We start from the raw sequence: 57,671 nt of genomic DNA, 5'->3' as shown, positions 1-57,671 counted from the left end.
ATTGCCGCGCTGTACGAACTGGTCGCGCAGCCCACCGAGATGCCAGCGCAGCAGCTGGATGTCCTGCGCCGTCAGGCCGTTGTCGCGCCAACCCTCCGGGCCGTCGGCACCCCACGAGGCGTAGTGCCCGGTGTGGTCCCGGTCCGCCGGTACGGCGAGGACCGCGCCGAGGTCGAGCCCCGCCGTCTCGCGCAACAGGCCGGCCAGCCAGTGCAGTTCGTCCGCGTCTCGCGATCCGAGCAGCACCTCGAACAGGCCGCGCAGCCGCTCCAGCCGATCCCCGGTCTCCCCCACGGCCACCGGCACCGTCGGCGCGGCCAGTCGCTCGACGAGACGCAGGATCGCGGCCGCCTCGTCGGTGAAGTGCTGGGTCGGGTACACCTCGTCGGTGGCGCCGTCCGCGGCCGTACGCAGGATTGCCAGGCCCGGCTCCGCGGCGGCGAGGGTGGCCACCTTGGGAAGCTTCTGCTCCAGCTCTGCCAGGACGGTCCCGGCGAGCGCGCCCGCGGCGGCGGCACCCGTCGCCGCGACGTGCCTGGCGAGCGCCGACCGGTACGCGGCGATCCGCGTGAAGACCTCGGCCGCCATGGCGGCGCGCACCGTGTCGCCAGCCCTGTCCCCGGCCACGAGTCCCGCGACGGCGACGGCGAACTCGCTCAGCAGACCCGACACCCGCTCGGCCTCGTCCCGGGCGACATCCCCGGACGCGGTACGCCCCACGCGCCGCTCGGCCAGCGCCTCCCGCATGCCGGCGATGCGCTTGAGCAGCTTCTTCACCTGGCTGCTCTCGGCCCGCGGCAGCACACCCCGGTCCAGGTCGTACCACGGTGGCAGGGCCTCCACCACCTCGCCGAGCGTGGCGTCGACCTTCTCCAGGTCGGCCGGCGCCGCCTCGGCGTGGTGCCGGTACAGCTCGGCGCCGTCCAACAGGTCGGCGACGATCTCGTACGGTGCCCGGGCGTACGACTCGGTCGGGCGCAGGCCGGCGAGCGCCAGCACCGCCCGCACGTACTGCAGGAGCGTCTCGTCGGAGTGCAACATCCGGTCGGTCGCCGCCCGGACCCGCCCGACCCGGTTCGGTGGCGGGCCGAACTGGAAGCGGTCGATGGTCGGCGTACCGGACAGCCGCAACGTCTCCAGCCGCTCCGCGCCGAGGTGCGCCACCAGCGCGTCGACCACGGGCACCAGCGCCGCCGGGCCCTCGACCGTCCTGGCCTGCGCGGCGAGCAGGTCGCGAAGCTCCGCGTACTTCGCCTCGGCGAAGGCGGTCTCCTTCCGGGCCCGCTCCTTCGGTTCGAGCCGCCGGTCCGGGTTCACCTCCATGGCATCCGCCGCCACCGCAAGGATGGCCATCTCGGTGTCGACGATCGCGGTCAGCGCCTCGACGATCGCGGCAGCACTGTCCAGATCGGGGGCAGCGGTGGCGAGCGGGTCACCGCCAAGCCACTCGTCGAGCGCCCGGAACTGGGCACCGAACAGTTCCACCGCCATCCGGTACGCGGCCAGTTCGCCGCGGACCGTGCCACGTGTCGCGACGGTCGGCGCCGTGATGTCGTCGAGGTTGTCGAGCTTCCTGATGCCGGCCAACCGGACGAGCGTCGCGTCGGCAGCGGCGAGCTTCGCGGTCTCGGCCGCCGCCAACCGCTGCGCGTCACGCCACTCGTCCTGCAGGTCCTCCCGCGCCAGCCACGCATCCGCGATCTGTTGGTACCGAACGGCTTCCGGCGTGCCCGCAGCCGCGGCAGCCCGCTCCCGCCACGACTCGGCGACCGTCTCGGCCCAGCGTCGGCTGGCATCCCGGGCCGCCGTGTACGCCGCCTCCGCCGTCTCGGCCCGCTCGGCGAGACCGGACAGGTTCGGGTCGGCCGCGGTGCGCGACTTGTCGATCCGCGACTCGGCCTCGTCGGAATTGTCGAACCGGCGCGCCCCGTAGACCGTCGGTTCGAGCGCCTCGACGCGCGCGGCGGCCTCGCTGGCCCCCACGTACTCCCCGAACGCCCGTTCCTCGGCGTCCCGCGCCCGCGCGTACTCCAGCTCCAGCTCGGTCGTCTCCGGGCGGGGAGTAGCCGTCGGTACGTCGACCACTGCTACCAGCGGGGTGTCGGTGCCGTCGGACGCCGCGTCGGCCAGTTGCTCAGCGGCCGCCTGCGCGTCGGGCGCGAAGCCCAGGATCCTGCTGATCGTGGACTCGCTCAACCGGACGCCGAACGGACCCGACACCAGCCCGGCGCTGGCCACCACGTACCGGTCGCCCGGGTGTACCGGGCCGAAGGCGATCTCGGGGGCGGCATCCGCGCCGTCGCCGACCGAAGGCGCGGAGAGGAGCGTGCTGCTCTGCAGCCGGCCGGACAGGTCGTGCAGCTGACCGTCCCGGAGCAGGTACACGCGGGCACCGCCGACGACGACACGCGTGGCGAACAGTCCACCGTCCGGCTGCGGGGTGAACAGCAGCGTAGCCAGCGCGGCGCCCATACCGCGCACCCCGAGCCGGGCCGCCTGCCGCTCGATCGCCCGCTTGGCGATCGCGATGCGGGCGAGCAGCGCCTGCTCGCCGAGATCGTCACCGGCGACCGGCCCGTCCGCGAGGTCCGCCAGCGCCAGGACGGCGAGCGCGGCGGCCTCGTCCCCGAACGTCCCGTCGACGCCGTCGGCCACGGCGACGAGTCGGCTGGAGGCAAGGACCGGACCCTCCACCGGGTCAGCGGAGCGGGTCGACACACCGACGACCGGCGTACCGACCGGGCCGGCCGCGTAGCCCGGCAGCTGGCTCCGGTACTCCCGCGCGGGCGCTACGACCCCGGCCCGTTCCAGATCGTCGGCGGACAGCGTGTCCCCGAGCTCGTCGCGGGCCTCGTCCACCGACGCTTGCAGGTCCGCGCCGGTCGGGCCCGCCTGCACCACATCGTCGTACGAGGACGGCCTGCCGGTGGTGCCGACCGACGTCGTGGCCTGCGGATCCGACTCCGCACCCGAGGCGGGCTCGGAGTCGCCGACCAGCCACGCCAGCCGCGCGGTGAGCGCGTCCACCACGCGGCTCACCCCAGGGCGGTCCTCTCCGTACGTGATGTCCTCGACCGCGAAGCTGAAGCGTTCGGCACCGTCGGGGCCGGGGGCGTCGCGGCGGATCCGCACCGTGGCCGCACCGTCTCCGCCGAACAGCGGGTGCAGCGACAGCCGCACCGTCAGCTCGTCGACCTGGAGCCGGACGTCCCGTACGACGACCCAGAAGTCCCTGTCACCGCCGCGGAACCAACCGCCGACCTTCTTCGTGATCGGAGTCGTCTGCTTCTCGATGTCCGTGGTGGCACCGGGAACGACCGCACCGACCGGCAGGGGCACCGCGGAGTCCAGCCACAGGTCACCGATCCTGCTCCGGATGTCGATACGCGAGAGGTCCACGGCGCCTCGCCGCAGCACGTCGGTCACCTGGATCTCGGAGATCTGACCGCTGTCGAGCGACGACCAGAAGGCCAACTCCTCGATCAGACCACCGTCGTCGAAGATCCACGTCCCGGCCCCGGCCGCCGCCTGATCGTCCGGCAGAGCCCGCAGGAGCTCGTCGTGGCCGACGAACTCACCCTTCTTCAGGCTGTTGATGTGGTCGGTCGTCCAGAACGTGCCGCGGGTCGTCAGGACGAACGGCCGTTCACCCTCCATGACCCCGCCGGGGTGACGATCGACCGGGGTGCCGTCCATCCGCAGCACCTTGCTGCCAACGACCTGCACCTCGTACGCCCGCGTCTCCCGGGTCGCCGACGACCGCTCGCCGAGCCACTCCGGCCACGGGATCGGCCGGTACGACAAGCCCTCGGGCAACGTGCCCGCGGGTGCCGTCGGCTGGGCCGCGCCCGCCACCGGTCCGGCGGGGGTACCCGTGGTGTCGGCGGACGAGTCCGCGGGAGCGCCCGCAGACGCCGGTCCACCCGAGGTGTCCGGGCCGGGGCCGCGGCGCGGCTCGACGTCCCCGCCGGCCGGCGGATGGCCGCCGACCAGCCACGCCAGCCGCGCGGTGAGCGCGTCCACCACGCGGCCCATCCGCTCGGCGTCCTCGCCGTACGTGACGTCCTCGACGGTGAAGCCGAACCGTTCGGTGCCGTCCGGGGTCGGCGTCTCGCGGCGGATCCGTACCGTGGCGGTGCCGGAGCCGCCGAACAGAAGGTGCAGCGACACCCGCAGGGTCAACTCGTCGGTCGTGACGTCGGTGTTCTCGACGACGACCCAGAAGTCCGTGTCACCGCCGCTGACCCAGAAGTCGACCTGGCGCGCGATCTCGTCCGCCCGCCGCCTCGCCTCGTCGTCGTCGCGCGGAACGTAGTCGCCGAGCGACGGCCGGGCCACACCGTGCTGCCAGATGTCGCCGACGAAGTGCACGACGTCGACCGTGGCGAGGTCGACGCCGCCGCGCTGCAGCGCATCGGTCGCCTGGATCTCGGACATGTGCACGTTACGGAGCGACGAACCGAAGGTGACCCTCTCGACCTGGCCGCCGTCGTCGAGGACGAGCACCCCGGCCGCGGCGGGCTCGTCGTCCGGCGCCGCCTCCCGAGCAGCCTGTACGAGCAGCTCATGGCCGACGAACGTGTCCTTCTCCAGGCTGTGGACGTCGTCGGTCGTCCACCACCTGCCGCTCGTCGTCAGGACGAACGTCCGTCCGCCCTCCAGTGCCGTGCCGGGATGCCGGCCGACCGGAGTGCCGTCCAGGCGCTGCACGCGGCCGCCAACGAACCGCACCTCGTACGCCCGCGTCTCGGGTGTCCGCGACACGCCGTTGTCGAGTCGCGGCAGCCCAGGCATCGCCTGGTACCGCAGGCCCGCAGGCAGGCCCGGCGCCGTCGCCGGCTCCGGCACGGCCAGCTGACCAGGCCGGCTGAACATGCTGCGGAACCGTCCCGCCATTCCACCGAACCGCGGTCGGCGCGGTACGACGACGCCGGAGTTGCCGCCCGTACGCGGGCCCTCCAGAGCGAGTTGGCTGGCAAGACGCGCGGAGACGGTGTCGAGGACTGCGTCGAACATCTCCGGGTCGTCGCCCGGGTGGAGATCGGACCACTCGACTCGGAACGCACCGTCGCGGCGGGTCAGCGAGAGCGTCGCCGTACCGGTGCCACCGCGAACCCTGTGCGTGGACAGCCGTACGGTCAGGGCGTCGGCGGCGGCGCGGACGTGCTCGACCTCGATCCAGAACTCGTCCGTACCCCCGGTGAGCCAGTTCGCCACCCAGCGACGGGTGCCCGGCAGGGCCGCCGCCGCAGCCTCGTCCGTGGGGCGCAGGACCGAGGAGAGCCACACCGGCTCCTGGTCGACCTCCCACAGCGATCCGTACTGCGAATGGACGGTGGCCCGGGACAGGTCGGCCCCCTGCTGACGCAGGCTGTGCCGACCCTGCGCCTCGAACTTCACGCGCTCCTCGAGCGTGAGGCCGTGCGTGACGCCCATCTGGTACGCGATGCCGTCGACCATGCCCGTGTCGTCGTGGGACCAGGCCCCGTAGGACACGACCGGGCCCCCGACCGCCTGCACGAACGTGGCATGGCCGATGTTCCGGTCCGTGGTCCAGTACGTTCCGTCGGCCGTGACCAGGAACGGCCGCAGGTCCTGGTACTCGGCGTTGTCGTGCCTCCGGACCGGGCTGCCGTCGAGGCGCTGGGCCCTCCCACCCTCGAACCGCACGGCGTACACGCTGGCCGCACCCGCCGGATCGGCAACCTCCGCGGGCTCCTGCTCGGGGACCGTGTCGTACGGCCGGAGCGGGGTCGAGGGCCGCTCAGGGCGCTGCCGGCCCCAGTGGCGCAGTTCGCCGTCGTTGCCAACCGGGGGCGCCTGCCAGTACGGGTCGGTCAGCTCGGGCAGCAGCGCACCGCCCCGGTACACGCCGACGACGGAGCCGTCCTCGGCGCGGTGCACGAAGGTACCGGTGAGCGGGAGCATCGGCCGGCCGTACTCGTCGTTCTCGTCGATCGAGGTGGTGAACAGCAGACCGGACGGCCCGCCGCGGGCGGTACCGGCGAGGGCGTCGGTCTGGTAGACGAGTTGGTCGGCGGTGATGGTCTCGACGCCGGCGACGGGTGCGAGCCCGAGCGCGTCGGCGCCGCAGCCGGTGATCGCGTACACCCTGTCGGGGTTCCAGTGGCCGGCGGCGACGAACTGCTCGCGGGTGATCGGCAGGCCGGCGACGTCGAGCCACGGCACGCCGACCAGCAGATCGCCGCCGCTGCCCACCCAGTCGCTGACCGTGGGTACGGCGACGACCTCGACCGGCTTGCCGCGCAGCGTGCCCACGAACGGCCGGATCCGGTACGCGTCGAGCACCCGCGGATCGTCGGCGCGGCCGTACGCGGTGCCCGAGTCGGTCTCGAACCGGTGGGCCGCGACCCACTCGACCGCCTCGGCGTGGGTCAGCAGCAGCGACTCGCCCCGGCCACGGGCGTTCTCGGCGAGCGCTTCGATCCGCTCCATGAGGACGTCGTGGTCGCGGACCGCGCCGCGCGCCGCGAAGTCGGGGCGCAGCGCGCCGAACTGCCGCCGCAGGATCTGGATGTCCTGCGCGGTCAGGCCGTTGGGTGCCCACGCGGGCCGGCCGTCCGGTCCCGTCTGCACGTAGTACTCGACGAACGACTCGCGGTGCGGCTCGTCCACGACCGTCTCGACGGCGGCGAGGTCGTAGCCGGTCAGCTCGCGGATGCGGTTGACGAGCCAGTGGCGCAGCCCGGGTTCGCGTTCGCCGGTCAGTACGTCGAGCAGGCCGAGGAGGCGGCCGGCGCGTTCCATGTCGGGGTCGGTGGCGGCGACCCGCAGCGGGAACAGCCGCCACGGACCCTGCGGCGACGGGTCCGACACGCCCACCCGCCGGGGCCCGAGCGGGGGCCGGGTCCTCTTGGGACCACGGGCGGTGGCGACGGCCGCGCTCAGCCCGCGACGCAGGCTGGCCGGGTGGTTGTTCGGCACGTCCGCGCCGTACGGCACGACGATCAGCGGCCGCCAGCCGGTGGCGAGCGCCGTCAGGTTGGACAGGCCGACACCGTCCGGCGTGTGCCAGTAGCCGCGGTGGTCGACGGCGTCACCGGCCGACAGCCGGATGATGGCCTCGTCGGCCGGCCTGCCCGCCGGGTCAGGCGCCGGGTCGCCGCCGAGCGGGTGCAACTGCGCGACGACGTCGTGGTCGGCGAACATCGCGTACGAGTTCGGTCCCCGCACCGCGGTCACGGGGCCGGTCGTGGCCACCAGCATGTTGTCGAAGGCGCGGGTGCGGTCCCGCATGACCGCACCGATCTTGGCGGCGAAGCTGTGCAGGACCAGTGACGTGCGCGTGCCGCTGGCGACGCTCGTCGCGAACGGCCGCGGCAGGTCCAGCTCCGCGCTGTACAGGATCGATTCGAGCTCGATGGCGGCGTCGACCGCGCGCTGCGGATCCCGGGTGGCCGCGGCGCTCTGCGGCATGTCGAAGCACATCCAGGTGAGCAGGCTGTACCGCGGGTCGCTGCCCCCGGCCCAGGCGATCGCCTGCTCCCACATGCGCTCGGCGCGCTGGTTCTGCCAGCTGAGGGTGTCGATGTTCTGCCAGGTGCCCGGTACGAGCACCGTGAAGTAGTCGGCGTCCGACAGCGCGGAGCCGATCCGCTCGGCCACCTGACCGATGCCGTCCGGGTCGAGGCGCAGCCGGTAGAACTGCCGCTGCACGGATTCGAGGCGCTTCGTGCCGTCGGCGTCCCACACCGGCCGGGTCACCGGCTGTGCCATCCAGTGCGCGGTCTGCAGCCGGGTCGTCAGGGCGACCGTACGCGGATCGGTGGCCCGCGCGCGGGGCGTCTTCCCCTCGGCCGTCAGCCGGGCGAGGTGGTCGGCCAGCGCCTGCTTGACCGCCTCCGTACCCAACACGAGGTTGCGGGCGTTGGCACGGATCGCGTCCGGCTCCGGAATGCCGTCGGTGTTGCCGACCAGGTCCGGGTACCGGTGGGTCAGCGCGTCACGCATCGGCTGCGACAGCCCGAGCCAGTACTCCCGGACCTGCCGCGAGCGCTGGGCGAGGGTGAGCGCGCGGTTCTCGCTGAGCTGGACGATCCGACCGCGCGCCACGGCCAGCTCCGTCGAGGAGACCAGGGTGGCCGGGTCGGGCGGCTCCGGCGCCGAGTCCGGCGACGTCGTCCCGGCCAGCACCTCGCGGATGGTCGCGGCGTCCCGCTTCAGGAAGCCGACCAGCCAGCCACCCTTCAGGTCGTCCGCCGCCAGCACCATCGGCTTCGCCAGCTCACGCATGTCGGCCGCAGCGTCGGTGTCGCCCCGACGCAGCAGCTCGGCCAGCACGGACAGCTGGGTGAGCAGGCCCTCCTGGTGCCCGGTGAGCTGGTACTCGTGCGCGGGCAGCGCCGACGCCGTGTCCGGCAACGGCGGCAGGATGTGGGTCACGAAGTCGGAGGTCACGCGCGCGGCCTCGACCAGTTCGTGGCCGAGTGCCTGGGCGAGCACCCGCCGCAGGTGCCGCTCGTTCGTGATGGTCGTGGTCTCCGAGATGACCACGTCGAACTCCGGTACGCCGTCGGCGCCGAGCGTGCGGCCCGCCGTCACGGCCACCACGTCCTCGGGCACCTTCCGGCCGGGCGGGGTGGCGCGACGCACGATCGGGTGAACGTCGCCGACCCGTACCCGGACCCGGGCGCCCTTGCCCCACGAGTGGGTGCGTACCGCGAGGTGGGCGACGACGTCGTCCTCCCGCGGCTCGCCCAGCACGATCCGGACGTCGGTCAGCCGCCGGGACGCGGCCCGCGCCACCAGCGGTACCACGTCGGCGACCGCCTCGCGGACCCGCGCGGCGTGCAGCGTGCCGCCAAGGCCGGAGAAGCCCGGGTGACCGCCGGTTGCGGTGATCGCCCCGTACGTGGGGTTGATGGTGTACGGCTGCCGCTCGCCGCGGATCAGGCTCACCTTGGCGGGCGGTGGCTCGGTCGGCGCGGTGAGCTGGATCAGGTCGGTGGCCTTGCCGCTCTCCAGCAGCTTGAGCACGGTGACCGGCGCGTACACGAAGACCCGGCCGCGCGGCTGCTGCGGGGAGATCTCCGGCCGGCCGTCCCACAGGGCGATCTCCTGCCGGTCCTCCCAGACGCCGCCGCGCAGGACCTGCCGGGTGAGGGTCACCTGGACGCGGAAGCTGACCAGCGCCTCACCGACGATGCCCTGCCGCTTCGAGGTGCGCTCCTCGCGGCCTCCACCCTGCGCCGCGAGCGTCGCTCCGAGCGAGCGGGAGTAGTCGTACCCGACCGGGCCGACGCTCGGCACCGGCACGGTGGTCCCGGTCGACTGCACCGTACGGTTGGCCGCGACGTTCTGCTCGGCGGTGCTCTGGCTGCGGCGCAGCCAGCCGGTCGACGCCTGCGGCACCCACCGGGTCGCCCCCGTCGTCGGGTCGAACTCCTGGCGCAGCGGGATCTCGTGCAGCTGGCGTACCCGGGTCGGCTCCAGCGAGAGCCGCACGGCCACCCGCTGCCGGCCCCACCGCTTGTCGCCCAGGACGTTCGCGTACCCGATCGTGCGGCCGTTCTCCGCGACGAGTGCCGGGAACGACGCGGTGATCGCGTCCTGGCCGAGCCGCTCCTCGATGTGGTCCAGGTCGAGCTGCGCGCCCAGCGGGGCCGTCACGCCGAACAGCCGCGACATCGTCTCGCGGGACTGGATGGCGGCCAGGACCGGCGTGACCAGGTCGGTCTCGGCCGTCAGTCCGACCGGGAAGATGTCGGACGAGAACCGGCCGAACGTGTCCAGCGGCAGCCGCTCCGGCAGGTCGCCCTCGTTCTCCGGCTCGGTGAGGTCGGGCCGCTCGCCGGAGCTGACCAGCACCCGTGGCGCGGTCAGCCTCGTCGTACCGTGCAGGACGGTCCGGCCGACCTTCGGCAGCGGCGGCTGGGTCGTCAGGCGCCCGTCCACGAACCGCGTCAGGTCACCGACCGCGTTGCTGATCGGACGACCGGCGATGTCGACCCAGCTGAGCTCGATGTAGTAGTCGATTTCCTGCTCATAGACGTACTCGCCGTCGAAGAACTGGACGAGCTGCCCACTCATCCGCTGCCAGGAAGCGGTCTGCCCGGTACTGCCGGCGGCGCCGCCCGCGTGCGACAGGTTGACGACCGGGGTGTTGACCGTCCGCTTGGTCGCGCGCGACTTCCCGAACGAGACGCCGTACGTCTCGTTCATGTACCCGTAGACCTGCCCTTCCTCGTTCGAGCCCGGGTCGGACAACACGATCTGCGGCTTGCCGACCGGCCGCGCCTTGATGCGGACCTGCAGCAGGTTGTCCCAGCGGCCGGCCACCGGCACCGGCAGCCGGAAACGCCACCCGCGGCCGTGCAGCATCCCGTTGATGTGCCCGTGGTACCGGGTGCCGGCGAGCTGCGTGCCGAGCAGCTGCGCGGCCGAGCTCGGCAGCTGGTGGCCGACGAACTTCCGCATCAGGTGGAGGGTCGCCACGTAGAGCGACTGCTCCTCGGTGTGTTCCTGGTCGACGAAGGTCCGGCTCTCCTGCACGCCGCCGATGCCGGCGCCCTGGAACAGGTGCTCGGGCGGGTTCAGATCGCGCAGGTAGCGCGGGACGATGCGGTTCGCCACGACGTACGCGAGTCGCTCGTCCGGATCGACGACCTCGGCGGGGATCTCGTCGTCGCCCTCGTACGCGGTCAGGATCTCGTCGCGGAGCCGGGCCCGGTCCGGCTCGCTGATCGCGTCCTGGGGAAGCGCGGCGAGCACGTCGGCGACCAGGTTCGCGTCGAGCTTGAGCTCACCCCACTCCCAGCGGTCGAGCACGGCGCGGGCCAGCTCGGCCGGGATGGCCAGGCGGTGCTGGCCGAAGTAGTACAGCGACTCCGGCTCCGGGAGGTAGCCCTCGAAGCTCGTGTCGAGCAGGGCGACCTGCCGCTTCTGCGGCTTGCCGGTGATGCCGTTCCGCCGCTCGACCACGTCGACGGTGATGTCGGCGAGGCCGGTCACCCGGTGCAGGTGGTTGGAGACGCTGATCGGCAGCGTCTCCCGACCCACGATCTGCAGGCTGCTCTGCGTGCTGCCGCGGGTCTTGCCGCGGCTGTGCTCCACGCCCGGATCGGTGACGGCCGTGATCGCGTCGTCGCCCGCACCGTGCCCGGTACTCGACTTCTCCGCCGTGGCCGAGTACCCGTAGGCGTGCATGGTGAACCGGATGTGGCTGAGCACCTGCGGCTTGACCACCTCGGTGACCGCCGTGTGGTGCAGCAGCACCCTGACCCGGATCTCGGCCACCCGACCCGGGCCTTCCGGGTCCATGCGCGGCTTCCCGTCGACCATCTCCGGCAGGTTCGACCCCGGCCGCAGCACGATCTCCAGCGAGTACTGTCCGTCGGCGGCGTCGGCGATGTTGGCGCGCATCGCGTTGTTCGTGAGTATCGCCTGGACCGCGGCGGTCGACGGCGCGCCCTCCTCGTACATGTCGCCGAGGGCCAGCCGCACCGCCTCGACCAGTCCGTCGGTGTGGATCAGGTCGAACGCGATCCGGTTCGCCACGTGCGGGTCGACCCGACCGGGCGGCGGGACCAGGACGGCCGGCGGCTCCTTGACGATGCGCGGCGTCGGCAGGGTGTCCCCGATGTACTGGTTGCGGACCGCGTCGTGCCCCATCAGCTCCGTGGCCAGGTGGACGACGGACGACTCCTCCGACTGCGCCGACCGGAGGACCTTCACCTCGCCCGCGTCCTCACCCTCCCGGACGCTGACGATCTCCTCCAGGATCGTCGTGTCCGGCAGGAGGAAGTCCGACATCTCCTTGACCGGCTCCAGCAGGGCCCGTACCACGTTCGTGGTGTCGCCGCGCGTGGTGTTCACGCTGACCTTGCGGCCCCACTCGTGCTTGTACCCGGCGGTGAAGCCGAACAGCTTCAGCTTCGCTCCGACCGAACCGGACCAGGACCGGTCCGAACCCTGCGACTCGGTACGGGTGCCCGACGAGATCGCCAGGTCGGCCTTGCGCAGGTCGTTGTTCTGCCTGAGGTGCCGCGCCCGGTCGGCGTGCAGGACCTTGCGCACCCGGTAGGTGACGCGCTCGACGGTGCCGTGCGGGCCCGGCTTGGTCAGCGTGATCGGCACGCCGTCGGCGGCGAGCTGGTTGAACGCGCCGTGCAGCGCCTTGTCCGTGGTCAGCCGGTTGACCGCCTTGACGTTCTCCCGCTGGAACGTGCGCAGTACCGGGTCGTCGGAGAAGCCGAGCCAGTCCGGCCGGTTCGGGTCGCTCTCCGGCAGGAAGCCCAGCGGCGTGCCCCACTCGTACAGCTTCCGGCGGAGGAACAGGTGCCCGGTCGCGTCGGTGACGAGGTCGGTCGCGCCGACCCCGGCGGCCAGCTCGGGGTTGCCCGGCTTGCGCAGCCGCGCAGGGTACCGCTTCTGCTCGTCGGTCAGCTCGTACTCGGTCGGGTTGGTCTTCGGGACGAGACGCCCGTTCTCCTCGACCATCGCGTCACGCGCGACCGGGAACCCGGCGGCGAACGCCTCCGTGACCGGCGTCGCCGTCATCAGGCTGCCGTCCATCAGCGCCCGGTGCATCTCCCCGGTGTCGAGGTCCTGCGAGCTGGCCACGAGCCGGTACGCGACCTCGTACTCGTGCATGTGGCCGATCTTCTTCGGCACACCGGGCCGGATGCTGCTCAGACCGCCGGAGACACCCAGGGTCTTGGTGGCGCTGCGGTTCACCAGGTCCAGCGACGCGCCGATGTTGACCGGGAGGCTGTCTGGCAGCAGCGTGTCGTCGCCGAGCGGCAGGCCCGCGGACGACGAGCTGGACCGCGTCCAGGCCACGCCGTACTTGTCGAACGAGATGTCCAGGCCCCACTCGAGCTGGATCAGGTTCGTCGACGCGCCCACCGGCCGGACGACGGGGCGGCCCGAGCCATCGAGGATCGGCTCCATCCGCAGCGTGATCATGCGGATGTCACGGCCCTCGTGCGCCACCCAGAACTGGTAGCCCGCCGGGTCGTTGAACGCGCGGTTCGCGTTCTGCCGCAGCGCGGCCATACCCACCCGGACGTCGTGGTACGCCTGCTGGCCGGGGGTCGCGGCCTCGGGCGGCAGGGTCGACAGCGCCCACCGGGTCGCCGGGTCGATCACGCTCACCGCCGACGCGGAGCCGACCGGGAACTCCGCGTCGCGGTCAAGCTGGTCGTCCTCGGCGACGACGACGTCGCCGGTCGGCTTCGCGAACGGCTCCGGTACCGCGAACGACTGCGGGTCCGGCGTGGCGGCGCTCGGCGCGTCCGCGACGACGCCGAGCGGCACGACCTCACCCGACGGCAGCTCCAGCCGCACCGTGTACTTCAGCCCGCCGCGGCCCACCAGGTAGAGCCCGCGATCGTCCACCACGTACGCGGTGGAGACGTTCCGGTAGGCGTCGACCCCCCGCCCCTCGGCCACGTGCCAGCCCAGCGGCAGGCCGACCAGTCCACCGGTCAGCGGGCGCATGACGGAGTCGACGTTCGGCCCGGTGGTGCGGCCGGCGGTGACGCCCGCGTCCGGCCCCTGCACCTCGAACTCGCCGGCGATCTGCTCGCCGTTCAGCCCGGTGAGGCCGGGTACCGGCCGCACACCGATCGGTTCGGCGTCGAGCAGCAGGGTCGCCGCGTGGTCCTGCCCGACCGGGATGCGCAGCCCCGTCGAGACGAGCGAGTCATGCCGCGAACGGATCAGGTTGTCCAGGTCGGCGTACTCGAACTCGTCGTCGATGCCGTGCCGGGCCATGCCGTCGTTGCTGACCGCGACCACCGTGCCGAGATGCGCCAGCGGCCCGACCAACGAGATCGTCGAGATCCCCCGGCCGATGAGGTCGTCGAGCACGCCCTCCGCAGCGGCCGGGTCGGGGGTCGGCGCCAGATCGGCCCACAGCTCGGCCAGGTCCCGCTGCCGGTCGCTGAGTCGCTCTACCGCCTCGGCGATCGCGGCCCGCGGCCCGACGGCCACCTGCCGGTGTGCGCCCTGCCCGGTCCCGGGCTGCTCCCGGTCGATCGCGGTCTGGTGCGCCACGGCGATCTCGTCCGCCAGGTCGCGCAGCTCGGTGTACCCGTCCCGCAGCGTCGTCAGGCGCAGCCGATCGTCCTCCGCCTCCACGAGCATGGCCCCGAACAGGGCGACGGCCCCGTCGTACTCGGTGCGCAGGTCGTCGAGCGCCGCGCGGAAGCGCTCGTCGGCCCGGGCGCGACGGGCGTCGAAGTCCGCTACGTCGGGCTCGGGGAACCGGTCGTGCATCACCTGGAGTCGCTGCAACTCGGTGTACGGCAGCTGGGCGCCGGCCGACGGTGTGGCGTCGACGTCCAGCCACGTACTGCGCAGGGCGTTGGCCAGCCGGCCGACGGGCCCGGGCAGATCCGGCGGTACGACGGCCGGGTCGCCGATCAGGTCCCGCGCCGCCCGCAGCACCGCGGCGCGGGTCCGGGTCGAGTCGGCGATCTCGTAGTAGCGGGCCAACCCGTACAGCGAGGTGAGGACCGCGGTGTCGGCGCCGTCCCAGTCGATGGCCTCCGGCGGCAACGTCAGCCAGGCGGCGGCCTGCGCCCGCAGTGCGCCCAGGTCCGCACCGTTGGCGGACATGGCTTCCATGACGTTCAGCGCGGCCCGGCTCCGGACGTCGAGAAGCGAGTGTGTCGGGAAGGTGGCCGCGTGGCGCGTGGCCTCGGCGGCGAACAGGCCCATGACCTCGTCCCGTACCAGCCGGGCCTGACGCCGGTCGAGCACCTCACGCAGCTCGGCGGGCAGGACGCCACGGGCCACCCGGACCCGGAGCATCTCCACCAACGACGGGTCCATGCCGGCGAGCAGGTCCTCGAAGACGTCGGCGGTGAACAGCAGGGCCGTACCGGCGCCGCGGCCCTGTGTGCCCAGGTGCGTCGCCCAGTGGCCGAGCGCGACGGCGGCGGCCAGGCCCGGATCGCGCTGTGCAATGCCGGGCAGCTCGTTGCGTACCTCGGCGACCCGGGCGGTGAGCAGCCGTACCGCGTGCGCCGCCAGCAGCGCGCCGCCGTGCCCGGTGCGGGCCAGCCGCAGCACCAGGTCATCCAGCGGCACCTCCGTGAACCCGTGCCCGTACGTCGTCGCGATGACCACGTCGCCGTCCGGGCTGAACTGGATCTCGGCGTCCTCGACCAGCGCGTTGACGCCCCGGCTCAGGTTCTCGGTGGCGATCGTCAGGGCGTCGCGCGCCGCGGCGAGCGCACCGGCCGGCGGGTTGTGCCGCCAGTCCGCCGTCGCGTGGGTGAGCGGCTCCAGCTCCACCACGGCCTCGTGCCCGAAGTCGAGCGACAGCGTCCCCCACCGGCCCCCGCCGTACTGGTAGCCGAGGCGGTCGAGCAGCTGGCCCAGCCGCCACCGGATCACCCGCTGCTGCTCCCGCGCCCAGTCGACCCGGTCCGGCTCCCCGGCGGCGCGGCGGGCCAGTTCCATCCGCTCGACCCGCTGCGCGGCGCGCAACGCGAGCAGCTCGGCGTCGACCTCGGCGAGCAGACCCGCCCGCGGCTCGTCCGCTCCCTGCGCCTCGGCCCGGCCGATCGTGGAGCGCAGCCGCTGCCACCAGGAGGGCCGCTCGTTCTCCGCCGCCGCCGTCCGGACGATCTGCCCGAACGCCCGGGCCAGCGCCATCCGTACCGTGTGGTTCCGGCCGCGCGGCAGGATCCGGGCGTCGACGACAATCCGCGTGTACCGCCGCCCGTTCGCGTCGACGTAGTGGTGCACGCCGGCCTCGTCGTACCACCGGTCGGTCGTGGCGGCCAGCTCACCGTTCCGGTTGTGCCCGGCGACGACCTCGACCATCACCGGCTCACCGCCGGCCGGGATGAGCTCGGCGTACCGGATGTCGCCGTCCCAGCGCATCGTGAACGGCCGCATCTCGAAGCCAGACCCGTGCTCGGCCAGCCAGGCCAGCGCGTCGTTGATCGCCGCGTTGATCGCCGCCATGTCCGTCTCGGTGCCGAGCCCGCTGACCGCGATCTCGTCCTCGGGCCGCACGACCGGGGTCGCCGGGCGTACCGCCGGTGCCGTCGCCGCGGGGTCGGGGCCGGGCGGTGGCGTACCGGGGTCCGGGTCGCCCGACGGCGCGGCGGGATCCGCGTCGGTGCCATCACGGTGGTGGCTGACCCACGTCGTCGTAACGGGGATGAAGCCAGGGCCGGCCGGCCCGCGTGGCGGCGTCCCGTCCGGTCCTGAGGTGGGCGCGGGCGGCGGTTCAAGGCCAAGGATGCGGGTCCGCGCCTCGTTGGCGGCCCGCGCGGCGGCCAGTCGGTCGCGCAGGTGCCCGATCTGCTCGTCGGTCAGCAGGATGTTCTCGCCGGACGGCGCGCCACCGAACCGGGCGTGACTGGCCTTCGACTGCTGCCGGTACTGCCGGCGGTCGGCCGTGCGCTCCGTCCGGGTCACCGCCTCGACCCCGACGCGGAATCCACGGCCCAGCACGCTGATGCCCAGACCGGCCAGGTGGTGCCCTGTGGCCAAACCGCGCACCAGGCTGCTCGCGTACGCGCTGGCCTGACGGCCCGCCGAGTAGCGCAGCTCCGGCCCCAGCGCGCCCGGCGTCCGCGCCGCGGTGATCTGGTCCTGCATGAACCCGCCGAGCGCCCGCGGCAACGCGTCGGCGATCTCGGCGTTGCTCGCCCGGTGGTCCACCACGAACACGGTGTGCGCGTAGTCGCCCGCCGGGATCCGCTCCACGACACCATCGGTGACCGTGCCGGTGGTGATCACGATCCGGGTACGGATCGTGTGGTGCCCGTGCAGCCACCGCTGCCACGGCGCCGGCCACGGGTCGATCGTGATGTCGTGCAGCACCTGCCCCTCGTGCGAGCTGCGGGTGATGGTGCCGGGCAGCTTCGAGACGGCGCCGTACGGGTCGTCCAGTACGCGCTGGACGGTGCCCATCAGCTCGCGGTGCGGGCGGCCGGCGTCGAGCCCGGCACGCACCGCCCGCAGCTGCTCGCGCTGCTCGTCGGTGACGTCGGGGTTCGCCTCGATGTCGTACGCCAGCAGGGTCAGCGCGTCCCACTCGGCGGTCTCGACGTTGTTGCGGGCCTGCGCCGACGAACGGGGCAGCTCGTTCGGCGGGAAGTGGTTGCGCGGGTCGAAGCCGGCGCTGCGCGCGTTGCTGTCGGCGCGCTGGCCGAGCAAGTCGGCGCTCCACCTGCCCAGCCCGCTGCCGGACTTGCCGGCCCGCGCCGAGTCGCTGGCGTACGCGTGGTCGTCGCCCTCAAGATCGGCGGTGAGCATGTCCAACCCGGACGGCACGACGTATCGGGCGCTCTCGGAGAGCAGCGCGCGCCACAGCGGGCGCGGGCCGTATCCCAGCTCGCTGGTGATCACGTCGGCGAGCGCACGCCGCGCGCCGCGATCGACGGCCGACACCGTGCTGTCCCGCATCACGAACAGATCCCAGTCGGCCACCCGGGCCAGACGCGGCAGTACCGCCGTGCCGTCCCATGCCTTGCCCGGCTCCCGACGCTTCTCGGCCAGGGTCAGGGTGACCTTGCGCCACGCCAGCGGGCCGCGCCGCAGCCGCAGCTTGAACGTGATCCGGTAGCGGGAGCGCTCCCACTCGATGTCCTTGACCTGGCCCGACTCCGCCAGCGCCTGCAGCGAGTCCAGCACCACCCCGTACGCGCTGGGTACGGCGTAGGGCAGGACCTGCTCGCCGCTCGACGCCAACCCACCCGGGCGCCTCTCCCGGATCTGCTCGGAGACCTTCTCGGCCTCCTCGCTCAGCCGCATGGCCCGCTCGGCGACCTTGCCCGCCGACTTGCCGCGGTCACCGCCACCCGGCCGGTCCGTCTGCGTCTCCTGCTGGCCCTTCAGGATCTCCTTCGCCGCATGCCGCTGGAACATGTAGCGCCACATGACCGGCACCATCGCCGTCACCGATCCGGCGGTACTGGCGGCCAACATGTCCGCCAGCGCCGGGTCGTGCAGCAGGAACCGGCCGACCGCCTCGGCGAGCACGATCGATCCGGGCAGTGCCAGCAGGTTGCGGACCGCGGGGACCGCGATGCCGGGCACCCGGGCGAAGAACTGCTTGCGGTCGTCGACCGCCTCGCCCACCATCCGCAGCAGTTCGGCGCGAAGGACCGCGCGGCCCAGCGCCGGATCGAAGGTGCGGCCGTCCACGCCGATCCCGGACTCGCCCTCGCTCCACCGGCGGGCGGCCTCGGGCAGGCCGATCTGGATCCGGTAGTGCACCGGCGCGGAGCGCGGATGCCCCACGCCCGGCCGGTAGTCCACCGGAACGACGAACGACGAGTCGAAGTCACCGATGACGACCTCGTCCACGACGACCGTGCCGCCGCGCAGCCGCGTGCCGAGGTCGACGACCAGCCGGCCGTTCTCGTACTCCACCGAGCGGGCGTCGGGCACGTCGCCGGCAGCGATGCCGGCCACCAGGTCGTCCAGTACGTCCTGGGCGGCGTTGCGGGCCTCGCTCCAGTCCGCGTCCCGCTCGGGCATGGGGCGGACCGGCCGTACGACCGGCTGCGGCCTGGTACCGGTCGCCGCCTCGTCGTCGTCCGCCCACCGCTCGGCGGCCGCCGCCAGGTCGGCACGGGTCACGGGGCGGGCCGTCCGGCTGTTCTCGCGTTGCTGCCGCTGGCCCATGGAGAGCCGGTCGCGCATCCGCTGGTACAGCACGACCGCTCCGACGCCCCCGCCCCACAGCAGGAAGTGACCCAGCGTCGGGATGGCCCCCGCGAGACCCGCGCCCTCCGCCGCCGCGACGACGGCCGCACCGGCGGACCCGGCCACCGCCGGGACGCTCGCCAGCGGGAAGTGGTCACGCAGCCGCGCCATCCCCGACCGCCGCGCCGCCATCGCGTCCGCGAGCGCGCGCCCCAGCTCGTGCGCGACCTCCTGAGGGCGCAGCCGCGGCGACAGCCTGACCCTGGCCTCGGTCACGTCGACGCTCCAGTCGACGTCCACCAGCGCACCGTTCGCCGGCTCCTCGACCACCGCGTACACGGCGACCGGGCTGCCGGACAGCCGGCCGAACCTGCCCCGCTGCTCCGGTGCCAGCAGCACCACGCCGCGGAACCTGCCGTCGGCGCGCACACCCGGCCGGTGCTCCCCCGGCGCCAACCCGGTGTGGTCGATCGGAACCTCGTCGGTCGGTGTCCCGCGCAGCCAGTTCGCGCCCGGCTGGTCCGGCGTGCCGCTCAGCCCGGGGAACCCGTCGATGAGCGTCCGGTACGCACTGCCGAGCACCGCCGACCGGTTCACCGCCAGGTACTCGGTGCGCAGGGCGCGGGCGGTCTCCGGGATCCGCGGATCGGTCCAGTCGAGCTCGGTGTGGTCGGGCACCGAGTGCGGCCGACCGTGCACGAGCTCCACGCCGGCCGTGGCCAGTTCCTGCGTGAGGCGCTCGTGCAGGCGCTCCTCCCGCGCGGACAGGCGAACCAGCCGCGCCATGCCCGCCTCGTCCCGGCGGCCCATGACGAGACCCTCGTGGGCGGCGGCCGGCCTGACCCGGCGCGGCAACCGGAGCCGGAACCCGCGCCGGCCCTGCGGCGTGCCGCCCGGACGGGCGGGGACGTCGAGCTTGACCCACTGCACGGACCGGCGGCGTACCGGCTCCGCGGACGGCTCGACGGTCCGCTGGCCGTACCGGTGGCGGACGACCCACTCGCCGCCGGGCGTACCCGGGTCGGTGGGGCGCGGCAGCATCCGGTCCGACGTCGGGTCCAGCGCGGCGACGATCACCTGCCCGTCGGCGCTCGTCATCGCGTAGGTCTCGATGCCGTCGTCCGCACGGCTCGCCGCACCGACGACGGTGATGTCGAGCGCGTCGCCCGCAACGTCGAGCAGCGCCGCGCTGTCGCAGCCCACCAGTCGGATCCGGCCCGTCCCCTGCTCCAGGTCGGTACTGCTCACGAGCTCGCCGTCGACCAGCGTGCGCAGCGCGGCGAACACCGCCGCCGGCTCCACCCACCGACCGTCGGCCTGGATCCGGCCGTCCCGGTGATGGAAGTGCAGTGCCCGCTCACCCTCGGTGGGCTGGACCTGCGCTGCGAACTCGTGCTCGATCGACCCGCGCTGGTGCAGCGACCAGCCGGACGCGACCGTACCGCGCCGCAGCACATCCAGTACGTGCGCGATGTCGTCGGCCGGTGCGGCGCCGTCCGGACCGCCCGTCGCCGGAACCGCCGGGGGCGGCGGGGTACCCAGTGACGGCATCGGGTCCACGGACGCCGGCGCGAGGGCGACCGTCGTCGCACCGCCCGCGGGTGCCACGTCGGTGCGAGCGGCGTTCACCTCGCCCCGGAACCAGGTCGCGAACCGGCGTCCCGCCAGCAGCCCGACCGCGGCACCGAGCGGCGCGACCGACTGCTGCTTCGGCGACGTGGCCGTCGGCGTGGCCGGCTTCTGCGGCCCGGTGGGTGTGGCGCCGGGCTTGGCACCGGCCGGCCTCTGCGGGACGGGGGCGATGTCCCACCCGGTCTCGTGTGCCTGCGCCGCGGTGAGCACCACCCGGGCCTTGTACATCTCCCCGCCGGGCACCTTGTACGTCCGCTTGCCGAGGCTGACCACGTCGCTGGACCAGTCCCGGACGCCGACGCCCTTGCCGACGAGCGTCATCGGCTCGCCGTTCGGATCGATCGTGTACGCCTTGACGCTGCGCACCGTCGCCGTCTGGGTGATCGTGAACGTGGGCTTCGACAGATCCACCAGGTACTTGCCACGGGTAGCGGTGGCGACCAGCCGGTCCGGGTTGGTCAGGTCGGGTTCGAGATCGTGGCCGAGACCGTTGAACGTCAACGGCTTCCCGTGCGGCACGAACTTGGTCCCGGCACCTCGCCCGGTCACCCGGAACGGCTGGAGCTGGTTCCTGCCGATCGCCCACAGCAGCTTGCGCTTGGTGTCCCACAGCACGCCGTGCGCACCGTCGAAGGCGATCCGCTGCACCTCGCGCAGCTGCTCGACGTTGTCGGTGCTGGGCGCCCCGTACACGGTGAGCATGCCCTCGGCGGAGGCCACCACGACCGCGCCGTTGTCCGGTACCCGCTCGATGGCGTGCGGGTTCGCGCCCGGCGACGCCTCCCACAGCAGGTTGGACCGGTCAGGCCGGCGACCGCTGTACTCGACGATCCCCGCCGCGCCACCGGACGCCGCCACCAGGGCGATCCGCCGGCCCGAACCGAGCGCGCGGAACTTCACGTCGGACACGTTCGCCCAGTAGCCCCCACCGGGGCTGAACCGCCAGGCGGCGTCGTTCCGGTTCAGCGTCGCCGGCGCGCCGTGCAGGTTCCAGACGAGGATCTCGTTGACCGACTGGTCGGCCACCGCCATCTGGTACTGCATCGGCGGGCGCTGCGTCTTCGTCGGCTTGGGCGTCGCCTGCGGTGTCGGCGGCACCTTCTCCGGCGTCGGGGCGAGCTTCTCGACCCCCGGCTCGGGTTGCTTGCGCTCACCGGGCAGGCCGACCGTCACCGCCGCGGCGCCGAGACCGATCCAGCCCAGCATCGCGCGCCGGGACGGGCCGCTGCGCTGCGCCTGCTGTTCGAACGCCTTCGTCGCGGCCGGCAGCCCGGAGTCGGGTCGTGACCCGCCACGGAGCGCTCGCAGCCACCGCGCTGCCGCATCCCGGCTGCCGAGGGCGATCCACCGGCGGTCCCTGACCCCGGCCGGCAGGTCGGTCCGCTGGAGGTACCGCTCGCCGGTCGGCAGCTCCCAGACGATGCCGTACCGCTCGCCGTCGCGGCCGGGCAGCGCCGGCCGGGGCAGCATGCTGCGGTTCGTCGGATCGGCGGGCCCGACGAACCGGTCACCGAACTCGCTGATCCAGGTGAGCGAGTTCGCGCCACCAACCGCCACGCCCAGCATCCGGCGCCCCAGCTCCACGATCGGTTCGCTGTGGCAGGAGTCCAGCTGGACCCGCGCCGAGTCGGGAGTCAGGTCGTCGGCTTCCCCGATCTCGACGTCGAGCACCTCGCGCAGCGCGGTGAACAGGTCCGCCGGCGTCACCCAGCGGTCCCAGACGAGAATCAGACCGTTCTGGAGGTGGAAGTTCACCGAACGCTCGCCCGGCTTGAACCCGACCGCCCGCGCGAACCGGGCTTCCTCCGAGCCGGGCGCGTGCAGCGACCAGCCCGCCGGGACACGCCCCTGCCGCAGCGCGCGACGGACGTACTCCACCGCGGCCTCGCCCGCCAGTACGTTCCGACCGTCGGGTCCGACCACCGCGCCGCCCGGACGCCGCGCCGCCACCAGATCCGGCGCCGCGCCGACCGAACTGACCGGGCCGTCCATGACGAGCACGTCGATCTGGCGGACCGGCGGAAGGGGCTCCGCGTCCGGCCGGAACGGTTGCACCCCGCCAGCGAGCAGCGCGTTGAGCGGCACGTCCTCGCCGGCACGCCGACCGGACCGCACCGAGCGCCCCGTACGCAGGCTCGTGGCCGAGGTCCGGTCGCCGTGCGCGGCCACCCGCCACAGCTCGGTCCGGCCGTCGGCGTGCGTGGTCTGCACGTACGCGAGGGCGGTCGGGGAGGTCGCGGCCACCGCACGGTCCACCAGCTCGACCGCCGCGCGCACCGCGGCACGACCGCGCTCGCCGGGACCACTGCGCCAGTGGGTACGGAACAGGCGACCGGTGGCGCGTTCCAGCGCCGCACGGACCGCGTCGACGGCCGGCGCCCAGTCCTCCGGCTCGCCGTCGGAACGCGCCGCCAGGTCGTCCAGCGCGGTCTCAAGCGGCCCGTACACGGGGGACGTCGACTCGAACATGACCGGCGGCAGCTCGTGCACGTCGTGCGTCGGCGCCGGGCCCAGCCGGAACCCGGGGCTGTCCGCGGCCAGCGGCGTGCCGTCCGGTACGCCGACCGCGGTGCGCAGCCGCACCAGCAGGTCGCCCATCGCCATCTTGACCCGCAGCCGCTCGGCGAACACCCGGGTCTGCCGCTCGTACGCGATGAGCCGCTCCGGCGACGGCGTGAGGTCCTGACTGAACGTGCTGTGCTGGACCGTCTCGTCGTGCTCGAACATCTCGTTCATGCCGGACGCGCCAGCGGGACCGTTGTGCAGTGCCCGGACCGCGTAGCCGGCGATCGCCGCGAGCGAGCCGCCGATCGTGCCCAGCGTCAAGGCCTGTGTCACGCCCTGGGCCAGCGCACTGAGGACCAGCCCGCTGGAGACCGCCGTGGCCCACGGCACCATCGAACCCGCCGAGTTGCGCATGAACACCGAGGTGTCCGGCCGAGCCGGCCGGGCGCTGCGCGACAGCAGGCTGATCTCGGCGAGCCGCGAGGCGAAGCCCACCAGCCGGTCGATCTCACTGACCGCCGAGCTCATCTCGATGACCCACTTGTTACCGGTCGGGAAGTCGATGAACTCCAGGCGGGTCGCGGCCTCGGCGCTGTCGGTCGTCGCCATCGAGACCAGCGCGTTGTGGGTGTTGCGCCCCTTGCCGAACCAGATCCGGTACTTGTCCTTGTCGATCCGGGTGACCTTCGTGATGCCGAGCAGGTCCCGGAACTTCGGGCCAGGCAGCCCGAGCAGGGTCGCGTCGGGGTCCTCCAGCAGCCGCCGGGATCCGCGCAGGGCCTCGGTCACGCCGGGGCGGGCCGTCATCGCGTCGTACCCCGCCCGGGCGGCGTCGCCGACGGCCTGGTCGTTCAGCAGCTCGGTGAGGCCCGAGTCGATCGCGTCGTCGTAGTACGCGAGCGCGTCGAGGAGCGCCTCCAGCTCGGCCTCGATCGCGGCCGGGCTGGTGTTGGCGAGCAGCCCCTCCCACTCCACGTCCTGGTCGAACGTGAGCGGACGACGCTGGCCGTCCCGCAGCCACGAGTAGCGCCGCGCGTTGCGGGCGCCGACGAACGAGCCGATCGTGCCGCCGGCGCCGGTGGCCTCGGCCGCCGGCAGCGCGTTGGTACCGAGCCCGGCCGCGAACGCACCCGCCGACCGCACCACACCGGCGATGGCGGCGGCCGCACCACCCATCTCCCACTGGTACTTCCAGTACGGTCGGAAGTCCTTGCGCTCCAACAGGTTGATGATCCCGTTGACCAGCCGGTCGATGTCGGCCATGACCTCGCTGGGCAGCGCGCTCTTCGGCACCGCGACGAAGACGGTGCCGTTGTCGTGCACCTCCATCGTGCGGTGCCCGCGCGGCCCCTTGAACTCGCCCGGCACGAGCACGATGCGGATCGCCAGCTTCGGGCGCAACGTGCCCTGCCGCTGCGCGGTCGCATCCGCGATGGCCGCGATGATCTCGATCGGGGCCGCGGGGGCGTCCGGGTCCGCGGGGCGGAGCGAGCCGGCGGAGCCGCCGTACAGCGCCCGGCGCGGCTCGCCGTTCAGTTCCGCCTCGTGGCTCCGGTCGATCTCCCGGAACCGCAGTTCCACCACCGGATCGGGGCCCACGAGCTTGCGCAGCCGGCTGCTGCGCGCCAACCCGGCCGGCAGGTTGCGCTCCAGGCCGAGTGCGGTGGCGCGCATATTCGGCCAGTGCGGGTGCTCGTTGATCGAGTCCGGCGTCACCCGGCCGAGCTTGACGTTCAGCTCGTCCGTCTTGTCGTCGGCCAACGCCAGCAGCGCCTGGTTCTGCTGCCGCAGGTAGAGCGCCGCCTCCTTGACGTACCGGGCCGAGACCATCTCGTCGTCCCGGTCCTCGCCCTTCTCCTCGTACGCCCGGTCGGCGTTCCGGCCGGCGACGGCCACCTTGTGCCGCAGGCCGGTCAGGTCGACCAGCTCGCTGGCCGCCGCACCCGCCGCGTACACCGCGGCGGACCACGGGTTGCCGGTGGCCACGAGCTCCGCGATGCCCCAGGTGACGCCGCCGGCGGTGAACCCGAGCAGCGAGTTGGTCAGCTGCATTCTCGCGGTGGGCAGCCGGTTGCGGTGGCTGAGCTGGATCCGGGTGGCCCGCGCGACCGCGTGCGCCACCACGTCGTCGATCCGGGCCCGCGGCGCGCGCGCCACGTCGACCGGTACGTACACGGTGTAGGAGTGCTCGGTGTCCCCGGAGACGGGACTCAGGTCGACGTCCTCCGGACGCAGCGTCGCCGCCATCTCCCCGACGATCGGCCTGCGGTTCGGGCGGCCCGGCGCGAGTGTCACGTCCATGTGGTTGATCAGGTGCATCCGGGCCATCGTGGCCAGCCGCTCGGTGCTGATGCCGGCCGGAGCGCGGCGCGGATCGGCCATGTTGCGCAGGTAGACCCGGACGACGCCGGGCCGCACGACCTCGGTGCCGAGTACCTCCGGCAGGTCCGGCGCCGGCACCGTGTCGCCCGGCCGCGGCAGCTCGGCGACCAGCGCGGCGGCCAGCTCCGGGTCGATCTCCCTCGGACGCGGTGGCGGCAGCACCGGAGCCTCGCCCGCCACGCGCCGACCGGCACCGTCGAGCGTCGTCTCGGTGGCACGTCGGGTCTGCTCCAGCTCGGACAGTACGTCCTGCTCGCGCACCCGCCGGATGAACTGGAAGTGCTCCTCGAAGAACCGGTCCGCGTACGCGACCGCCGTCGCCCGGACCATCTTGTACTTGGAGCGCGGCGCGATGACCGAGGTGAGGCCCATGGCGATCAGGTACGGCGCCACCGCCAGCCAGGGCAGTACGCCGGTGACGCCCATCAGCGCAGCAGGGGTCGCGGAGGCGAGCGGCAGGATCGCGTCCCGAACGACGAGCACGCCGGTGCGCGGTACGGGGGCGCGCGGCGTCCGGTAGAAGTCGAGGAGGATCTCGCGGGCCGCCTCGGCGAACCGCTGCCGCACGTACTCCGCGGGCAGCTGCGCGACCTCCGGCGCCACCTCGACGCGATAGGTGCCGGGGATCCGCCAGTGCGTGGCGGAGCGGCTGAACCGGAACAGCTGGCCCGGCGGCAGGTCGACGCCGGTCGTCGGCATCACTCGGATGCCCTCGGTGATGTTCCCCCCACGACGCAGTGAGCCGAGCAGCGCGTGGTCCGGGAAGATCCGCAGCCAGCCCTGGTCGACCCGGCGCGCGTGCAGGTCCTCCGGCCCCTCGACCTGGGTTGCGTCGACCCGCACGTCCCGGTCGGTCGCGGCCATCGGGAACTTCTCGACCAGCATCCCCGGGGTCCGGTCGCCGAGAAGCAGTGCCTCCAGCCGGTCCAGCTCGGCGCCGCGTACCTCGTCGGGCCGGTTGTAGTCGTGCAGCAGGTCCGCGGTCCCGGCGTCCACGCCCTTCTCGAACCGGCGGGCCACGTTGGGGTCGACGATCTCCGGCGCGCGCAGGTGTGGCTGGAGGTGCTGGCGGGTGGCCGGGTCGACGCGGTCGTGCATCCGGGCCGCGGCCAGCCGGGATCCGCGGTGCGCGGCGTCCCCGACGCTCAGCGGTGCCCTCCGCGGGTACGGCAGCAGCGGTACGAGCATGTCGGGACGCTTGCGCGTGCCGTGCAGCAACTCGTGCCGGGCGGCGGCGAACGCGCGACCCACCCGGACGACAACCTCGGCGCGGCGGGCGGCGTCGTCGGCCGGCAGCCCGCCGAGGTCCACATCGAACTCGACCTGCGTACGGCGGCGCAGGCCCCGCCGGCCGAGCGGACCGTCCGCCCGGACGCGGCCGTTGGCCAGCAGGGTCAGCCGGTCGGTCAGCGCGCCGTCGTCCGCGCCGGACAGCTCGGACAGCGCCCAGCGCAACGCCTCGTAGCCCGCCGTCTCGGCGCCGGTCGCCGCACCGGTCGTGGCGGCCAGCTCCGCGTCGGTGGCGTGCCCGCCGGCGACCGCGACGTACGCGTCGGAGCCCAGCGGCGCGCCCACGTCCGGGACGGTCCGGCCGGCGGCACGGGCCTCGATCCGGGCCCGCAGCGCACGGGCCGGCGGAGACAGCAGCTCGGCGGCCGCATCGGGCAGCCCGGCCCGCAGTACGTGCGCGAACTCCGTCTCGGCGGCGGCGCGGTCCACTGTCGCTGGGCTGAGCAGATGCCACCGGCCGAGCCCGTGCAGCGTCACCACCCGGGCGTCGAGGGCGGGAGCGGCCCCGGCCTGGGCGTGCGCCGCCGCGATCCGCAGGCCCAGCAGCCGCAGCAGCCACGCCAGCGCCCCCGGCGGGGTGAGGCTGCCGGCGGCGAGGTCGGCGCGCGCCGTCCCCACCAGGTCCGCGGTGTCGAGGGTCAGCTCGACACCGTCGGCCGCGACCACGTGCACCCGGCCGTCGGCGAGCTGCTCCGCCCGGAGCCCGCCCGGCCCGGTGAGCAGTCGTACCGCGTCGGTGAGCGCCTGCTCCGCCACCACGTCCGGAGTACCGGTGAGCTCGCCCAGTGACCGGTCCCGGCCCAGCCGGCCGATCAGGTCCCGAAGCCCGTCCGGCAGCGCCCGGAGCGCGGCCGGATCGGCGACGGTCCCGTCCGGTCCCGGGAGTACGCCGGCGCGGCGCGCCGCGGTGCGGAGCGCGGCCTCGACGGCGCGCCGCTCCGCGGTGACCTCGGCCAGGCTCTGCCCGGTCAGCCCGGTCGTCGCCGACAGCGTCCACAGCTGGTGTTCCACCGCCCGGATCCGCGGTGCGAGCGTGTCGGCGGCGGCGGTCGCCAGGGCCGCCTGCTCGTCGATCGTCACCGAGCCGAGTGCCTGCCAGAACGCCTGCTCGGCGGCGGACATGTCGGCGATCAGGCCCGGATCGCCGAGGCTGGCGTACAGCTGGCTCTCGGCCTCGGTCAGCCCAGAACGCTCCGGCGCGGAGCCGACCGCGGACAGCAGCGCGCCGTCGGCCGCGACGCGCCGGTACTCCGCCTCCCGGGTCCGGAGCCGGTCGTACACGCCGGTGATCGGCCCGAGGCGGCCGGCGACCAACGCACGTTCGTCGAGGCGGTGCCAGCGCTCCCCGAGTGCGTTCAGTTCGACGACGTGGGCCGGCTCGCCGATGTGCGCGGCGATCTGCCCGGCGAGCCACGGTCCGAGGACCGCCAACGCGGCGTCCACGTCCCGCTCGCGGCCGGCCGGGCTACCGACGACCGGACCGTCCACAGGAACCGCCGGCGCGGTGGCCACCCCGGTCGTACCGTCCGGCCAGGTGATGCCGATCCGGCCGTCCGGGCGCAGCTCCACCCACCGGACGACCGACACCGGCAGCGTCGGTACGAGCGCGGCCAGCGCCAGCTCGACCGCGGCGAGCTGCCGGTCCCTCGACGGGTTCCGGTGCGGTGCGGCCATCTCCCGGTCCGCGGGCCGGGCTGCCAGCTCCGCCAGCACGTGCTCCTCGTACGGCGAGAGCAGGAACGCGGGCGAGCTGCCCGCCTCGCGCAGGTCCGCGTTGCGCTGGCTGGTCTCGCCCGCGACCTCGGCCAGCCGCTGCTCCGCCGCGGCCCGCTCCCACCCGGTGAGCAGCTGGCGCACCCGTACCAGCAACTGTGGTCCGGTGAGCAGGTACGCGTTCGGGTCGTCGTCGGCGGTCTGCCGGGCCCGGCCGAGCTGGCGGCCGACCGACTCGGCGAGCATGGCCGGCAGCCGCTGCCCGTACACCCCGGCACGGTCCGGCGGCAGCTGCACCGGGATCTGGTGGTGCTCGCCGTCGACGGTGGCGACCACGATCGCGTCGACGGTCGGCATCCACGCGGCGACCACGTCGTCCAGCGCGGTCAGCGCCGGCAGGACGTACCGCTGGGCGGCGTCGGCGGTCGTCTCGGGATCGGCGAGGACGGTCGTCGGACCGAACCCGTCGGCGAACGGGGCGTTCGCCACGGACCGCGGCGGGGTGTAGATCTGGCCGAGCACGTCGCGGACCGCCTGCGGCAGGTCGTCGTGGCGGACCAGACCCAGCCCGTACAGGTCGTCGGCGACGTCGACGATCCAGCCGTCGAGCTGCGGTGTGCCCCCGCCGAAACTGGCGCGCCAGCGCACCAGCGTCTCCAGCGCCACGACGTTCGGGTCGGCGCGCCGTCCGAGGACGGCGCCGATCCTGCGACCGACCAGTACCGCCGCGGCGGCCTGCCGCTCGACCGCGTCCTCGATCGGCCTCAGCGTCGCCAGCACGTCGTCCACCGGAACCGTGGTGACGGTGCCGGCGTCGGTGACGACCAGCCCGTCCGGCCCCAGACTCAGCTCGGTACCGGTCGCCTGTCCGATCGCGGGCAACACCACGTACACGCTCGCCTGCGCCCGCCGGGCCGGGTCCTCGCCGGCCGGCGGAACGGCCGCAGCCGGGGCCTCCTCCGCCGGCGCGACAACCGCCTCCGGAACAGCCGGTGCGGCGGCGACCTGGGGGCCGGCCGGCGCAGGCGCCGGCTCCGGCTCGGCCGGCGCCTCGATGGCCGACTCCGGCCACGCCAGCTCGACGGTCCCCTCCTGCCGGATCGTGACGAGCGGGGTGTCGAGCGCCGGATCGTCCAGCGTCTTGCGCAGGTGCGCGAAGCGGGCCGGGTCGGCGAGCGCCCCGTACGAACCCAGCGCACCGACCACGTCCGACAACAGCGCGTCCCGGGCGGCGATCTCCCGCTGCTGCTCGGCGTCGACCGCGGCGATCTCGCCCCGCTTCTGCCGCTCCAGCTCGTCCCGCCAGGTCGCGGTGGCCGACTCGCGCCGCTTCAGGTCCTCGTACCGCGAGTCGAGCGCGTCACGCTGGTCGGCGAGATCGGCGATCCGCGCTTCGATCTTCCGGTACTGCTGGAGCAGCCAGCGGATCCCTTCCGCCTCCGCGTCCGTCGCCGCCGGCCCGAGCCGGACCAGCCGCGCCAACGGGTTCGGCCGCGGCGCGCGACGTACGGCGATGTCCGCGAGCAGGGGCACCAGCCGCTTGCCCAGCCGTTCCAACGAAGGGGTGCCGTCCTCGCCGTCGGCCGCGTGGTGGTCGATCAGGACCACGTCGGGCCGGTCGGGGTCGTCGCCGTCCTTCGGCGGGTGCACCGTCGTCGAGCCCGACTCGGGCAGGCTGACGATCCGGACGTCGACCCGGAACGTCGCGCCACGGCGCGGCTGGACGGTGACCATGCCGTCCTCGTCGACGCGGACCGCGAAGTTCGGCGTGTCCACTGCGTTCAACGCCTGCACGGCGAGCTGCGCCACCTGGCGGTGGCGGACGAACGGGTCGACGTCGCCGCCCACGTCGTCACGCAACGCGGACAGCACGCCCGGCTCCTCGTCCGGCCCGCCCGACAGCGCCTCGTCGTACGCCCGGAGCAGGTTCTCGGCGCGGTGTGCCGCGTCGAGGCTGAGCAGCGCGAGCCGGCGCGCCGGCTGCGCCTCCGGCGGCGTGTCCGCGGTGGACATCCCCGCCCGCTCGGCCACCTCACCGGCGCGAACGGCGCGGTCGAGGGTCCGCTCCGCCCGCTGCCACGCCGACCAGAACATCTCGTCGTCGAGCACCGCCCGGCGCGCCGCGATCAGCGTGCGGAGGGCGAGCTCCTGCCGCGCCACCGCCTCGTCGGTACCGGCCGGCACCGGCTCGCCGGCGCGCTCCGCCCGAACCCGCACCGCCGTGTACTGCCGGATCTGCTGGCGATGCAGGTCGATCGCGGTGTCCAGGCAGTACAGCAGGGTGTCGCGGCCGTTCTCGGCGTGTCCGGCCGGAACCGCGCCGGCGAGCTGGCCGAGGTGCTCCAACGCGGCGGTCTGGCCGTCGGACCGCGGGTCGAGGTAGCCCTCCCACACGGAGTTCCCGTGGAAGGCGCGGGCCGCAGCCATCTCGGCGGCGTTCGCCGAGACCACGTTCCGGGCCGCGTGCCACGACCCCAGCACGGGGACGAACGACGACGCCGGCACGGCCGTCGTCGCCGGCGCCGCGGGTGGCGCCTCCGGCGCGGCAGGCAGGCCGTCGGAACTCTGCAGGCGCGCCTCCGCCTGCCGGTACCGGTCGGCCGCGGCGAGCAGCTCCGCCACCCGGTCCACGAACTCGCCCAACGGCGCCGGGTTGCCCGTGCCGTCGGCGTCGCGTATCGCGGCGAGCCATTGCGCGTCGACCTGCTCGACCATCGCGGTCAGCTCGGCCAACGCGTCACGGGCATCGGTACGGTGCTCGGCGAGCCGTCGCAGCTGCACCAGCCGCCGTTCCGACAGCGTGAGCTGGTCGGCCAGGTCGGCGCGGTTCGGGTCGGCCTCAACCGGGTCGGTACCGAGCAGCTCGGCCAGCATCTGCCGGACCGCGAGCTGCCGGCCGATCACCTCGTCGAAACGCTCGTCGTCGGCCCGCTGCTGCCCCGCCACCAGCCGCAACCGCTGCTGCAGTACGTCGAGGGCGGCGGAGGCGCTGCCGACCGCGTCGCCCAGCCGGGTCGCGATCGGCCGCTCGACGCGCTCCGCGACCAGCTCGACGGAGTCGGCCAGCGACTGCAACACGGTCCACTCGCGCCACAACGACGCCGGGTCGGTCGGCCCGACGGTCTGCTCGGGCGCGGCGCTGCGGGGCCGGGAGTCCGGGTCGTGCACGAGCAGCGCCTGGTAGCCCCGCAGCGTGCGTTCGACCGTCATCTGCGCCGGCCCGGACCGGGACGGATCCAACCGGAACCGGTGCGCCTCATCGCCGGCGGTACGCGCGGCCTGCAGCAGCCGCGCGGCCAGCTGCCCGACCGGACCCGACCGCTCGTGCCAGGCGATCAGCGTGTCCAGCCGCTGCCGGTACACCGTGGCCACGAACTGTGCGGCCAGCGGAATCTGGAACAGCCGGCTCTCCAGCAGCTCGATGCGATCGTCGAGCTCGCGCCGTACATCGGGGTCGGTGGCGCTCTCCAGCTCCCACCGCGCCTGGTCCAGCGCATGCGCCCGCTCGATCGCCTCGTCGTCCAGGCCGCGCCATGCCTCGGCCGCGGCCAGCGCCTCGGCGGCCAGCCGCACCGGTACGGCCGCCGGTCCGCTCCCCGGCACCGCCGTCGGCACGCCACCGTGCAGCTCCGGCAACGCATCCGTGCCGCGGGCGGCCAGGTCGAACCAGCCGATCGCACTCAGCGCACCGGCCTCCGGCGGCAGCTCGGCGAGCAGCGCGCGCAAATCGTCGGTGCCGAGGCCGGCGACCGCCCGGGTGAACCGGTCCCGCAACTCCTGCCGCTCGTCCGGATCGGTGAGCGACGGATACCGCGCGGCGAACGCCCGCGCGATGGCCGTCGTCGTCTCCACCGGTGTGCCGCCGCCGAGCTCCCCGACGAGCTGCCCGGCCAGTACGTGGATCGCGGCCAGCTCCAGCGGCAGGCCGGACGCGGAGCCACGCGCCAGCTGCTCGATCAGGTCGGGCAGCGACTCGAACCGGAATGTGCGGCCAGCGTGGGTGAGGACCGGCACCTCGCCGTCGTAGTGCAGCGGGAACACCGTCGCCAGATGCGACAGGGCCGACGCCACCCGTTCGGCCACGTGCGCACGCCGCTCCGGCGGCAGGTACGTGCGCCACCGGGCGTCCGGCGCGGCCAGCCGCTCGTCGATCAGGCGCAGGTCCGCGGGCGGCAGACCGGCGATGCCGCGCCGATGCTCGACCGCGGCCAGATGATCGGGATCGGACGCCCGCACCGGGTCCGGCAGCAGCCCGAGGTTCGTGGCCGTGTGCCCCAGCCAGTACTCCAGGTCCTGCGCCAGCTCGTCGTCGTCGCGTTCGATCGCCCGGTGCAGCCACCGGGCCAGGGTGTGCGCGTCGTTGCGGTGCGCCTCGGCGTGCGGGGTGAGGACGGTGAGGGTCGGGTCGGCGTCCGGGGTCAGCGGATCGGGGACGGCATGGCCCTGCGCGTCGTGCCACAGCTGCGCCAGGTGCTCGGTGGCGCGTACCTGCCAGCTGCCGGCGCGGCGGCCCATCAGTTCGGTCCACTCGTGGGTGGCCGCCACCCGCAGCAGGTAGTCGCCGCGCGTCATCCCGTTGCCGTACCGGCGGCCCGGCTCGAACCCGGTGCCGAGGACGATCTGGTCCACGACCCGGCCGTCCCTGTACCGCAGCCCCTGGCGGTTCTCGGCCCGCTGGTGCAGCCCGATCCGCCGCACGGTGAACACGACCGGCCGGCCACCGCCGCGCGGTACCACCAGCGCGTCGCCGTTCGGCTGCCACTCGACCGAGTCGAACCGCCGGTGCGCCTGCCGGATCCAGCGGCGCAGCGCCTGCCGGGTCCACGTCGCGTTGTCCGCCTCCCGCGCCGGAAGGCCGGGCTCCTCCTCCGCGTACCCCCGGCCGCGCCGGTCGCGGGTGATCTTGTTGAGGATCGACTCCAGGTGCCGGCCGGACGGCATCGTCGTGACGAAGTGCTCGACGATGCGGCGCCACTCGCTCTCGCCCGGAGTGCTGTCCGAGACGGCCTGGAAGAGATCCCGGAGCTCGCGGACCTGCGCCTGCCGGTGCTTCTGCGCACGCCGCGAGTACGGGTCCTGCTGGGCGCCGCCCCCGTCGGACGGCGGCATCAACGCCTCGGACAGACCGCGGATCGTGACGTACACCGAGGGCAGCACGCCGGCCGGCATCGGCGGCGGCGCCGACCCGTCGGACCGCGGGAAGAGCGCCTCGACGTCCGCGCCGAACAGGTCGGTGAGAACCCAGGACAGGTCGCCGGCCGCGATCGGGTCCGAGCCGCGCAGCAACGCCTGCCAGTTGTTCAGGTCGGTCAGGCCGTACCGCCGGATGAGGTCGGCGATCTGCTGCTTGACCCGCCAGTAGTCGTCGCCGCGGGCGGCACGGAGCTGGTTGGCGAGCCCCTCGAGCTCGTCCGCCGCCGGGTGCCGGGCCGGCGGTGTGACAGTGGCCGGGTCGCGCGGCGCGACCCCGCCGGGCCTGGTGGGCTCCGTCGGCGCGGTCGCCGTATCGCGGGCCACCGGCGACCCGAACGGCCACAGCGACGGGTCCACGCCGGACGGATCGGTAACCGGACGGTACGACGTCGGCGTGGTCGACGACCCCGGGATGTCCGGCATGCTCCCGGCCGGGTCCCGGAACGGCCAGGCGGCGGCACCATCCTGCTGCGGCCGCTCGGCGACCGGACGGCCGAGCACGGTTCCGACGATCTGCTCGATGGTGCCGGCCGGCCACGGCCTCGCCGCGAAGTCCGGGTCGACCTGCGGGATCGGCCGCCCGGACTGCACGTAGTGCTCGGGGTCGGCGATCAGGTCGAGCACGTCCGCCAGGTACGGCGAGACGTTCCACGACGGGCCGTACGGCCGGAAGTCGCGCGTGATCACCATCGGCAGGACGCGCGGTGTGCTGTCGTCGAGCTGGCGGTCGACGTTGCCGGCCCAGTCCAGGATGTCGGCGAGCTGGCCGGACGCCTGCGGGAACTGGCCACCCCGGATCAGCTCCAGCAACCGACCACGATGCTCCGGGTCGGCGTCCTTCGCCAGCTTGGCCATCCGGTCCAGCCGCCAGAACTGAAGCTGCGGGTCCGTCTCGCCGCCCTGCAACTGTCGGTCCAGCTCCAGGATCTCGCGGATCTGGCCTTCCCGGCGGGCACGGGGTGCCTGGTCGACGACCTCGCCGCGGGTGCGCCACAGTTCGAGACCCTCGTGGATCCGACCGGCCAGGACGGCGGCGAGCCGGGCGCGCAACTGGTCCGGGCTCCACGCGTCGCCGTCCGGCCGCGGGATCCGGACCGAGATCCGGTACGGTTCCAGCGCGACGACCGGGTCGGCCGTCGGGTCCAGTTCCTCGTCGACCTGTACGTCGAGGACCGCGGTCGCACTGCCCTTGGTGGTGTAGACGTTGCCGACCTGCAGCACCTCGGGGAAGTGCTCGGCGACGACGTCGGTCATCGCCTCACGGGCGGTCTGGCCGGCGGCGCCCTGCGCGTTCGCCTTGAGGCCGTTCCACCACCACATGGCCGTCTCGTACGCCTGGGGGCCGCGCAGCCGCTCGATCTCCGGCCGCAGCTCCTCCTCCAGTCCCCGCTGCACCTGCTCGACGTACTCCGGGGTCAGGTCGTTCGGCCGGAACACGACCTCGTTCGGGCCGACGACCTCGATGAGACTGGCCACGAACGGGTTGTCGCGCAGCCACATCACGTCCCAGTCGAGGACGTTGACGCTGTCGTACGACTGGATCCTGGTGTTCTCGGGGACGACGTCGTGCTCGCCGGCACCCTTCTCGACGACCCAGTTCGACTCCCGGTCCAGCACACCGAGGACGAGGTCGAGAACACCCTGGTTGCGGCCAGCCGTGGTCCGGTGGTAGCCGTGCCGCACGAAGTCGCCGTCGGGATGCTCCTCGTTCGGGTCGACGCCCTCCGCCAACTCCTGGTACGCCTCGGTCTCGCTGATGCGGTGCACCGGCACGCCCGGGCTGTCGAACACCCTCGCGGCCTTCGCCGCGAGCTCGTCCCGGTCCAGGTCGTCGGGGATCCCGTAGTCCTTGTGGATCGCGCGGAGGCCGGTCTTGAACTTCACGACCTTCACGTACGGCGTGTCGCCGACCGGCTCCGGCTCCCCGTCGTACGGGTCGTCTTCGGCCAGCGCCTCGGCCAGCGCGATCAGGAACGGCTTGTCCGGGGCGGGCTTCGGTGCGGCCTCGGACGTACCGGTGTCGCCCGGCGCCGGCTGGTCGAGCTTCCGGAAGTCGAACGTGCCTTCCCAGGGCTCTTCGAGGAGGGTGTCCTTCGCCAGCCGGTGGGTGGTCTTCCGCTCGCCCTCGTGCCGGTCGACCGCAGCGAGCCGCTCCGCGGTCGGCTCCTCGCTGAGCGCGCGTGTCAGGGCGACCCACTCGTGCGTCATGCCGAGGATGACCTTCTGAGGATCGGCCTCCTCGCCGTACGTCTCCTGGAAGACCTGGCGGTACGCTGCCGCGTCGCTGGCGGACAGCCGGCCCTCGGCCCACTGCCGCATCCGCCAGATCTGCTCCGCGTACTCGTTCGCGCGCTGCGTGAACCGGCCGATCACCCCTTGAGCGATCTCCGGAGTGGCGAAGTCGTAGCCGTACCGCGCCCAGCTGTACGCGCCCCGGTCGGCGGCGTTGAGGCTGCCGCGCACGATGCCCAGCGCCCGCGCCTTGACATGCAGGTTACGCATCCGGCGGGTTCCGAAGCCGTGCCCCTGCTCGGCATCGTTCAGGCGGATGTCGTGGTGGTGGATCTCGACGCCCGACCCGTCCGCGATCCACCGGATCTCGTCCTCGGTCCGGCCGATCCGCTCGCCGTCCTTGCGGATCTCGCTGAACACCGTCACTCGGCCCGGGCCCGGCCGGAAGTCCACCGGGGTCACCGACCGCCCGTCGATCTCCTCGGTGAACAGGGGCGCCAAGGCCGCCGCGATCTCGGCTCTGCGCGTCTGCGCGTCCGCCTCGTCCGTCGGCAGCCAACGCTCGATCTCGGCCGGCTGCTGCGGCGTGTCGAGCTGGACCCAGGTCTGTTGCGCCGGCTCCGACGGCACGGCACTCGGTGCGGTCGTCTCCGCTCCGGACCGGTCCTGCCACACGACGTGGCCGGTCACGTCGGGCAACATGCTCTCCGACGCGGGATCGACCGCCGACACGACGACCTCGCCGGTGAGGGCGCTGATCCAGCCCAGGTCCGACGTACCGCCGACGGCGACGTCCAGCATCTCGCGACCGAGACCGACCAGACCCGCGCTGTCACAACCCGCGACGAAGACACGCGCGGTTTCCCGTGTCAGGTCGGCGCTGCCGGCGATCTCGGCGTCGACCACCGGCCGCAGGCCGAGGAAGAACTCCACCGGCGGCACCCACACCCCGTCGACCAGGATCAGGCCGTCCCGGTGGTGCACGTGGACCGACCGCTGGCCGGGCAGCGCGCCGGACCGCGAGGCCGCCTCGGCCTCGGCCGTACCGGGAGCGTGCAGCGACCAGCCGGAGTCGACCCGGCCGTTCCCGGCGGTGCGCCGCACGTGCGCCACCGCGGCGTCGCCCCGTAGCACCCGGGTACCGTCCGGCCCGGTCGTCGGTATCTCGGCCGGGGTCGGCCGCTCGCCCGCCGGCCGGACGGGCGGCGTCGCCCGGGACGGGTCCATCAGCGCCGGGTCCGCGCCGGCCGAGCCGAGCCGGACCCAGCCGATCTCGCCGGTTCGCTCCCTGCCCAGGCGGTACGGCGAGCGCTCGGACTCCGGCATTGCCGGTCCCCGCGGCGAGGTCCAGAGGAAGCTGCCGAACCGCCGCACCGTACGGCTGGGCAGCCCGGGGTCGGATTCGGTGACCGCGTACATCCCGTCGGAACTGAGCCACATCGTGCCCATGGCGCCGGCCGTCTCGACACCGAGGGCGTCGGCCGCCGTCCTGGCGAGCACGGTCGAGCTCGGACCGATCAGCCGCACCTTCACGTCGGACGGCAGCACACCGGCCGCCTCGTCCAGCAGCGATCGCAGCGCCGTGAACGCGTCGACCGACGGCACCCACGCACCCGACACCAGCACCAGGTCGCCGTCCTGCCGGTGGTGCAGGTGGATCACCAGCTTGCCTGGCTCGGCCGGCACCGCCGCGGCGTACCGGGCCTCCGTCGAGCCCGGGACGTGCAGCGACCAGCCGGACTCCACCACACCGCGTGCGGCGGCCTGGCGAACGTGCGCCACCGCGGCGTCACCCTGCAGCATCGGCAGGCCGTCCGGGCCGACCGCACCACTGTCGGACGGTACGACGCCCGGGGCGACAGTCGCGCGGGCACCGGTGGCGAGGTGCGGCATCAGCTCGGTGTGCGCCTGGGCCGTCCAGCCCGCGTCGTCGATCGTCGACGCGACGAGGCCGATCGTGATCTCCTCGTCGTCATTCCGCCTCACCTGGTACGTCAGCGTGCCGAGCGGCGCGCCGTCGCCGGTGACCGCGACCTCGAAGCCGATCTCGTTCGGCGCCTGGGTCACCCGATCGACATGCAGGGCGGCGCCGCCCACGGTGAGCGCCCCGACGACGCGCGGCAGCATCTGGCTGAGGGCGACCTCGCGGTGGCCGAGCTCGTCGGCATTCCGCGGTACGAGCAGATCCCAGTGCGGCAGCTTCGGTGTGGTGAGGTTGTCCCGCATCGCCTGGTCGATCGCGGTGCGCAGGATGTCCTGGGTCGTCCAGGCCACCAGGTCCGCGCCGCGGGACCGGAGCTGCGCGCCCGCGTACCGGTACGCGGCGGACGCGTCGACCACGAGGGTCCGACCGTCCGATGTGGACACCCGAACCCAGGCCACGGGCAGGTCGCTGGGCGACGTGGTGTGCACGGGCGGCCCGACCAGGCTGAGCTCGGTGACGCCCGGGATCTCGCCCGGCACGGCCAACTCGGCCAACGCGGCGCCGAGGATCTCGGCGGCGCGTTCGGCGGAAGCCTGCCGCATGCCCCGGAAGTCCAGGAACCACAGGTCGGAGGTGTCGTAGCCGTGGCCGATCAGCAGCACCCGCAGCCGGTCCAGGAACCAGCTGGAGTCCGTCGCCTGCCACATGTAGTGACCGGAGTGGTCGTCGATCCAGACGATGCGCCCGCGGTAGGCGTAGAACTCGCCGGACGCCTCGACAGGTCCACCGGCCACGAATGACGCGTGCGTCCCCCCGATCGGGCGGAGATCCGCGGCGCGCGCCGCATGCAGGTCGTCCGTGCCGTGCGGCACCACGTACAGGTACCTGCCGTGCAGGAGCTCACCGTCAGCGCTACGAAGCAGGCCGTCCTGGCTCGGCGGCACCAGCGTCCGCGCCAGGTCGTCGCCCTCGAAGTACGGCGTGCCCGCCCGGCGGTCGTCCGCGGCCATCGTCGGGGCGCGGTCCGCCCGCATCGGCATGTCGGAGGTGCGCTCACCGACCACCGTGACGCGGGCGCGTACCGCACCCTCGGCGGTGACCGGGGCGCGCAGGTGCTCGATGGCGAGCGCGTCCCGGGCGGCGATCCGGGGCAGGCGGATCTCGATCCGCGGCGTCCGGTCCTCCAGCCGGGACGCTGCCTCGATCAGACGCTGCGCATGGGTCGTCAGTGCGAGCACACCGTCCGGGTCACCGGCGGCGACCTTCTCCGCAAGCTCGGCCGGCACCTCGAACGTCCAGAGCCGACGGTGGTCGGACACCTCGACAGGGGTGCCGATCGGCACGCCGCCAACACGGTCCGCCGGCGTCGGGTACGCGAAGTGGGCCGTGGCGTCGAGCACCGTGGTCGCGCCCGGCACGTACCGCTCGACGAGTTCGCGCTGCGCAGCGGCGCCCGGCTCGCCGGCGGGGCGGAGGATCCGGGGGCGCAGCCACGCCAGCTCCGAGTTGATGCCCGCGGCATGGTCGGCGTGCGTTCCCCGGTACTCCTGGACCAGCAGGTTCAGGTCGTACAGCAGGCGCAGGTCGTCGACGGTGGGCTCGCCGCCCGCGCCGTGCGGGCCGAGCGCCGGCGCGTCGGCACCGGTTGCCTCAGCAGGCTCCGCGGCGGCCAGACCTCGGCGCAGCAGCCGCTCCAGGGTCCCCCGGTCGGCGAGGTGGTGGTCGTTGACGACCAGCGTCCGGCGCCACGTCTTGGTCAGCCACGGATCGGCCTCGGTCTCGCGGTTCAGCACCGGCTCGGTCGACCAGCGCTCGCCGAGCTCGTACCGGTGCTCGCCGCGGGAGTACTCGCGGATCCAGACCCGCTCGCCGCTCTCGTGCACCGCGTGCAGGTGACCGTAGCCCGTGCCCTCGGCGTGCCAGCCGGGCACGAGGTCGACCGCGTCGGCGATCGGTTGCATGTCCCGCGGGTACCAGACGTGCGCCTCGGTCGTCGGCGTCGGCGTCTCGGGTTCGGTGGGTTGCGTGCTGCCGGAGCCGCCGAACAGCCGGGCGAGGAGGCCGCCACGGCGGGTACCGCCGAGCCCGAGCATGCCGAGGATCCCGCCGACCACGGCGTGCGAGGCCGAACGGCGGTCGCGGGGTGCCGCGGTGCCCGGCTTCTTCGGCGCCGGGTGATGCTGGCGCGCGGGCGCCGGCCTGGTGGGTGCGCCGGCGGTGATCGGCGAGGTGGGCCGCCACTTGCCACCGAGCACGTCGGTCAGCGGGATGTGCGCGACCTGACGCTGGTTCGGGTGCTCGGCGAGGGTCCAGAGGGCGTTGTCCCAGCCGAGCGCGAAGTCCTCCTCGCCGACCCACGGCGAACGGTCCTTCGGCCGGACCGGCATGCGGTCGTGGTGCGGGTCGAACGTCCAGATGTAGCCCTTGCGGTGCTCACCGTCGCTGCACGACAGCAGCACCTTGCCGTCGACGAACGCGGCGCCCTGCACGCTCTGCACGCTGACTTCCCAGGCGTCGGAACCGTGCACGTAGCCGTCCGCCGACGCCCGCAGCTGGTCGCCCCAGCTCGCGCCGAGCGGGAACAGCACGACCCGGTTGCCCTGGCCGTGCTCGTCGTACTCGGGGACCACCAGCGCCGGGCCCGACTCCGTCATCGCCGCCGACACCGCGCTGAACCGCAGCTTCTTGTACGCGTTGACGGCGGACGACTCGTACCGCGCCGTCTCGACGAGCACGTGCTTGTAGCCCGCCGCGGTGTACGACCCGTCCTTCTGCCGGCCGACGTTCGGACCGTCCTCGACCCGCACGATCTTGCTGAGGTCGAAGATCCGGAAGCCGCTGCCGGTGACCGGCACGTAGGCCAGGTTGCCGTAGATCTCCAGACCGCCGGCGTGCACGTCGATCGTGCGGAAGCTCGCGTGCCCCTTCGCGTCCACGAACGGCTCGACCAGCAGCAGGTCCTCGTACGGCAGCGGCTTCTTCGGATCCGAGTAGTCGACCAGGGTCAGCTCGCTGCCGACGGTCTTGCTCGGATGCTTCGAGTACCAGGTGACGCCGACGACGCGCTTGCCGCCGAACGTGCCGTCGGGCGACGCGTTGACGCTGGTTGCGACGCCCTGCGGGTACCGACCGTGGTCCGCGCCGACCGAGTGCGGCCAGTGCCAGCCGTGCGCGGTCGGCGTCGCGTGCTCCTTCGCGCCCGACAGGACCTTGGCGACCGCCTTGCCCGCGTCCGCCGGCAACTTCGCCTTGTCCGGCAACGCCTTCCACAGCGCGTCCGCCGCCGGAGTCTCCCGGTACTTCAGCCGGAAGTTGTCCGCCACCAGACCCCGCGGGCCGACCGACTTCTCCCGCGAACGCGGCTCCGACACGGGCTTCGCTGCGGCCTTCGGCGGAATGCCGTGCTTGCCGTAGAAGTCTCCCGGCGGCTGCGGGCCGCCCTGGTCGCCGCCCACCAGCTCCGCCGCGGCGGCGGTCGCCGCCACCGCCGCCGTCCACCGCAGGAACTGCCGCCGGTCGATCCCGTCCGTACCACCCAGCCGGGCCCACCGCACGGTTGCGGCGTCCCGGGGCTGCTGCGTCGGCCTCGCAGAGACCTCGCCCGACGGCTCCCGCCAGATCTCGTACCCGTCGGCGGGGAAGCTGGGCGCCATGGTGTCCGACATCGGGTCGACCGACGAGATGACGACCTGACCGTCGGAGCCGAGCCACGACGTCGTCGAGGCGCCGCCGACCGCGACCCCCAGCGTGTCGCCCGCGAGGTGCAGGAGGTCTGCCGAGTCGCAGCTCGCCGTGAGCGACACCCGGGCCGTCTCCGGCGTCAGGTCGGCGCTGGTCCGGATCTCCTCGTCCAGCACGGCCTTCATGCCACGGAAGGCGTCCGCAGCGGGCACCCACGCGTTCCCCACCAGTACCAGGCCGTCCTGGTGGTGGAACGTGATGCTCCGCTCCCCCGGCACGGCCGGGATCGCCGCCGCGAACTCCGCCTCCTGCGAACCGGGCGCGTGCAACGACCAGCCCGCCGGAACCCGCCTGGCGACCTCGCGTACGTGCTGGACAGCGGGTTCGCCGGCGAGCAGCTCCCGTCCATCCGGGGAGACGGCCGCGCCGCCGGTCGGCTCCGGGTACAGCTCGTCGAGATTCGGCGGGACGTCGCGGCCCACCCGCCTCAGCGTGTTCGCGACGATCTCGGCCGCGCTCTCCCGCCCCGGCACCGCGGCGTCCAGGTTCGGCAGCGACATGTAGATCCGCGGCAGACCCTCGACCCGCACGGCGAAGTCCGGGATCTCGACGCCGTTCTCGTCCTTGATCCGCAGCGCCTCCAGCTCGACGAGCGCCACGGGATGCACACCACGCGGGAAGTGCAGAACGATCTGTGGCGGCCGGCCGTCGACCTTGTTCTGCCAGGCGATCTCCATCTGCCGCGTGATCTGGTTGGCCAGCTTGTTCGCGAGCCGCATCCGCCCGCCGGTCACCTCGACCTGGATGCTGATGAAGGTCGCCTTCATCTCGTGCCAGGTCCGACCGTCATCGGTCACGACGTCGATCTCGGAACGGACGTCACGCTGCACGCCCTTGCGGATCACCGTGGCCGACACGTCCATGCTGAGGCGGGTGATGCCCTCAAGCCGGGACGCCAGATACAGCTCGCCGCCCAGACCGTCGATGGCGCTGAGGACCTTTCCCAGCTCCTTGAGGGTGTCGTCGATCTGCTCATCGGTCATGGGCTGACCGTCGGCCGTGCGTCCGAGGTAGTACTCCGGCGGCACGTTGCCCAGGTAGTCCTCAAGCTCCTGCGCCGTCTGCCGCCACTTGTGCCCGCCGATGCCCTCGAACTCCGGGTTCTCGGCAAGTACCCGGTTCATGACGGACCTGACGGTTGCGAACCGGATCTCCCGGCCAGCGAGGTAGCGCGCGAGCCGTTGCTGGTGCGGGGTGAGCACCATCCGGGAAACGACCCAGCCGACGCTGGTGTTCGCGTCCTCCAGCCATTGCTCGCGAACGTGCAACTCCGCAACGCGCAGGGTGATGTCGGCGTTGTCGGCGTGCGCCCTGACCCTGGTCTGCCTCATCCAGAAGTTCGTCCGGGCCACCGCCTGCTCGGTGGCGATCGACCGTCCCGGCGCGGTCCCGACGAACTCGTCCGCCTCCCGCTCGGCTTCAGGCTCGCCCTTGCCTTGGGCGACGTACTCCCGCGCCTTCGCGGTGCGCAGCGTTGCAACGGCCTCCTCGTACGCCGAGCGGAACCTGTTGACCACGGCGGCCGTGGCGGCCTCGACGACAGCGGGCTGGTTGTCGCTCCGCTCGAACTCGTCGACGACCGCGCGAACCTCTGCGGGCAGCATTGCCGCCGTGAACGGGCCCGCCGAGAGCACCGGTGTCGCCGGACGGGACGGAGCGGCCGGACGCGGCGGCGTAGCAACCGATCGCGCGACGACCTGCCCGGGCGTGGGAGACGGAGCCTGGCCGTTGCCGGCAACGCGGGCGACGAAGTCAGCCGGGTCGGCAGCCTTCGAACGCACCCGACGGATCCATGCCTCGACCGGCGCAACGGCCTGCCGCGCCAAGCGGCCATGGATCGCGTCCGACGCGAGGTGCTCGGCCAGCTCGCCTTCCGCAGCGCTGTCCGGCTGGCTCGGCGACGTGTCCTCGCCGAGTTGGCTCAGCCGCTCGTTCCACCAGTGCTTGCGCTCGCCCTCGACCTGCTTGGCGAACGCCTCACGGTACCGGCGGAGAACGACGTTGCGTGCGTCTTCGACCGGGCCACCGATCTGGGCGATGTCGTCGAGGATTCGCTGGACCTCGTCCGGCACGGTGATCGGCTCGTCGGCCACCGCCGTCGGGGCGGCGGCAGCCGTGGTCGTCGGCTTCGGCGTGGTAGAACGCGCCGGTGCGGCCGGGCGGGCCGGGTTCTTCGGCAGCGCGGGACGCGGCGGAGCCTGAGTGATGACGGTGGGGCCGAAGTCGACCTCGTTGCCGTCGTCGTCCCGTGCCCGCAGCGCCGTGAGCTCGCGCTCGGCGACCGGGTGCGCCCCGTTCGGGAACGCCACGACGACACGCGGCCGATGGCCGTTGATCCGGGTACGCCAGGCGACGTCGAGCTGGTTCTGGATCTGGTCGGCCAGATCGGGCTTCACGTGGGTCTCGCCGTCGCTGACCGCGACCTGCTTCCGCGGACCGGCGGTCTTCACCTCGTACCAGACGGTGTCGTCATCGGTGAGGACGTCGACGTCGACGATGACGGACCGCGGCTCTCCGTTACGCATGACGACGGCGTTGTAGGTTTCGCCGAGCCGGCTGATGTTGTCCAGGCTCGCCGCGAACCGGATCTCGCCGGTCAGGCCGAGGCAGTTACCGATGACACTCGTCAACTGGTACTCGGCGAGCACGGCTTTCCGGTAGGCCGGCGCCTCGTCCTGTGCGCCGAACTGCGTCGCCTCGCGCTCCAGGGCGCGCGTCGCCGAATCGAGCCGCAGCCGGAGCGCGGCGATACCGGGCACGTCCTGGCTGTCCAGCTTCCGAAACTCCTTGACGGCCTGCTGGTGCAGCGAGCGTGCACGCCGCAGCGCCTTCGTCGCCTTCTCCTGCGCCTTGGCGACATCGTCGGGCGACGGATCCGAGAGCGGGGTCGGCGCCGACTGGCGGTCCTTGCGGGGGCGGTTGCTCGGCGGTTCTTGATCGTTGCGGGCGACGCGCAGGACGAAGTCGTCGTTGGCGGCGGCGGCCCTGCGATCCACCCGGCGCACCCAGGCAACAGTCTGATCCGCGGCCTGACGCAGGCTCTGTGTCAGGCCGCGGTCGCTCTGGGCGTACGTCAGCGCCTCGGCACCCGCCCGCTCCGCGGCGTCCTCCGTGCCCGCGTACGCGGCGAGCTTGTTGTCCGCGTAGTTCTCGTACCCGCTGGTCGCCGCGGTGCGCGCGCGCTCCTGGAACAGGTCCACCACGACCTGTTGGGCCTCGGCCACCCCGTGGGAACCGCGGGACGCGAGCTCGTCGAGGACCTGTCGCACGGCGTCCGGGATCGGGAACTCGCGTTCCGGCAGGGCCGGCCATCCCGAGGGACCGCTGGGCGTGCCGAGGCGTACCCAGTCGGTGGGCGGCGTCTCCCACTGCTCGGACGGCGTGTAGGACAGGTTGCCGTCGGGGCGGCGCCAGATCATGTAGCCGTCGGCCGGGAACGTCGGCAGCATGCTGTCCGACGCCTGGTCGATCACCATGAAGCGGCCGTCCGGGTCGAGGAACCCGGGGCCGGTCGCGCCGCCGACCTCGACGCCGAGCACCTCGACCGCGCGGTCGAGGATGTCGGCCGTGAAGCAGCCGAGCAGCGGGACCCGTACGGTCTCCGGCGTGAGCGAGCTGGCCCGGATCGCCTCGTCCAGGGCCGGTTTGAGTCCGGCGAACAGCTCGGCCGGCGGCACCCACGCCCGACCGACCAGGACCAGGCCGTCCTGGTGGTGGAACGAGACGAACAGTTCGCCCGGCGTGCCGTCGACGTTCGCGGCGTAGGCGGCCTCGTCGGTGCCCGGGGCGTGCAGCGACCAACCGACGACGGCGCCGTCCCGCTCGACACGGCCGTTCTCCGCGACGGTCTGCACGTGCTGCACCGCACGCTCGCCGGTGAACACCGGCCGACCGTCCGGGCCGAACCGCGGGGCCGGGTCGGACTGCGGCGGCGTCGTGTCCAGGTCGGCGGGCACCGGGTCGCCCTGGCGCTGCAGCGCGTTCGCGATGATCTCGCCCGGGGTCTCGCGGCCCGGTACCGCCGCCGACAGGTTCGGCAGCGGCAGGTGAACGCGCGGCGGACCCTCGACGCGGAGCCGGGCGTCCGGGATCTCGACGCCGTGCTCGTCGGTGATCCGCAACGACTCCAGCGCGATCTTCGCGATCGGATGGATACCGTTGACGTAGTGCTCGACGACCTGGGCGCCGTTCCGCCAGGCCAGTTGCAGCTGCCGTTCCGCCTGGTCCCGCAGGTACGGCGTGAGTTCGAACCGGCCGTCGACGAGGACGACCTGGGTCTCCACGAGGGTCGCCTTGACCTCGTGCCAGGTCCGTCCGCCGTCGCTGACCAGGTCGATCTTCGACGTGACCACGTCCTCTTCGCCGTCCTGGACGACGACGGTGGCCACACTCATCTCGACCGCATGGATGTCCGGCAGTGTTCGCGCCACGGCCAGCTCGCCGAGGATCCCGCTCAGCTGGCTGTTCACCCGGTTCATCGTCGTCAGGATGCGAACCGCGCCGTCGTCGCTCAGCGGCTGCCCGTCCGGAGACTCACCCACCAGGTACGAGGCGTGAAGGCCGTTGACCACCTCGGCCAACGAGTCCCGGGACGACGCCCAGTGGTGGGCCCCCCGCTCGATCAGCTCCGGGCGATCGGTCAGCAGGGCCGTGATCTGTTCGTCCGCCATCCGCAGCCGCGCCTGCACGCGCTGGATCAGGCGAATGGCGGCCTGTGGGGCGGCCGGCAGCGACGCCAGGCCCGGGGGCAGCGTCTGGCCGTGCTCCAGCGCGAAGTCGAAGACGTACCGCTCGGCCAGGCGCAGGACGAAGTCCGAACCGTCCAGGACGGCACGCGCCCGCTGCTCGTCGAGCCTCTGGTTGGCCAGGTCCTTCGCCAGCTGTGCCATCCGGTCGGCGGTGGACTGCTGCCGCACGTACGCACTCCACCGGCGGCCGACCTCGGCGGGATCCTCGCGCGTCGGGGCCTGCTCCACCCCGTCGAGGAAGTCCTCCCGGACGAGCTTGACGGCGTGCCACCGTTCCAGCGCGAACACGGCGACGATCTGCTTCTTCGCGTACTCGATGACAAGCCGCGAGTGGCCGCTGCGCTCGATCTCGTCGACGACCAGCTGCAGCTCCGGCGGAAGCTCCTCGTCGACGATCGTCGCATCGGCCCCGGTCGCCTCGTCCGGCTGGCGCCACGCGTCGGCGACCTTCTTGACGTTCTTGTTGTTGCGCGCCACCCGCTCGACGAAGTCGTCGCCGTTCTGCTCGGCCAGTCTGCGGGCGTTCGTCACCCACTTGATGACCTGCGTGGTGGCCCGGTCCAGGATGTCGGCGGTGATCTCGGGTGACCGCACCTTCTCGGCGGCGGTCCGCTTCGCCTCCTCGGGCGAGGCGCCGGCCCCGGCGGCCCGCTTGACCTCGCCCTTGTACCGGCCACGGACAAGGTTCTCGATCGACCGGTGGTAGACCCCGCGCAGGATCTCCTGGGCCTTCTCGACCGGCCCGTCCGTGGATCGGGCGATCTCGTCCAGGATCTGCTGGACCCCGTCCGTCACCGGGAAGTCGCCGACCTCCGGCAGCGCCGGCTCGGACGAGCTGCCGAGCACCAGCTCGCCGGCCGGTCCCTCGGCCCAGCGCGGCGGCGCCGCGAGGTCGGGGACCCAGGCGCCGCGCACTCCGCCGTTTCCGGCGTAGGGCAGTTCCTGACCGTCACTGCCCCGGATCAGCCGCCATCCGTTGCTGCCGTGCAACCCGGCGCTCGCGCTGGCGCGCTGGGAGGGCGCGAACACGATCTCGCGACCGTCTGGCGTGATGCCGAGGACACCGAGCGGCGCGAGGGTGTCCATCCCGGCGTACCGGCCGATGATGCGCTGCGCGGCGTCCGGTCCGACACCGAGGTCACAGCCGGCGAGCTTGAGCACCCGGCCGGCAGCGCCGATCCGGACCACGTGACCGGCCGAGGTGCCGACACCGGCGGTCAACCGGCGGATCGCCTCACCGAACTCGGCGAGCCCGATGTTGCGCCCGTTCACCTCGACGTAGTTCTCGTGGCCGTGCGCGACGACGGTGAACACCGACCGCGCCGCGCCGTCGGGAGTGACGACGGACAGTCCCCGAGTCGCCATCCGCCCCGCGAACGTCGCGGCCTCGGCCGGGCCGGTGAAGAAGACGACGTCCGGATGACCGTCGAGTACGAGGGCGTTGTCGATCGCCCACTGGACCGCGGCCTCACCGGACGGCAGGTCGGCGACCGCGTCGAACGCCGCGGCGTGGTGCTGCGCGGGCTGGCCGTTGACGTACCCCTGCCAGGTGCCGTCGGGCGCCGTGCGGCCGGGCACCTGCGAGGAGACCGCCTCGTAGTGCCCGACGGGGTTGAGGTGGATCGTCTCGGTGGCGCCGACGACCAGCCGGCCCGGCATGGCGGCCGACAGGGCACGCGCCAGCCCGACGCCACGGTCGACGTTCAGCTTGATCGGCCGGGAGTCGGTGCCCAGCACCTGTTGCAGACCGCGGGCGAGCTGCTCGACCGTGACGACCCGCCCCGCCACGACGGGGAACCCGTTGGCTACGCCGTCGACGTCGACCGTCACGTACCCCTGGACAGGGCGGAAGAGAGCGGCGAACTCGCCCCGGGTCGGCGATCCCGGGGTGCGCTGCTCGGGCGGCACCACCGTCCCGACGAAGAGGCCCGCCCCGTGGGGGAGGGCGTGGGCGTGGGCAACGACATGGGTAACCGCATCCATGTCGGGCAATGCCGGTGCCACCGCGACGTTGTCCGCGGCCCGTGGCTGGTCCGCCGTCGTCGGCGCGGACTGGTCGGGTCGCAGCACCAGTCTGGTACGCACCGCAACGGCCTTGAGCGCGTCCGTGCCGACGTCGGGCCGCGGCAGCGGGTAGACCGAACTACTTCCGCTGTACCGGATCTCGTACGGCGTGGGGAAGTCCGGTGAGCCGAACGGCACCTTGGACGCGCGGACCAGCAGGTCCCGGATCCAGGGGTCGCCGGCACCAAGGCGGTTGAGGTCGCTCTGGTACCGCGCGGCCAACTCGCCGAGCGGGGTGCCCGGCGTGAAGACGACCTCGCCCCCCGGCCCGGTACCCACGCCCGCCGAAGCCGCGTCGGCGAACCCGAACCCGAGGTCGTACGCCACGTCCTGGTCCGGGAGTGCCGAGGTCGTGACATCCACCGCCGTGACGCCCGCCCAGCGACCCAGTTCGACGAGGGCGCCGAGGACCGGTCCGGACGCGCTGCTGTGCGCACCCGGGGGAAGAAGGATCTCGTCGACGAGCAGCGTGTCGTTCGTGAAGCGGAACCGTGCGCGCCCGGGTTCCGCGCCGTCCCCGACGATCGCCAGCTCGACGCCGAGGGTGTCCGTCCCCGGCAGCAACCTCGCCGGCGCCAGCCGGAACCCACCCGGCCGGAGGCCCGCCACCGCGCCCGCCAGCGCCTGCCCCACGGCGTTCCATCCATCGGGCGCGGCCGACCGTGGATCCCGCAGCGCGGCAGAGACCGCGTCTGCGGCGGTCGTCGCAGGGACAGCGGCAAGGGCGTGCTGGATCTTCGCGGTGAGCCAGTCGGCCGCCGCCCAGCCGAGATCCGCCACGTCCCGGTCCAGCCACGGGGCGGTCAGATAGTGGAACACGTTCGAGGCGTCGACGTCGACGGACCGGCCGTCCGCCGTCGTCACCCTGAGCCATGCAACGGAACGGTTCTCCGCCTGTCGCCCGGGGATGACCGGACCGTGGACCTCGACCCCGCTGACGCCAGGGATCTCACCCGGTGAGTTCAGCGCGGCGACGGCCCAGTCGAACACCTCGTGCGCGCGACGAACCATCTCCGGCTCGCCAGCGCCCAGCGAGACGAACCAGACGTCGCTGGTGTCGTATCCGCGCGCTCGAAGAACCTGCAGAAACTCGTCGAGATACTCCGCGCCCTTGTCCGCGCCCTGCATGAAGTGACCGCTGTGGTCGAGCATGACGAACGGCTTGCCGGGCACGGCATAGAACTCGCCGGCGGCCAGGACCTCACGGGCAAGCGACGAGTGCGCGTGGCCCTTCACACCCTGAGCGCGCTCCTCAGGGGTCACGCTCTTCCAGTTCCGGCTCTCCGGGGTGGCGTGGACCGCCTGCCGCGGGTCGACGGTGAACATCATCCGGCCCTGGAACGGCGTACCGCCGGCGTCGACGATCTCCCCATCCCTGACGAGGACCGCGGTGCGCGCGAGGTCGTCCGGGTTGGTGAGGTAGACGATGTTGTTGACGGGATCGGTGTCGAGGTCCTCCTGGCTGATGCGCACCGGCACCGGGAACCGGCGAACCCGGTCGCCGACCACCGTCACCCGGGCACGCGCCACCGGCTGGCCGGCCGCGTCGTACGTCGGGCTGGTCGGGCGGATGTGTTCCAGCCCGGACGCGACCGACGCGTCGATCTCCGGGATCCGCACCTGGAGCGGTCTGGGCTGCCCGTTCACCAGGTTCTCGGGCCAGGACGCCGCGTCCACCATCTGCTGGACGTGCCAACGGATCGCGGTCAGCGCGCCGGGGTCCAGGTCCCGCAGGCCCCGAGCGAGCTCGACCGGTACCGGGAAGATCCACGTCCGGCCGTCCGGGTCGAGGCCCAACGGCGTGCCGTCGGGGATGCCGGGCCCAACCACCGGGGTGAGGGCCGCTTCCTTGACGGGTGCCGCCCCCATCACGCCGCTCATCAGCGGCGACGACGGCTGGATGGTCGGGGGCTCGGCGAGCTTCGGGAAGTAGAAGTCGCGGGCCTGCTTCAGGGCGGCATCGACGTCCGGCATGCCGCCTTCGGGCAGCCCGTCCTTCCGCCACGCCTCCTGCAGGTACTGCTCGGTAAGCCTGCGCTGGGTGAAGGAACCCTGCCTGCCCTCGGGCTTGAAGATCCGTGCCGCGACACGAGCCAGCTCGGCATTGATCGCCGCGGCGTTGCCCGGAGGCGTCGCCTGCTGCTCCTCGATCAGCAGCTTCAGGTCGGCCAGACGCTGCTTGTCGCGAGTGGTCAGCTTGAACGCGTTGCCGTTGTGCCCCAACGCATCCGACGCCTGAGCCTGACCGGAGAACGCGGCGGTCCAGCGCTTGAACCGACCCACCGCGTTGTCGGCCTCGACCTTCTGGAAGATCAGCGTCCGCGTCACCAGGCGGTGCAGCGCGGCGGGATCGTTGAGCACGGTGTCGTTGACCGTGACGGTCGGCACCGAAGTGCCGTCCAGCGGGGTGTCGGTGAAGACCGGTTCGGTGGCCCAGTTCCGCGCCAGGCCAGGAGCATCGCGGCCCTCGACGAATCCACGGAACGCCACGGGCGCTGCCCCCGGCCGGGTCACCATGACAAGGCCGGGATCGTCGGGGTGCGGTGCGGCCTGCGCTCCCGGTACGAAGGTGAGTGCGTGCTGCACGACCGTGAGCAGCGGTGCGTACTGCGGCTTCGGCGGCGTGCCGATGTGCGGCGTGGCTGCGCTGGGGATGGCGGACGCCGAGACGTATCCGCTGGCGGGGAGGACCATCACGTCCCCGTCGCCGGCCGGACCGGCTTCCGCGGACGTCTGGTCGGCCAGGTCCAGGATGTCGTTCCAGCCGGCGTTCTGGCCGACGAAGCCGGTCGCCGGCAGGGCAAACCAGCTGCCGTCGGGACGCAGCACCTGGAAGAAGCCGAGCCGTCCCGGCTGCTTGTTCGCGCTGGTCCCAGAGTTCTCCGCGACGTCGACCTGCGAGCGCTGGCCCGCGGCGCCGTCGCCCCAGATCGTCTGGGTCGCCGCGACAACCGTGCGCCCGGGTGCGGCAAGCCACCCTGCCTGCGGATCCCGCCGCCCGACGGATGTGGCGTCGCACGACCACAACAGCACCCGGTCGGGCAGCTGCACCAGATCGGCCAGCCGGGGCAGGACGCGCGCGAACTGCTCCCACGGAATCACGACCGCGCCGGGCTTCGACGCGGCAGGGCTCTTTCGCCAGACCTCCAGACCCTCCGGCGTGCCGTGTCCGCCCAGCAGACCCCAGTCCATGCCCAGGTCCAGCGGGCTCAGGTTCGTCGGCTGGGCCCTTGGCTCGTACTTGCCGAAGAACTGACCGCCGGTAGGAACGGCGGCGAAGACCTCCCGCAGCAGGCCCTCGACGTCGTCGTCGGTCATGGTGCTGGCCAGCGGGGCCGGCCTTTCGGCGTGCCAGACGGGCGCCGCCGGGATGTCGGACGACGACAGCGACACGTCCTGGAGCGCGTCCGCCGGGATGCCGGCCCAGTACATCGGGACGACGACGTGCCGAGGCTGGCCGTTCAGCATGAGGCCCGCCGGAAGGACCATCGCGTCGACCGGGTCACCGGACGGCTGGGCCACACTCGTCGACCAGTATCCGTCGCCGCGCCGCCACAGGATGGTGTCGCGCGGCCCGGCCGGTCCCTGGGTACGCCAGAGCAGCGCACCGTCCTGGTCCCAGTGCAGCGAACCGGCACCCATCCCGAGCCCGGTCACCAGACCGGCGTTCGCCGCCAGCCAGTCACGGTTGTCTCGCACCGCCTCGACCCCGGCGCGGACGGCATCGAGGGCCCAGCCGATCTCCGCCAGCCGCCCCCGGAAGGACGTCTCCGCCTCGCGTACGCGTTTCGCAAGGTCGTCGGCGGCGCGAATCGACCCGGCGCGTCGGGTCAGGTCCTGGGCAAGCCCGCTCATCAGGTCGGGCAGGGTGCGCAGGCGCTTGGCGGCTCCCCAGACCACCGCCGCCCCTGTACCGCGGTCCGGCCGGGTACCCACACCTCGAACCAGGTCGTGGTTCTCCAGCCCTTCGACCAGACCGACGAGTCGGGGGAAGTCGGTGGCGAACGTGCCGTCCGAGGCGACCAGGTCGTTCAACACCGTCGCGATCCGCGTGAACTGCTCAGCGACCGCGGCCGGGTCCGCACCCTGTGCCGATCCGACCGCCTGCCCGATCCCGTCGAGCGCCGCGCCGATCTCGTCCACCGCCCGCGCCAGGCGGGCCGGCAGGCCCGTCGACTCCGCCGTCCCGAACTCCGCGACCCGTCCCGCGACCGCGGCGGTGGCAGCTTGGGCAAGCTGGACCAGTCCAGTGACCTCCGACGCGGCCGGACCCCAGTCCGCGCTGTCGGCCCACCACGTGTTCGGCTCGGCGACAGGTGCCACAGTGGCCGGGGTGGACGGAACGGAGGAGTCGGCCCAGCTACGGACGTCGGCGATGGCGTTGGCGAGCTGGTTGCGCACCTCCGGAAGCTGGAAGCCCGTGACGTCGTCGAGCCACGCCGGAAGGTTCGCGGAGCCACCCGCCTCCAGCAGGCCGACGCCCCGCTGTACCTCCTCAAGGAAGTCGTCGAGGCCGTAGCTCGCCTCACCGACCCGCTGCATCGGGAAGCTCAGCGAACCCTGCTGGTCCCACAGTTCAAGCTGGTCGTTCAGCACGCCGAGCCGCCCACGCAGACCCTGCCCGACGCGGGCGACCTGCTGCCAGGCGGCGACCGCCGCCTGCTGCGCGTCGGCCGACCCGGACCCCGCGTACTGCCCGGTGGCGTCCACCGCCGAGGTGACGGCCTGGTTGAACGCGTCGGCGAACGTGGAGCCGCCGCGCAACAGACCCGCGATCCCCGGCCGCGACGAGTACGACGGGGCCGGGGCGAGCGTCGGTGCCACCCGCACGTTGAGACCCGGCGCGATCGCCTCGACCGCGGCGACGACCCGACCGGCGTCGGGCCCCTCAAGCAACGCCTCGTACCGCTCCTGGAGGTCCGTCGTCTCGTCCGGCTGGTCGCTGTCCCGGAACAGCTCGGCGATCGCCCGCGCCAGATCCGCCGCCGATGGGGGAACGGGCTCGGCCGGCGTGTTCTGCGTGGCCGACTGGGTCGACGCCGCAGGCCGCGCGGTGTCGGCGGCGTCGAGCTGGTCGGCCAGGTCCAGGATGTCGTTCCAGCCGGCGAGCTGCCCCGCCCGCCCCGATACCGGCAGCACGAACCACGAGCCGTCCGGCCGGACGACGTGGAACACACCCGAACGCCCGGTCGTACGGTCTGCCGACCCGTACTCCGGGAGCCCTATGCTCTTGCCGTCCTCGTTGAAGCCCACAACCTCGGTACTGCCGACGATCGTGCGCCCCAGCGCTGCCGCGAACGGACCGAACGAGTGCCCCTGCTGGCCGACCGAGGCCGACTCGCACGCGGCCACCACGACACGGTCCGTCAGGTCGACGAGGTCGGCCAGCCGCGGCAGCACCCGGGCCAGCTGCGCCCAGGAGACCACCACCACCTGCGGGTTCTGGTCGGGACCGGGAGCGGGCGGGTACCCGACAAGCCCAATGCCGCCGGCAGTGCGGGAGCCGTGCGACTCGATCCAGGTCCAGCCCGATCCGAGCCGGACGTCGCTCTTGCTCGTGAACTCGTCGAACGGGCTGAACAGCTGCGCCCCGTCGGGATGCGGTACGAACGCGTGCCGGAGCAGGTCCTCGACCTGGTCGTCCGACAGACCGCTCTCGCGCGTCGGCCGCTGGTTCTCCGCCGGTGAGAACACCGGCGGACCGGTCACCTCCGCCGACCACAGGTCGATGTCGTGCAGGAGCTGCGGATCACCGTCCGCAGCGGTTCGCGGCACCAGTCGAGGGCGGGGGACTCCCCCGATCATCAGCTCAGCCGGCAGGATCCGGGCCTGGATGATCTCGCCGGTCTCCGGCGAACGCACCGGAACCCACCAGTGCGCGTCCGGCGCGCGTGCCACGACCGTGAGCCCGGCCACCAGGACGGGAGTTCCGTCCGTCTCTTGCCACGTGAGCGCTCCGCCCGGGACGCCGAGGCCCATCCAGTCGTCGACGCTGGTTGTCAGCCAGTCCTGGTGGCGGTCGATCCCCTCGGTCAGGGCCGCCTGCAGGGCACCTCTGACCGCGTCGACGGACCCGGAGACCTCCCGAATCTGGCGTGCGGCCGGGATCACCACCTCCCGCACGTCGTTCGATCGGACGTTGCCGTCGGCCGCCGACATCCGGTCCGCAAGAGCCGTGAGCTGCTCCGCGTACCGACGTGCGTCGGTCGCTTGCCCGCGCAGGAGGTCGGTCGCCCCCAGCAGTGGAGTCTCGTTCGAGCCCGGCCCCTTGATCGTTGCCAAGCGCGGGGGTACGAAACCGGGGCCGGCAAGGTAGTCGATCATCTTGGCGACCCGTGGAAGGTCGGTCGCGAAGTCGCTGCCCGGACCGATGAGCCCGTCGAGGGTCGCCGCGGCTGCTTCGACCTTCGCGGCCCACTCGCGCAGGTGGTCCGCCAACGCAACCACGCCGTCAGCGTCCGGATCCAGCCTCCCGGCGCCCAGTTCCATGATGTCGAACGTGCTGTCGCCCAGGGCGCGGACGACGCCGTGAAGGCCATCGGTCGCCGCGGTCATCGCCTCGAACGCGCGCTCCAAGCGGTCGAGCAGGTTCCCGGGCTCGCGACCGCCGAGCTCCGCCAACCACTGGAGAGCCATCGCGCGTGCCGCCGCGTGGAACCGCTCCAACTGAACCTGACGGGCCGAGTCCGGCGCCCACGTCGGATGGCTGTGCCACCATGGCGCGTCCGGCGCGGAAGAGGTGTCGGCGGCCGGCGCGGCGTCACCTTCGGGCGACGCCACGGTTGGCGAGTCCTGCTTCGTCGGCACGGCAGTCTTTGCCGGGGCGGCCGCCTTCGTCGGCGCGGTCAGCTTGTGCAGCCGCGCTTCGGTGAGCCGCTGGAGTTCCGGTGCCGCGAGCGCACTGGACTCGTACCGGTCGAACACGGTGATCAGGAACCGAAGGCTGTGCGGATCCAGGTGTTCGATCACCTCCGCGAAGCGGTTCTGTGCCTCGATCCGCTCCGCCGCGCCCTTCGCGTCCCGCGCGTACAGCGCGGCGATCGTGATGGCCACGCGCTCGTCGACGTCGCCGGGGCTCATCTCCCGACCGTCCAGCAACTTCTCCGGCATGGCCCACGGCGCCTGCGCGAGCTCCGCCGACGCGTGCCGGACCATCGCCTCGGCGGCAGCCAACATCAGGCTGAAGCCCGTCGCTCCGCTGGCGGCCAAGTCGCGCATCAGCTCGGGCAGCGTCGCCACCGTACGGCTGCCGGACTCCCACACTCCGTCCGACGCGTACGAACCCTCGGTGTTGCTCGGCACCATGAACTTCAGCCCGGCCGGCGAGACCGCCAGGCCGGCCATCGGAAGGCTCTGGCTCACCGCGGCGGTGGCCGCCCGCATCGCCTGCTGAACGGCTGCCGCCTGCTCCGGCTCAAGGTCCGCCGTCGCACGACGCGGCGCCGACGGCCGCTTCCCCGTCACAACACCGATCTGCTTGCGTACCGGCGGGGCCAACGCCGGCGCCGTCCCGGCCAGCGCATCTGCGAGCTCGGCCAGCTGCGTCGGATCCAGCCGCGGGAGCAGATCCGTGAACCGGCTCCTGATCTCGGTACGCACGGCCCGGGCCGGGTGTCGGCGGAACAGCTCGGCCAGTCCTCGAGCAACCGCCAACTCGGCGTCGCCTGGCAACGGCGTTCGCCCCGACGCCAGATCACCGGGCGCCGCCGGCCGCTGATCCGGCAGCACCGCCAGGGCGTGCCGGATCATCGCCTCGGCGACGTCCACCATGAGCGTGACGCCCGACGTGCCGGCCGCGGCCAGGTCCCGCATCATCGCAGGCAACGAGCCCACCGGGATGAGCTCGGTCGCGAAACGTCCACCGACCCGGAACGTGTACTCCCCAGAGTCGGTGCGCTTCAGCACCGACACGGCCGACGCCCCCGCCAGCACCGCCGGCAGCGCGTGGAGCATCTGCTCCCACACCGCCAGCAGTTGCGCCGGCTCCACCGGAGCGACCTGATCCACAGCAGGTTCGGCAGCGGCGGCCGGCGGAGCGACCACCGTGGTGTCGGACGGCGCGGTCGGTGACCGCGGTTCGGCGGGCTTCGGCGCCGGTTGCTCCGTCGTGGGCTCGGTGGCCGGGGCCGCGGCGGCGGCCCATCCCTCGTCGGGCTCGGCGCCGACCTGGGGGTCCTCGACGGCGCTGCGGCCGACACCACCCAACTGGGCCAGCCGCTCGTCGATCTCCTGCTGCGTCAACGGCCCCCGGTCACCGTCCTCCCCGGCAGGGACGAGGTGCCGTTGGGCCAGGGCGCGCAGAACCGGAGGCGCCTTCGGGTCGAGCATGGCGGCGACCCGGTCCGGCGTGATCAGGCCGATCTCCGGTGGCAGCGACACAGCCATCTGGACGACCTTGCGGACCTGCTCCGCGGTGATCGTGGACACCTGGTCCGTCTCCGGCACCAGCGGCACCTGCGACGTCTCCTCGGGTGCCTCGGCCGCCGGAGCCATCGCGGGATCGGTCCGGTCCGGCGCCTGCGCAGCCGGGGTCTCCGCGGCCGGTGTCTCCGCGGGGTCCGCTGCGGCGGCGTCCGGCTCCACCGGACCAGTCCGAGGTACGAGGACGGTGCCGAGCCGGTCCGCCACGAACTGCTGCATCTGGCGGAACCAGAGCCGGACGATCGCGTCGTGCGTGGCCGGATCTTCCGGCAGTTGCTCGGGGAACAGGAAGATCGCCGGGTCGCCCGGTGCCTGCTCCCAGCCCGTGCCGTTCCACACAAGGTCCGGCAGCCCCACGTACGGCTGGCCCGGCTTGAGCGGCGGCCGGTCCGGGCTGAGGTCGTGCCGGTCGACGAGAACGGCCGTCTCCAGCTGTGTCCCGTTCGGCAGCGTGAGTAGGAGGGTCTTGCTCGCCGGGTCGAACGGCACCGGCTCGCCGTCCGCCCCGTTGACGAGGTCGCTGATGAGCCGGTCCGCCGCGGTCTCGACGGCCGACGACTGGGGCTTCCACGCCGACGTGTACGTGTCGTGAGCGGGCAGCGCGGCTGGCGCCGGCGCGCGCCGCACCGTACCGACGCGCGTGAGCGTGCTCGGCTGCGCGGGCGCCGAAGCCGGGCCAGGCTCCTGGGTAGGCGCGGCGGGGTCGGCGCCCTGCTCGGGCGCCGCCGGGGCCGGGGCCTGGGCGGCCATGGCCTGCTCCAGCAACCAGGTCAGCGCTTCCATCTGCTGCGCCTGCTCCGCCCGTGCCGCCTCGATGTGCTCCGGGTCGGCGGTTGGTCGCAGCGTGACGTGCTTGTGGATGCCGGCGGCGAGCTCGCTCACCTGGGGTGCGGTGAGCCGGTGCCGGTCGCTGACCATGATCCGTACCGGACCCTGCGGCGTGCCGGCGCCGACGGTGCCGAACCGCACCTCCGGGTACTCGACCCGCACGGTCACCGGCAACCCCGGTACCACGACGATCTCGACGGGGACCTTGAGCCCGTCCTTGAAGACGAACGTGCCCGAGTCGAGCGTGCCCTCGTGGTTCTGGAGCAGCGTCGCGTACGTCTGCTTCGGGGTGTACGGCCTCAGCGCCGCCTTGATGGCACTGGTCGCGGCGTTGGTGTCCGGCGGTGGCGGCGTGTTGA

1 protein-coding gene (only partly in view) is annotated in these 57,671 nt (G+C 73.2%); it reads right to left on the bottom strand.

Every position in this 57,671-nt window falls within one protein-coding gene, locus Aru02nite_RS22015, for a DUF6528 family protein (RefSeq protein ID WP_203660675.1), read on the bottom strand. The gene is 118,716 nt long; 54,690 of those nucleotides lie to the left of the window and 6,355 to its right, leaving coding positions 6,356-64,026 in view (codon 2,119, partial, through codon 21,342, complete); the first complete codon in reading order (the gene reads right to left) occupies positions 57,667-57,669. The start codon and the stop codon both lie outside this window.

Source organism: Actinocatenispora rupis, from assembly GCF_016861975.1.
In the GTDB taxonomy this organism is placed as follows: domain Bacteria; phylum Actinomycetota; class Actinomycetes; order Mycobacteriales; family Micromonosporaceae; genus Actinocatenispora; species Actinocatenispora rupis.
This window is presented reverse-complemented; position numbering and strand designations above follow the sequence as displayed.